Source organism: Paenibacillus sp. GCM10023250 (assembly GCF_042653205.1).
Taxonomy (GTDB): Bacteria; Bacillota; Bacilli; order Paenibacillales; family Paenibacillaceae; genus Paenibacillus_Z.
The window spans coordinates 1-57,671 of sequence record NZ_JBHSHY010000024.1 but is presented as its reverse complement, the minus strand read 5'-3'; the positions used below and the strand labels follow the sequence as shown (position 1 = coordinate 57,671).

Here is a 57,671-nt window from a genome sequence, read left to right as displayed (position 1 = left end):
GGTCGTGCTTTGTACCGTCGTCGCGTCCAACGAACCGAAAAATCTCGATTTTTTCCCGCTTACGGTCAACTATGAAGAGCGGTTGTACGCCGTAGGCAAAATTCCCGGCGGCTTCATCAAGCGCGAAGGCCGTCCAAGCGAGAAGGCGATCCTGGCGAGCCGGCTCACGGACCGTCCGATTCGTCCGCTGTTCCCGGAAGGCTTCCGCAACGAAGTCCAAATCGCGAACATCGTCATGAGCGTGGACCAAGACTGCTCGCCTGAAATCGCGGCAATGATCGGTACGTCCGCGGCGCTTTCGATCTCGGATATTCCGTTCAATGGACCGATCGGCGGCGTCATCGTCGGCAGGGTCGACGGCGAATTTATCATCAACCCGACGGTGGATCAGGAAGCGAAGAGCGACATCTACGTCGTCGTTGCGGGAACGAAGGACGCCATCATGATGGTGGAAGCGGAAGCGAATGAAGTGCCGGAGGAAGTCATGCTCGAGGCGATCATGTTCGGCCATGACGAGATCCGCCGCATCGTTGCGAAGATCGAAGAACTGCAAGGGCTGGCCGGCAAACCGAAGATCGAAGTCAAGCTGCACGCCGTTGACGGCGGCGTTAACGAAGCGGTGCGCGCATTCGCGAAAGATCGGTTGGTCGAAGCGGTTCGCGTCGTCGAGAAGCACGCGCGCCAAGAAGCGATCGACGCCGTGAACGCCGATGCCATCGCGCACTTCGAAGTGGAGTACGCGGAAACGCCGGAGCTGGTCGGTGACGTGAAGGAAGTGCTGTACGATATCGTCAAGGAAGAAGTGCGCCGCTTGATCACGCACGACAAAGTACGTCCGGACGGACGGGCCTTGAGCGAAATCCGCCCGATCGAATGCGACGTCGCGCTGCTGCCGCGCACGCACGGCTCCGGCCTGTTCACGCGGGGGCAGACGCAAGCGCTCAGCATTTGTACGCTCGGCGCACTCGGCGACGTGCAAATTCTCGACGGCATCGACTTGGAAGAAACGAAGCGCTTCATGCATCACTATAACTTCCCGCCGTTCAGCGTCGGCGAAGCTAGACCGCTCCGCGCGCCGGGCCGCCGCGAAATCGGCCACGGCGCACTCGGCGAGCGCGCCTTGTCGAAAGTCATTCCGAGCGAAACGGAATTCCCGTACACGATTCGTCTCGTATCCGAAGTGCTGGAATCGAACGGCTCGACGAGCCAAGCCAGCATTTGCGCCAGCACGCTGGCTATGATGGATGCCGGCGTGCCGATCAAGGCTCCGGTCGCCGGCATCGCGATGGGGTTGATCAAGGACGGCGATCATTTCTCCATTCTGTCGGATATTCAAGGCATGGAAGATCACCTCGGCGACATGGACTTCAAGGTTGCCGGTACGGCGGCCGGCGTGACGGCCATCCAGATGGACATCAAAATCGACGGCATCGACCGCGCGATCTTGACGCAGTCGCTGGAGCAGGCGCGCGAAGGCCGGATGTTTATCCTCGGCAAAATGAACGAAGTGATGCAGACGCCGCGTTCGAGCCTGTCGCCGTACGCGCCGAAGATCGTCATCATGAAGATCAACCCGGATAAGATCCGCGACGTCATCGGGTCCGGCGGTAAAATCATCAACAAAATCATCGACGAAACCGGCGTTAAAATCGATATCGAACAGGACGGCACGGTATTCATCGCTTCGTCCAACGCGGAGGCAAACGAACGCGCGAAGCAGATCATCGAAGGCATCGTTCGCGAAGTCGTCGTCGGCGAAATTTACACGGGCACGGTCAAGCGCATCGAGAAATTCGGCTGCTTTGTCGAGATTTTGCCGAACAAGGACGGGCTCATCCACATTTCGCAGGTCGCGCAGGAGCGTATCGCGAAGGTCGAGGACGTGCTGAAGATCGGGGATCAGGTCACGGTCAAGGTCACCGAAATCGACGCCCAGGGCCGGATCAATCTGTCCCGCAAAGCGCTGCTCACGCCGGAAGTGCCGGCACAGCAGTCCTAATCACCATTTAGGTATGGAAGGAGGCAGGGGGACCTGTCTCCTTTTTTGCATCCTTCGCGTTCTTCTTCTCATATTGCGGGCCGAGCCTTAATATGATGAAGAAGAAGGGAGGACAACGCCTTGAAGCTGAAAAAAGGAATCCTCATGCTGCTGATCATGAGCGCGCTGCTGATTACGGTTCGGCTGAATGGTCCGTTGTCGGCCTACGTGGCTGCGGTGAAGCGAGGAGACGCGGCGGTCTTCGCCTACGCGCCGTCCGAGCTGCCGCCGCCAGGCAAAGCCTCCCTGCTCGAGATGATTCAAACGGAGGCGGAGAAGAAGCGCATCGCCCCGGTGGATGCGCGCGTCGACCGCGTCTGGAAAGCGATTCCGGGTTACAACGGTCTCGAAGTTGACGTCGACAAGACGTATCGGTTGATGCTCCGCGTGTCCAAGAACGAGCCGATCCGATTCGTGTACCGGGAAGTGAAACCCAAAATCAGCCTGGACGACCTCGGCCGCGTTCCGATCTATAAAGGCAATCCGAGCAAGCCGATGGTCGCGCTGATGATCAACGTCGCCTGGGGGAACGAGTATATCCCGTCCATGCTCCGGGCGCTGAAGAAAGAGAACGTCAAAGCGACTTTCTTCTTCGATGGTTCCTGGCTGAAGAAGAACGCGGACGTCGCGAAGCGGATTCAAGCGGACGGGCACGAGATTTCGAACCATGCGTACACGCACCCCAATATGAGCCAGTTGGACCGCAACGCGGCGTACAATCAAATCGCCAAGACGGAATCGCTGCTCAAATCGACGCTTAACGTCACCAATCGCTGGTTCGCGCCGCCTTCGGGCGACTACAATCAGATGACCGTCGACGTCGCCGCCGAGCAAGGGCTGAAGACCGTGCTGTGGACGCTGGACACCGTCGATTGGAAGCATCCGCCCGCGTATTCGGTCGTGCAAAAGATCCGCGCGCGCGTGGAACCGGGCTCGCTCATTCTCATGCATCCCACGGATTCGTCGAGCCAAGCGCTCGAAGGCATGATTAGAGCGATCAAAGGCAAAGGGCTGATGCTCGGAACCGTCAGCGAGACGCTTTCCTCCGACCGGGCGTCCTTGGTTGAGGCGAGACCGTAATTTTGTTATAGTGAAGTCAATAATTTCATGCTGTTGCCCTAGGAGGCGTCTAGATTGAACAACTATAAACTTAGCAACGGCCTGCGCGTCGTTGTGGAATACATTCCGACCTGCCGCTCCGTTTCGTTCGGCGTATGGGTCAAGACCGGTTCCCGCAACGAAACGCCAGATAATAACGGCATTTCGCACTTCATCGAGCACATGTTATTCAAAGGGACGGAGCGCCGCAGCGCGAAAGACATCGCCGACCTGTTCGACGGCATCGGCGGCAATGTGAACGCGTTCACGGCGAAGGAGTACACCTGTTACTTCGCCAAAGTGCTGGACCAGCATTTGCCGATCGCGGTGGATGCCCTGGCCGATATGTTCTTCCAGTCCAAAATGGATCGGGCGGAGCTGGCTAAGGAAAAGAACGTAATCTTGGAAGAGATTGCTATGTACGAAGATACGCCGGACGATAAAGTCCACGACGAAGCTTCGCGCGCGGCCTACGGCGACCATCCGCTGGCTTATTCCATCCTCGGCCTCGAAGAGCGGCTCGGCGCGATGAACGGGGATACGCTTCGCGGTTACATGGACGGCCATTACCGCATCGATAATACGGTCATCGCCGTTGCGGGCAACGTAGAGGAAGGCCCGTTGCTGGAGCTTCTCGAACAGCATTTCGGCGCGTTCAAGACGACCGGCTCGGAGCGCGAGGTCACGATGCCGATCTTCAACGGCACTTATTTGTTTCATAAGAAGAAGACGGAGCAGAACCATATCTGCATATCGTTTCCGGGCTGCTCCATTGCGGATCCGCTGCAGTACGCGATGATTCTGCTGAACAACGCGATCGGCGGGGGCATGAGCTCCAGGCTGTTCCAGGAAATCCGAGAGAAACGGGGACTGGCGTATTCCGTGTATTCGTACCACACCTCGTATGCGGACAGCGGCTTGTTCACCGTCTATGCGGGAACGGCTCCTAAGCAGACGAAGGACGTATTGGATCTGACGCTCGAGCAAATGCACGACCTCGCGACGAAAGGGCTGACGGACGCGGAGCTGCACCGCGGCAAAGAACAGCTGAAAGGCAGCCTGATTCTGAGCCTCGAGAGCACGAGCAGCCGTATGAACCGCTTGGGCAAAAACGAGCTCATGCTCGGTCGTCATTTTACGCTGGACGAGATGCTGGAGCGCATTGATGCCGTGCAGATGGACGACATCCGCAATGTGACCAAACGCATCCTGTCGGTGCCATTCGCCGTCGCGATGGTCGGAAGCAACGATAAAGCGGCTGCGGCGATCGGGAGGGATTCGCTTGTTTCAAGTATCGATTAAACGGCTTCCCGGCAACGAAGACATCCCGCTGCCGCGCAAAATGTCCGAGCTGGCCGCGGGGTTCGACCTGCATGCGGCCGTGACGGAGCCGGAAACGCTGCAGCCCGGAGAACGCAAGCTGATCCCGACGGGCTTCGCGATGGCCATGCCGGCGGAGCTCGAAGCGCAAATCCGTCCCCGCAGCGGCCTGGCGTTCAAGCACGGCATCACGTGCTTGAATTCACCGGGCACGATTGATGCGGATTATCGCGGGGAAGTGAAGGTGCTGCTGATCAATCTCGGCCAGCAGCCCTTCGCGATCGAGCGCGGCGAGCGAATCGCCCAGATGCTGTTTCAGCTCGTGCCCGACGTTGAGATTGCGGAAACGGACGAGCTGCCCGAGACCGTGCGCGGTGCGGGCGGTTTCGGACACACGGGCGTTTGAGCGTTTTGGCGGAGACGCCTCGATTCATGCATATGGAAGCACCGGAGCGTCGGCTCCGGTGCTTTTTCATTTTGGCGGCAAATGCGCAAAACGGCCTCACCACGCTTTGGGCGGATGCATAAGATGGTCTATAACCAAGAGCGCACAACTGTCAACCGGGCAGCCTTAACGCGGGCCGACGGTTCCAGTTTGTAATGCCGACCGAACCGCCGATTCAAGCGGCGTGTATCGGTTGCCGCTGAAAGGAGTGATACCCTTATGCTGACGGGAGTTCAGGTCGTGCTTCTCGGTGGTGACGCTCGGGGATTGGAAGTCATCCGGAAGCTGACCGAGCTCGATGCAACGGTGACGGTAGCGGGGTTCGACCAGCTGCACTCGTCGCTTGACGGCGCGATCCGGGCCGAGATGAACGAATCGCTGTTCGTGAACGCGGATGCGCTGGTGCTGCCTGCGGTCGGAACCGACGACGAAGGCAAGATCGTGGCCGTATTCAGCGATCAGGAACTGGTGCTGACTGACGAATACGTCGCCAAGCTGCCGAAGCACTGCAAGATCTACACCGGCATGGCCAAACCGTATTTGCGCGACCTGTGCCAGAAGCACGGCATCGTGCTGGTCGAACTGTTCGACCGCGACGACGTGGCAATTTACAATTCCATTCCGACCGCGGAGGGCGCCGTCATGATGGCGATCCAGAACACGGACATTACGATTCACGGATCTTCGTGCATGGTGCTCGGCATCGGAAGGACGGGAATGACGCTGGCGCGGACGCTGCAAGGATTAGGTGCGAAAGTGAAGGTCGGCATACGCCGGGAAGAGCATTTCGCAAGGGCGTACGAGATGGGCTTCGAGCCCTTTTATATCAAGGATCTGCTGCATCATGTGGGGAATATTGACTTGCTTTTTAATACAATTCCGACTATGATAGTCACAGCGCAAATCATAGCAAATTTGCCCTCGCGAGCGGTCATTATCGACCTTGCTTCGAAGCCCGGCGGAACCGATTTCCGGTTCGCCGAGAAGCGCGGAATCAAGGCCATGCTCGCCCCCGGACTCCCAGGAATCGTCGCACCCAAAACCGCCGGACGCATCATTGCGGATTGTTTATGCCGATTGATTATGGAAGATTCCAGGTTACGGGGGAATGAGCAATGAAATGGCAAGGCAAAACGGTGGGCTACGCGCTCTCCGGGTCTCACTGTACGTTCGCGGAGGTTATGCCGGTCATTCAGCGGTTCGTAGACGAAGGCGCGAACGTCGTACCGATCGTCACGCAGACGCTTCTTACGACCGATACCCGGTTCGGAACGGCAAAAGAATGGCAGCGTCAGCTGACGTCCATCACCGGGAACGACATCATTTCGACCATTGTCGACGCAGAGCCCCTCGGGCCGTCCAAACTGCTCGACGTCCTCGTCATTGCGCCCTGCACGGGCAATACGACGAGCAAACTGGCGAACGCGCAAACCGACAGCCCTGTCCTCATGGCGGCCAAAGCGCAGATGCGCAACCTGCGTCCGCTCGTGCTGGCCATCTCGACCAACGACGGGCTCGGTTTGAATGCTGCCAATATCGCGAAACTACTAGTTTGCAAAAACGTGTACTTCGTACCGTTCGGACAGGATAATCCGATCCAGAAGCCGAATTCGCTCGTCGCGAAAATGGAGCTGGTGCCCGAAACATGCGAAGCGGCCTTGAACGGCAAGCAGCTTCAGCCGCTGCTCATCGAGCGCGCTTAAATCTCGCAGGTTCATCCCGTATGTAATTGGAGCAATCCTTGACATAAGTTTTTTAAAGGGGAGACGACAGCCAATGTCACAGCAGAAGTTGTTTAACGTCGCCGTAGTCGGGGCGACAGGCGCAGTAGGCGAACAAATTATCGGGTTGCTCGAGAAACGCGATTTTCCGATCGCGGAACTGAAATTGCTCTCGTCAGCTCGTTCCGCGGGCAAAAAAGTGACGTTCAAAGGCAAGGAATATACGGTCGAAGAAGCGACGCCGGAGAGCTTCAAAGGCGTTGAGATCGCTTTGTTCAGCGCGGGCGGCGACGTGTCGAAAGCACTTGCCCCCCACGCCGTGGAGCATGGCGCGGTATGCATCGACAATACGAACGCGTTCCGGATGGATCCGGACACGCCGCTTGTCGTGCCCGAAGTCAATCTCGACAAAGTGAACGAACATAAAGGTATCATCGCCAATCCGAACTGCTCCACCATTCAGATGGTAGCGGCGCTCAAGCCGCTGCAGGACAAATACGGCATTTCCCGCATCCTCGTGTCCACGTACCAAGCCGTCTCGGGCGCAGGCAGCCGGGCAATCGACGAGATGCTTCGCCAGACGCGTGACGTGCTGGACGGCAAGGAAGTGACGCCGGACATTTTGCCGGTCGGTTCCCTGCCGGTGAAGCATCAGATCGCCTTCAACGCGATTCCGCAAATCGACAAGTTCCAAGAGAACGGCTATACGCTCGAAGAAATGAAAATGGTCCGCGAAACGAAAAAAATCATGGGCGACGAGTCGATCGACGTCACGGCGACTTGTGTTCGGATTCCGGTCGTTTACGGTCATTCGGAGTCGGTTTACGTCGAATTGAAACAGGATTATGAACTGGAAGACGTCAAGAAACTGCTTGCTGACGCCCCGGGCGTCGTTCTGGTCGATGACCCCGCAGGGCAACGGTATCCGCTCGCAACCGATGCGGCAGGTCAGCCGGATGTCTTCGTCGGTCGTCTGCGTCGCGACCTGGGTCATGCACGCGGCCTCAACTTGTGGATCGTATCTGATAATCTGCTGAAGGGCGCGGCATGGAACGCCGTCCAAATCGCAGAATATATCGCCATCGAGAAACGATAATCATCCTCCTCATAAGCAGGTTGTCAGACGGACGATCCGGCGGGCTTCACAGTCGGATACGGAGGTTTGACCATGCATATCCTCGTGCAGAAGTTCGGCGGCACTTCGCTGTCGTCGAAGGAAGCGAGAGAACTGGTAATCAAGCATATTCAAAGGGAACGGCAACGACAGTACGCACTCGTCGTTGTCGTCTCTGCAATGGGGCGAAAAGGCGATCCGTACGCAACGGACACGCTGCTGTCGCTCATCGCGGAGCACGGCGATGCGCTGCCGGCCAAGGAGCGGGATTTGCTTCAAGGCTGCGGCGAGATCATTTCCGCGTCGGTGCTTTGCAGCCTGCTGCGCGCTGCAGGCATTCCGGCCGTCGCGCTTACGGGCGGCGGAGCAGGCATTATTACGGATAATCAATTCGGCAAGGCCCGGATCATGGAAATCCGCACCGACCGGATCCGGCAAGCACTTCAGACAGGCAACGTCGTCATCGTGACGGGCTTCCAGGGCGTGACGGAGTCCGGCGATTTCACGACGCTCGGCAGAGGCGGCAGCGACACGTCGGCCACGGCGCTCGGCGCCGCGCTTCAAGCGGAGCGCGTCGATATTTACACGGACGTGAACGGGATATTGACCGCGGACCCAAGGATCGTCAAGGATGCACGGGCATTGTCCGTCATCAGCTACGGGGAAGTCGGGAACATGGCGAGACAAGGAGCCAAGGTCATTCATCCCCGGGCCGTGGAGATCGCCCAGCAGGCGCGCATTCCGCTGCGGGTTCGCTCCACGTTCTCGGAGGATGAGGGCACGCTTGTCACGGATATAAGCGACGTGCTGCAAGCAGGGGCGGTTCGCGACCGGCACGTCACCGGTGTTGCGCATGTGAGCGGCGTCACGCAGATCACGGTACAGGCGCAAGACGGGCATGCGGACGTCCAGCTGCAAGTGTTCCAGGCAATGGCTAGGCATCATATCAGCGTTGACTTCATCAATGTCAATCCAGGCGGAGCGGTCTATACCGTGTTCGACCAGGATGCGGACAAAGCGGTAACCGTGCTGCGGGAGATCGGCTACGCGCCGCGGGCGGTCAGCGGCTGCGCCAAAATCTCGGTCATCGGCGGAGGCATGAACGGCGTGCCCGGCATCATGGCCCGGATCGTGGAAGCATTAACGGAGAAGGGCATTCCCATATTGCAGTCTGCGGACTCTAATACTACCATTTGGGTGCTGGTGCGGGAGAACTATATGGCAAGCGCGCTTCAGGCGCTGCACGCGAAATTCGCACTGCATGATATTAAAGAGTTGAAGTGAATTTTGCTCACGCAAAATTCAAGTCAATGCTTACGAAGTGAATTTTGCTCACGCAAAATTCAAGTCAATGCTTACGAAGTGAATTTTGCTCACGCAAAATTCAAGTCAATGCTTACGAAGTGAATTTTGCTAACGCAAAATTCAAGTCAATGCTTACGAAGTGAATTTTGCTAACGCAAAATTCAAGTCAATGCTTACGAAGTGAATTTTGCTAACGCAAAATTCTGAGGAGGAATAATCGTGGATTTCGGACGTTTGATTACTGCGATGGTTACGCCTTTCTCGGCGGACGGTTCGATCGACTGGGAGACGACAGGGCGTTTGTTGGACTATTTAATCGAAGATCAGCTTAACGACGGCATCGTCGTCTGCGGCACGACCGGCGAATCGCCGACGGTGAGCGACGAGGAGAAGCGGGCGCTGTTTGCGTTCGCCGTGAAGCATGCCGGCGGTCGCTGCAAGATTATTGCGGGCACCGGAAGCAACGATACGGCGCACTCCATTCATTTGACCCGAATCGCCGAACAATGCGGCGTCGATGCCGTGCTGCTTGTCACGCCTTATTATAACAAGCCGACGCAGGAAGGGCTGTACCAGCATTTCAAAGCCATCGCGGAGTCGACGTCCTTGCCGGTGATGCTGTATAATGTGCCGGGCCGCACGATCGTCAGTCTGTCCGCCGCGACGACGCTCCGTCTGGCACAGCTGCCGAACGTGGTCGCCACGAAGGAATGCGCGGCGCTTGACCAAGTGGCCGAAATCGCCATGGGCGCGCCGGAGGGCTTCCTGGTATACAGCGGGGACGACAGTTCTGCGCTGCCGGCGCTCGCCGTCGGCGCGCACGGCATCGTTAGCGTGGCGAGCCATATCATCGGCAAGCCGATGAAGGCGATGATTCAGGCTTATTTGGATGGAGACACGAACCGTGCGGCCAAACTGCATGGCGAGCATCTGCCGATTTTCAAAGGGTTGTTCGACCTTCCGAATCCGGTCCTCGTCAAGGCGGCTTTGTCGCTTCAAGGCCTTCCGGTCGGCGGCGTGCGGCTGCCACTGGTCGCGGCGAGCGAGAGCGAAATAGAGACGCTGCGCCACGTCTTGAAGCAAGAGAGATAGAGGCTTTGCCGACATATGACTGCTGCATTCGCCAAAAACCGATGCGCTAGCATCGGTTTTTTGTTTTAGCGGCCGGGCTGCGATATCTAGAGGGCATCGGCTGCGGACGTTAGGACGCGGTTTCGTAAGCGTTATCATAGATAGAAAGCTCGATTGTTCCACGTTCTAGCGGCTTTGAGAACAGTTACTTGTGTTTCTTATTTTCAATCATGTATAATGAATGCAAGTGACGGTGTGCGGCAAATTTTTGAAAAAGTGTAACGCCGAGGGGCGGCGTTCGACAGCACTAGTTATTGATTACATGCAGCGACGTTTCCGAGCGTGGACGGGCGGCCGTGTAATTTTGAGTTCGGAAAATAAATATTGCGATGAAACGAAGTGTCTTCTTCGCTATTTTTGGTGAAATGGCGAACGAGGTACACCTTATTTCGTACTACGATTAGGAGGATTGAATTCACTTGTCTAAGAAGAACATCCAGGATAAGCTGCTTATTTTTGCCCTTGGCGGCGTCGGTGAAATCGGTAAAAACATGTATGTCATTCAATATGCGAACGATATCGTCGTGGTTGACGCAGGTCTCAAATTCCCCGAAGAAGATATGCTCGGTATCGATATTGTCATTCCCGACATCACGTACTTGACGGAGAACCGCGACAAAGTAAGAGGCATTCTCATTACCCACGGCCACGAGGATCACATCGGCGGATTGCCGTACGTGCTCAAGCATTTGAACGTGCCGATCTACGCGACCAAGCTGACGCTCGGTCTCATCGAAGGCAAATTGAAGGAAGCGGGCCTGCTCGGCGAAACGAAACGCATCTTGATCAACGCCGACAGCGAAGTGCAGCTCGGTTCGATCAAGGCTTCCTTCTTCAAAACGAATCACAGCATTCCCGACTCGGTCGGCGTATGCCTGGATACGCCGGAGGGCTCGGTCGTACATACGGGCGACTTCAAGTTCGACCACACGCCGGTCAACAATCAATACGCGGATCTGCAGCGGATCGCCGACATCGGCCGCCGCGGGGTTCTGGCGCTCTTGTCGGACAGCACGAACGCGGAGCGTGCGGGCTTTACGCCGTCGGAGAGCATGATCGGCTCCGAGCTTGAGGATATTTTCCGCAAAGCGACGCAGCGCGTCGTCGTTGCGACCTTCGCGTCCAATGTGCACCGGATCCAGCAGGTCGTGAACGCAGCCGTCGCGACGAAGCGAAAAATCGCCGTTGTCGGCCGCAGCATGGTCAACGTCGTTACGATCGCGTCGGAGCTCGGGTACTTGAACATTCCGGAAGGCACAATCATCGAACCGGAAGAAATCAATAAAATGGCGGCGGACCGCGTTGCCGTGCTGTCCACGGGCAGCCAAGGCGAGCCGATGTCCGCGCTTACGCGCATGGCCCGCTCCACGCACCGGAAGGTCGATATTATGCCGGGCGATACGGTCATCATCGCGGCGACGCCGATTCCGGGCAACGAGCGCTACGTCGGCCGTACGGTCGACGAGCTGTTCCGCTTGGGCGCGCACGTCATCTACGGGCCGGGCTCTGTTTCCGGCGTCCACGTTTCTGGTCACGGCAGCCAGGAAGAGCTGAAGCTGATGCTCAACCTGATCCGTCCGAAGTATTTCATTCCGATTCACGGCGAATACCGGATGCTCCGCCAGCACGCGCAGCTCGGCGAAGCGGTCGGTGTCGAACGCGAAAATATCTTCATCATCGATAACGGAGATACGGTGGAATTCCAAGGCGGCACGGCGCGCAAAGGCAGCAAAGTACCGGCGGGCAACGTGCTGATCGACGGTCTCGGCGTAGGCGACGTCGGCAATATCGTCCTTCGCGACCGCAAGCTCTTGTCGCAGGACGGCATCCTGGTCGTCGTAGTTACGCTGAGCAAGCAGGACGGCGCGATTCTGTCCGGCCCGGACATCATTTCCCGCGGTTTCGTCTACGTGCGAGAGTCGGAAGGCTTGCTGGAAGAAGCGAACCGGATCGTCACCTCGACGCTGCATAAGCTGATGAACGACAAAGTCAATGAATGGGCGTCCCTGAAGACGAACGTGAAGGATGCGCTTGGCCGTTTCTTGTACGAGCAGACGCGCCGCCGTCCGATGATTTTGCCGATTATTATGGAAGTATAAGCATACGCATGAGCGATAGAACAACTAGAAACGACGGTCTTCGGCGAAGCAGCAAGCTTCGGCCGGAGGCCGTTTTTTTGTTCGGGGCGGTCCGTATAAATCCGCAAAGGGATTCCATACTATGCAGAGCCAGCCATGGCAGAGCCTAGCATGACATCGAGGAGGACAGGCAATGTGGGAGGAATCATTCAAGTCGGAACAGCCGGAGCCGCCGGCAGCCAAGCCGCCGATCGGCAACCCGGTCGTCGAAACGATCCAACAGCTGGGCCAGACGTCGACGCCGACAGCGGAATCCAATATCTTTTGCATGACGATCATCGGGCAGGTCGAGGGGCATATCGTACTGCCGCCGCAAAATAAGACGACGAAATACGAGCATCTCATTCCGCAGCTGGTCGCGGCGGAGCAAAATCCGAAAATCGAAGGCATCATGATCGTCCTGAACACGGTCGGAGGCGACGTGGAAGCTGGACTAGCCATCGCGGAAATGATCTCGTCGCTGACGAAGCCGACGGTGACGCTCGTGCTTGGTGGCGGTCATTCCATCGGCGTGCCGATCGCCGTAGCCGGCAATACGTCCTTCATCGCCGAGACGGCCACCATGACGATTCATCCGATCCGGCTGAACGGCCTCGTCATCGGCGTGCCGCAGACGTTCGAATATTTGGAGAAGATGCAGGAACGGGTCGTCCGGTTCGTGACATCGCACTCTAATGTCACGGAAGAGAAGTTCAAGGAGCTCATGTTCAAGACCGGCGAATTGACGCGCGACATCGGCACGACGGTTATCGGCACCGATGCGGTCAAGCACGGACTGATCGACCAGGTCGGCGGGATCGGGCAGGCCCTGCGCCGGTTGAATCAGCTGGTTGAAGCAAGACGCCAATCCGCCGGCGCCCCGATGCTGGGAGGGCTGACGCAATGACGATATATTCGGTCATGCCGCTCGAGCTCGTGCTCGACGGCATCCATCAGCAGCCGGGTCCCTATCTGACCGTTAAAGCCGGCGACGTCCGACTGCAAATCGAAGCCGTCGCGCCGGGCATCGGACGCATCGTCCGGCTGGCGGATGGTCCGCTGGATGCGTATTTGCGCCCCGAGCTGACCCCCGGCACGCTCGTCGCGTACGGCGCGCAGACCTCGTAAACGGGCTCCGCGCTGGATAATAGTAACACATCGCACCCTGCTCCTATGGTATAATGGCTGACAGAGGTGACGATTTTGGCTAAGAAAAAGAAAAAGAGAAAACACTCAGTCGGGACGAGCCTTAAATACGAAGTCTATGGTATCTTGCTGATCACCGTCTCCGTCATCGCGCTATCCGGAGAAGCGACCGTCGGCCGCGCATTATCGAAATTATTCGGACTTGTACTCGGCAAGTTCTATTTTGTTTTGGCGCTGGTCGGCATCTATGTCGGATTAGCCGTCATGATCAAGCGGACCTGGCCCTCGGGCTGGTCCAGCCGCAAGACGGGCGTGCTGCTGCTCGTGCTCGCCTGCACGCTCTGGAGTTCCATCGCCGTGATGGACCAGAAGACGGAGCCGACGGGCGGATTGACCGCTTCGTACATCTTATCGCAGTTAGGCAGCGATATTCGGGGCTCGCTCGTAGATGCTCCCGCGGACGCGCAAGCAACCGGCGTTACGTATTCGGCAAGCGGCGGGTATGCCGGGGCGATCCAGTATACGCTGCTCTATTGGCTGTTCGGTTATTTCGGCGCGAAGTTCATCATGATCGTCATGTTCGCGATTTCCGTCATGCTGATGACGGGCAAATCGTACGTCGATCTGCTTCGCGCCGCTCGCGTCAGAGGGGGACGGATGCTGTCCCTGCTGCGCATGAAAATCGTCTCGCGGCGCCAGCCGGCGACGGCCGGAGCTTCGGCATCCAAGGGAGCCGGCAATGCCGTGCAGCTGGACGACTTGGACGATGACGACGACGATGACGCTTACGCGGCGGCCATGAGCGCGCGGACCAAGAAGAAGCGTTCGCCGATCTTCTCGTGGTTCAACGACGTGTCCAAGCAGGAAGGCGGTCAAGAGTCCGGCGACCAGGAATGGCAGCTGGTAGACGAGCATGACGCCGCGAGTGTTCTCGGCGGCAAGTCAGCCTCCCGGAAGGCCGTCTGGCAGGACGAGGAAGAGGACGACGACTGGCGCGCGCCTGTATTGGAAGGCGGAGGGGCGATCGAAGAGGCGTCCGTGCCGGCGAATTGGGAGCCGCAGCCGGCAGAGTCTGTTCGGCCGGCTGCGGTCACGCTGCCCTATGATTCGTATGAGCCGATCGACGATGAAGAAGAAACCGCGGACGTTCGCGACGCCGACCGCTCCGACGACGACTTTCCGGAAGCTTTGCCGGCGCAGCCGCTGCGCAGTCCGGCGATCGCTTCGCCGGACGAGGAGGATGAGCTTGAAGTGCCGGGCAGCATCGTGAAGCCGCCGTCTGAGAAGCCGTATCTGCTGCCTTCGCTGGCGCTGCTGCAGAAGCCGAGCAGCGGCGGGAAGGCGGGCGAAGCCGCGGACTCGCTCGAATCGCGGCGCAAGCTGGAGGCGACGCTCGAGAGCTTCGGCGTCCGCGCGAAAGTGCTGGACGTCGTGCGCGGACCGGCGGTGACGCGGTACGAGGTCCAGCCGGCCACCGGCGTGAAAGTCAGCCGGATCGTCGGCTTGACGGACGATATTGCGCTGGCGCTCGCCGCGAAGGATATTCGGATGGAGGCGCCGATTCCCGGCAAATCCGCCATTGGGATCGAGGTGCCGAATACGGAAGTATCCGTCGTCACGATGCGCGAGGTCATGGAGACGCCTTCGTTCCAGAACGCGGCGTCCAAAATGTCCATCGCGTTCGGCCGAGATATTTCCGGGCAGCCGATCGTCGGCAACTTGGCCAAGATGCCCCATTTGCTCGTCGCGGGCGCGACGGGTTCTGGGAAATCAGTCTGCATTAACGGCATCATCACGAGCATCTTGTACAAAGCGCGGCCCGATGAAGTGAAGCTGCTGATGATCGACCCGAAGATGGTTGAGTTGAACGTCTACAACGGCATTCCGCATCTGCTCGCGCCCGTCGTGACGGATCCGCGCCGGGCATCGCTCGCGCTGAAAAAAATCGTCGTCGAAATGGAGAAGCGCTACGAGCTGTTTTCCAAATCGGGCACCCGCAACATCGAAGGCTACAACACGCTCATGGCTGACAATCCGGCCGCCGTGCTGCCGTATATCGTGGTGATCGTGGACGAGCTCGCCGACCTCATGATGGTGGCGGCGAACGACGTGGAGGACGCGATTTGCCGGCTGGCCCAGATGGCCCGGGCATCGGGCATCCATCTGATCATCGCGACGCAGCGGCCATCGGTCGACGTAATCACGGGCGTTATCAAAGCGAACATTCCTTCCCGGATCGCCTTCGGCGTCTCGTCGCAGGTCGACTCGCGGACCATCATCGACATGGCCGGCGCGGAGAAGCTGCTCGGCCGAGGCGACATGCTGTTCCTGCCCGTAGGCATGTCCAAGCCGATTCGCGTCCAAGGGGCCTTCCTGTCCGACCAGGAGGTCGAAGCCATCGTGACGTACGCGCGGGGCCAAGGCGAGGCGGAATACAAGGAAGATCTGGTGCCGGAAGTGGAAGATACGGCGGCGGAAGGCGAGGAGATGCTCGACGAGCTGTACGACCAGGCCGTGCGCATCGTGCTGGAAGCGAAGCAGGCGTCGGTCTCGCTGCTGCAGCGGCGCATGCGCATCGGCTATACGCGCGCCGCGAGACTGATCGATCAGATGGAGGCTCGCAGCGTCGTCGGTCCATACGAAGGCAGCAAGCCGCGGGAGGTTCTGCTGTCGATCGATCAGTACGACGCCGGACGAATCAGCTCATAATCCGGCATCATGCATAGTTGTTCCCTCGATTTCTCATAATAGGAATATGCTTCGGCTTGCTTTGCGAAAACATTTGCAAGAGAAAGGCAGATTCCAAGATGAGAAATCGTTTAATTACGGTGACCATCGTCATCGTCCTTCTGTTGTTCGGAGCCTTCTCGCTGAAGAACGCCTACTTCGGCAAATCGGCAGAGACGTTCAGCAGCGCTACCCTCAAAGTCGGATCGTCGGGCAAAGACGTCAAAGAGCTGCAAGGGCGGCTGAAATACCTCGGCTATTTCGACGGGAAAGTAGACGGGGTGTTCGGCTCCTCCACGAAAAACGCCGTCACCTGGTTTCAATGGAAGTTCGGGCTCAAGTCCGACGGCGTCGTCGGCGCCAAGACGAAGCTGAAGCTGTGGGAGGCGACCAAGAATTGGGCGCCCTCGGAGGCGGACACGGCCGGGAGCGGAGGCGGCAAGGCGGGAGGCGGAACGAGCGGCGGCACTCAAGGCGGCAACGCGCCGTCGGACGTCTCGAAGTCCAATAATCTCGGCTTGTCCGCGAACGATCTGAAGCTGATGGCGAACGCCGTGTACGGCGAGTCCCGCGGCGAGCCTTACGTCGGGCAGGTCGCGGTGGCGGCGGTCATCCTGAATCGGGTGAAATCGCCGAGTTTCCCGAACACCGTATCCGGCGTCATCTTTCAGCCCGGCGCATTCACGGCGGTCGCCGACGGCCAGATCTGGCTGACCCCGAACGAGAAAGCGGCCCAGGCCGTGCAGGACGCATTGAACGGCATGGATCCGACGGGCGGCTGCCTCTACTATTTTAACCCCGAGACGGCGACGTCCAAGTGGATCTGGACCCGTCCGCAGGTCAAAACCATCGGAAAACACATTTTCTGCATGTAGAGTCGGCTGAAGCAGCCCGCACGAGGACGCGGGTTGCTTCTTCCTTTTCGCATCGGGTAGAATGGAATAGATCTCTGGAAATTGGAATAGATTGGCTTTATACCACTTGAGCGGAAGGGGACGTGAGGCGTGAGCAACTCGCCATTTCAACGAGGTCAGCTGAACCGAATTCGACTGCATGTATTGCCGACGCAGCGTTTCAAAACCTTTTCAATCTCCCTTTACGCGGGTTTGCCGCTTCATGAATCGACCGTCACCTCGGCCGCGTTGATTCCTTTCGTGCTGCGCAGAGGCACCGCTTCCACGCCGGAGACGATCGCGTTCCGCGAACGGCTTGACGACCTGTACGGCGCCGGCTTTGGCTTCGACGTGTACAAGCGAGGCGACTCGCAGATCGTGCAATTCCGCATGGACGTCATCAACGATCGCTTCGTGTCGTCCGACCGGCCGCTGCTAGCGGCATCGCTTCAATTGCTCGGCGAGGTGGTCACGGATCCCGTCCTGGAGAACGGCGTCCTGCGCCCCAAGTACGTCGAGGCGGAGAAGGACACCCTGCGCAAGCGGCTCGAAGCGATCATTAACGATAAAATCCGGTATGCGGCCGAACGCTGTCTGGAAGTCATGTGCGCGGATGAGCCGTACCGGCTCCACCCGCTCGGGCGGATGGAGGACATCGACGCCATCACGCCGGCTTCCGTGACGGAAGCGTACCGGAATTGGCTGGCGACGGCGGCATTCGATTTGTACGTCGTCGGCGATACGACGCTGGACGAGGTGAAGGCGCTGGTCGCGAAAGCCTTCCGCAGCAATGCGGGCGAGCCGGCCGACTACGGCGTGTCCGCGGCAAGCAGGCCGGTGAAGGAAGTCAAGAACGTCGTCGAACGGATGGACGTGACGCAAGGCAAGCTGAACATGGGGCTGCGCATCCATACGGGGTATGGCGACGACGATTATCCGGCCGCGCTGATGTACAACGGCATATTAGGCGGCTATCCGCACTCCAAGCTGTTCCTCAACGTTCGCGAGAAAGCGAGCTTGGCCTATTACGCGGCATCGCGGCTGGACGGTCATAAAGGGATATGCACGATTCAATCCGGCATCGAAATCGGCAACTACGAGAAGGCCAAGACGATCATCCAGGAACAGCTGGAGCAGATGCGCAGCGGCTCGTACAGCGAGCTGGAAATGAGCCAGACGAAGGCGATGATCGCCAATCATTTGCGCGAATTGCAGGATTCGGCGAGCGAGATGATCGGGTTCGACTTCAACGCCGTCCTGTCGAAGCGTGAACGTTCGGCGATGCAGCTGCTGCAGGACGTGCAGGCGGTCACGCCGGAACAAATCGCGGCCGTCGCGCGCAAAGCCGAGCTCGATACGATTTATTTCCTGTCCGACAATAAGGAGGGCTGAAGCCAATGGAAACATTAGCCTACCCGGGCGTTCAAGAGACGTTATACCGCGAAGTCATGCCGAACGGGCTCGAGGTCGTCGTGCTTCCGAAGGAAGGCTTCAGCAAAACGTACGCGACCTTCTCGACGAAATACGGTTCCGTCGACAACCGGTTCGCGGTCGGCAATCAAGAGCCGGTCTCGGTTCCTGACGGCATCGCGCATTTTTTGGAGCATAAAATGTTCGAGGAGCCGACGGGCGATATTTTTGCAACCTTTGCGTCCCAAGGCGCGTCTGCTAATGCGTTCACCAGTTTCGACCGCACCGTTTATTTGTTCTCGGCGACGGAGCAGATCGAAGCGAATTTGGAGACGCTGATTGATTTCGTGCAGCATCCTTACTTCACGGACGAGAATGTCCAGAAGGAAAAGGGCATCATCGAGCAGGAAATCAACATGTACCGCGACAATGCGGATTGGCGCGTCTATTTCGGCGTGATCGACGCACTGTACCACAAACATCCGATACACATCGACATCGCCGGCACGGTGGAGTCGATCTATCAAATCGACAAAGAAACGCTCTACCGCTGTTACGAAACGTTTTACCATCCGTCCAACATGTTCTTGTTCGTCGTCGGCGGCGTGAAGCCCGAAGCGGTCATGAAACTCGTCCGCGACAATCAGGCGCGCAAACCGTTCGAGCGGCAGGGCGAGATTACCCGCTACTTCGATCCCGAGCCGGACACCGTGAAGATTCCGCTCAAGAAAACGGCGCTCCCCGTTTCCATGCCGAAGGTCATGATCGGCTTCAAGGAACGCGGCGGCGCGTCCGATCCGGAAGAGCTGCTCCGCACGGAGCTGACGACGAAGCTCATGCTTGAAGCGCTGCTCGGCTCCAGCTCGCCGATTTATCACGCGCTGTACGACGATACGCTGATCACGGATTCGTTTGGCCATGAATTCAACAGCAGCGAGGACTACGCGTTCTCCGTCGTCGGCGGGGAGTCCCGCGATCCCGACGAGCTGCTGCGGAGGCTGCGCCAAGCGATCGAAGCGGCTCAGGCCAAAGGTCTCGACGTCGATACGTTCGAACGAACGAAACGGAAAAAAATCGGCGGTTACTTGCGCATGCTGAATTCCCCCGAAGCGATTGCAAGCGAATTTACGCGTTACCGGTTCCGCGGGGCGGATCTGTTCGAGCTGCTGCCGCTCTATGAAAGCATCACGCTCGACGAAGCCAACGCGCGCCTGCGCAGCCATTTCAATTGGGACCGCATGGCGGTGTCGATCGTAGCCAAGGAAGAAGCTTGAAAACCTTAAAGGAAATGACCGTTCTCGTAACAGGGGGAAGCCGCGGTATCGGCGCCGCCATCGCGCGCCGATTCGCGGTGGAGAACATGAACGTTGTCATTCATTACAATCAGGCGCATGAGGCTGCGAACGAAACCGCTCGCAGCTGCATGCGGCTCGGGGCGGCCAACGTGCTGACCGTATCCGCGGACGTGCGTTCGCGCGAACAGCTGCTGCGCATGCGCGAGAAGCTGGAGCAGCACGGCATGGTGCCCGATATCGTCGTGAACAACGCGGGCGTCGCCCATTACGGCATGCTGGCGAACGTGACGGACGACGATTGGGACGAAGTCATGAACGTGAATTTGAAAGGCATGTTCTTGTGCACGCAGCTGTTCATGCCGGCCATGATCGCGCAGCGGTTCGGCCGGATCATTAACGTATCGTCGATCTGGGGCATTTCGGGCGCTTCGTGCGAGGTGCTGTATTCGACCAGCAAGGGCGGTATGAATGCGTTCACGAAAGCGCTGGCCAAGGAGCTTGCGCCGTCGGGCGTAACCGTGAACGCGGTAGCGCCGGGAGCGGTCGACACCGTCATGCTGGACAACCTCGATGCCGCCGAGAAGGTGGCGCTCGAGTCCGAAATCCCGGTCGGGCGTTTCGCGCAGCCGGAAGAGATCGCTTCGCTCGTGTACTTTTTGGCATTGCCGGAATCCGCTTATATCACCGGACAGATCATCAGCCCGAACGGCGGCTGGCTGACCTGACCGGATGGACTGATCTTTTGAGAAAATGCGGACAACCCGTCCGATGAAGAATAAATGCCGCTCCTTGCGCGAACAATACTGGATGTTGCTGATCAACAGCCAACACGCAAAGGAGGAAGTTTATCAATGGCAACAGTCCTTTCTAACTTCGGTACCTGGAAAGAGTTTTTATCCGACCGTGTCGAGCAAGCAAAAAGCATGGGGTTGAACGAAGATACGATCTCCAACCTCGCTTACGAGATCGGCTCCTTCCTTGACGAGAAGGTCGATCCGAAGAATGAAGAGCAGCGTACGCTCAAGCAATTGTGGGATGTCGGCGATGAATCGGAACGCAAAACGATCGCGGGCTTGATGGTCAAGCTCGTCCAACATTCGTAACATCCACGAGAAAAGCCTCCCCAGCGGAGGCTTTTCTGTAATGTTCGCTGCCTGTTGCAGGAATTTGACGAATATTGTAGAATAAACTTTTTGAAGCATAAATATTCATAGCTTGGTTCGGCTGCAGCGTGCAGCGGATTTGCCTCATCCCGTTCCTAGACGCATACGATCATGAAGCTTCGCGCAAAAGAGCTTCATTAAAAACTTCATTCCTTCAGCAGAGGTGTCTCCGATGGAATTCAAACAATGGTACATGGAATATAAAATACATAAGAACCGTCCAGGCTTGCTCGGCGATATCGCATCGCTGCTCGGCATGCTCGAAGTCAACATTCTGACCATCAACGGGGTCGAGAACCGCACGCGCGGCATGCTGCTGCAGACGAACGACGACGAGAAGATCGAAATCCTCGGCCGGATGCTGCAAAAGGTCGACAATATCACGGTACTCAAGCTTCGCGAGCCGAAGCTGGTCGATATATTGGCCGTTCGCCACGGACGCTACATCGAACGCGACTCCGACGACCGCAAGACGTTCCGCTTCACGCGCGACGAGCTAGGCATGCTGGTTGACTTTCTGGGCGAGGTGTTTAAAAGGGAAGGAAATCAAGTCATCGGCCTGCGCGGTATGCCGCGCGTCGGCAAGACGGAATCCATCATCGCGGGCAGCGTCTGCTCGAACAAGCGTTGGACGTTCGTGTCCTCGACGCTCCTGCGCCAGACGGTCCGAAGCCAGCTGTCCGAGGAAGAAATGACGCCGAACAACATTTTTATTATCGACGGCATCGTCAGCACCATTCGTTCCAATGAAAAGCATCATGCGCTCCTTCAGGAAATCATGGCGATGCCTTCGACGAAAGTCATCGAGCATCCCGATATTTTCGTGAAAGAGTCGGCATTCGAATACAGCGATTTTGATTATATTATCGAGCTTCGCAACACGCCGGACGAAGAAATTTCGTATGAATCGTTCATGGGCTTTCATGATTTTTAATACCTGATCGATAAAAATGTTAAGGAGGTGTGGTCATGTCGGATTTGGGCGCATTGCTCAAGAAAGCGAGGGAACAGCGAAACCTGTCCTTGGACGATATTCAGGACTTGACGAAAATCCGCAAGCGTTATCTTGAAGCCATCGAGGAAGGCAATTACAGCGTGCTTCCCGGTTCCTTCTATGTACGCGCATTCGTGAAAAACTATGCCGAATCCGTCGGACTCGACGCGGAAGAAGTACTGCGGCTCTACAATAAGGAAATTCCTTCGAGCGTGCCGGAACAGCCCGTCATCGAGCCCGTTCAGCGGCCGCGCCGGACCGCCCAGACGCATACGTCCGACCGCTTGAGCCGATGGGGCTTCCGCGCGCTCATGTGGTCGTTCCTGCTGCTGATCATCGTGCTCGTCTATATCTTCGCCATCAAGCAGCCTAACAAGGATCACGTGGATTCGGCGGATCAGACGAAGATGACCGACGAGACTGCACCGCCGCCTACGAATCCGGAAGGTACGGCAAACAGCGGGAACAGCGCGACGACGGGCGGCGGATCGACGAACGGGAGCGGAACAGGGACGGATTCGACGACGCTTCCGCCGGATCAACCGTCACAGGGAGGAACGACGCCTCCGCCGACGGCACCAACCACGACGATTACGCTTGACCGGACGTCGGGTACCACGGATTACTTCAATGTGACTCCGGGCGGGACGCACAAGATCGAGTTCAAGTCGACCGGGCATGCGTGGGTCGGGATATACGAGATGAACAAGCCGGGCAAGAGGGGTAAATCTTTATTTGATAAAATGATGGAAAATGGTGACACGGCGTCTTACGATGCCGACGGCCCGATTTATATCTCACTGGGCAGAGCCGATTATATCGACGTTACGATTGATGGCGTGTTAATTAACGATGGCAACAAATCCGGGGGCTCTCGCAAGCTTCTGCTCACCCCCGTGGAAGACGGCTCCGCCGGTACGGGTACGGACGGCACGACCGGAACGGGCAATGCGGCGAACGCGGGGAATACGCCATGAGTTTTCCGGCAATAAAGGCATCCGGACTGTAAGCGTTACGGTCCCGGGTGCTTTTTTTGCGGGGCGGGATGCGCTATAATACATGACAAGAATAGGAAAGACAAAGGAGCTGCAGCGCAATGGCAGAACATTCATTCGATATCGTGTCGAAAGTCGATATGCAGGAGCTGAGCAATGCGATCACGCAAGCGGAGCGGGAGATCGACACCCGGTTCGATTTCAAAGGAACGAAGACGAGCTTCACGCTGGAGAAGAGCGATTTGGTCGTCGTCTCGGACGACGAGTACAAGCTGAAGAGCGTCATCGACATTTTGCAATCCAAAATGATCAAGCGCGGCGTGCCGATCAAAAACATGGAATTCGGCAAAATCGAGGGCGCTTCCATGGGAACGGTCCGGCAGAAAATCAAGTTGAAGCAGGGGATCGAGCAGGATAGCTCGAAAAAAATCAACACGCTGATCCGCGATTCCAAAATCAAAGTGAAAAGCCAGATACAAGGCGATTCCATCCGCGTAACCGGCAAAAACCTCGACGATCTTCAAGCGGTGATCGCGCTGCTGCGGGGAGCGGATTTGCAGATCGACCTGCAGTTTACGAACTATAAATAAGGGCGGCTTCCGCCGTTTCCGTACATAGGACAGGTCCCGTTTTGCCGCCGAAATCGCGGTCTTTCGGGGCTTTTTCCTATTTTGACACTGCATAGGCCATGTATTATACTGGGTAAGATAGCTTTTCGGAGGGGTTTGGGGGACACATCGATGACTGAAAGAGTGAAAGTGGTAACGTTGGGATGCGAGAAGAACCTCGTCGATTCCGAGATCATGTCGGGGCTGATCGATGCCAGAGGCTACCATTTGGTGGATCAGGCAGACGATGCGACCGTCATTATTGTCAATACGTGCGGATTTATCGACGCCGCTAAAGAGGAATCCGTGAACACCATTCTGGATATGGCAGAGTTGAAGCAGACCGGAAGGCTGAAAGCGCTCATCGTGTCGGGTTGCCTGACGCAGCGCTACAAGCAGCAGCTCATGGATGAGATGCCGGAGATCGACGGCATCGTCGGAACGGGCGATTTCCACCATATCACCGATATCGTCGACGAAGCGCTGCGGGGCAAACGGCCGGTCAAAGTAGGCAATCCGGCGTTCGACTACGATCAGAAACTGCCGCGGCTCGTTACGACGCCGCGCTATACGGCGTTCGTCAAGATCGCGGAGGGCTGCGACAACGCATGCACCTTCTGCTCGATTCCGATCATGCGCGGCAAGTTCCGCAGCCGTTCGATCGAATCGATCGTGGACGAGGTGCGTCAGCTCGCGAGCCAAGGCGTCAAGGAAGTCAGCCTGATCGCGCAGGATTCCACGAACTACGGCACCGATTTGTACGACAAGTTCATGCTGCCGGAGCTTCTTAACCGCGTCAGCGAAGTGGACGGCATCGCTTGGGTCCGCCTGCACTACGCTTATCCGGGATTTTTCTCGGACGAGCTGATCGATACGATCGCGTCCAATCCGAAAGTATGCAACTATATCGACATGCCGCTGCAGCACAGCGAGGACTCCATCCTGAAGCGCATGCGCCGTCCTGGCCGCCAGCGCGACACGCGCGAACTTGTCTCCCGCATCCGCGCGCGGATTCCTGACGTGGCGCTCCGCACATCGATCATCGTCGGATTCCCGGGCGAGACCGAGGAGGATTTCGACCGGCTGTGCGATTTCGTCCGCGAGATGAAGTTCGACCGGCTCGGGGTGTTCACGTATTCGCCGGAGGAAGATACGCCGGCCGTTCGTCTGCCGAACGCCGTGCCGGACGACGTCAAGGAATGGCGTTCCAACACGCTGATGGAGATCCAGCGCCAAGTATCGAAGGATTTGAGCGGCAAGTACATCGGCCGGGAAATCGACGTGCTTGTCGAACGGTACGACGGACGCAGCGACGTATACGTCGGCCGTTCGCCTTACGACGCTCCGGAAATCGACGGCGAGGTGTTTATTTCGAACTGCAAGGCCGCGATCGGCGAAATTCAAAGGGTGCGGATCACGCACGCTTACGAATTCGACATGTCCGGGGAGGGGCTATAAGTGAATTTAGCCAACCGCATTACGCTCGCACGCATCTTCTTGGTCCCGATCATTATGGTGCTGCTGCTCATCAACGTCGATTTGAAGCCGCTCACGTTCGACGGTTCCGATTTTTCCATCACGTGGAATCAAATCATGGCCACGCTCGTATTCATAGTAGCGGCGAGCACGGACGGTCTGGACGGCTACATCGCGCGCAAGAACAAAATCGTCACCAACCTCGGCAAGCTGCTGGATCCGCTGGCGGATAAGCTGCTCGTCGCGGCGGTGCTGATTTCCCTCGTGGAAATGGAGAAACTGCATGCCTGGATCGCCATCGTCATTATCAGCCGCGAGTTCGCGGTGACGGGACTGCGGCAGATCGCGCTGCTCGAGGGCACGGTCGTGGCGGCGAGCAAATGGGGCAAATGGAAGACGGCCGTACAGATTACGATGATCATCGTACTGCTGCTCAACAACTTCCCGTTCGCCTTTCTCGATTTTCCGTTCGATCAGATTTCGATCTACGCGGCGGCGATTATTACGGTATACTCGGGCATCGATTATTTCGTCAAGAACAAAAATCTCATACCGCTTACCGCGTAGTTCGACACTCGGGCATCACTCCTTCGCCATTCTTGGAAAGAGTGATGCTTTTCTTCTCCGCGTTCCGGTTCGCCCATCCTATACATTATGAAGTGGAGATGTTCACATGCGTGCAGAAATCATCGCGGTCGGGACGGAGCTCTTGCTCGGCCAAACCGTCAACACGAACGCGACGTACTTGTCGCAAGGCCTCGCGGAAATGGGAATCGACGTTTATTTTCAGACTGTCGTGGGCGATAACGCCGCTCGCATCCGGCAGGCGATCGAATTGGCGCGCACCCGGGCGGATCTGATTCTTTTTACCGGGGGCTTAGGCCCGACGATGGACGATTTGACGAAGGACGCACTTGCCGAGTATTTGGGCCGTGCCATCGAAGAGCATAAGCCGAGCATGGATAAGATCGAAGCCATGTTCGCGTCGCGCGGCATACATATGGTCGACAGCAACCGCAGGCAAGCAAACCTGATCGAAGGCAGCGATCCGCTGGACAACGAAGCGGGGCTGGCAGTCGGCAACGCGTTAACGGCGGACGGCACCCATTACGTGCTGCTCCCGGGCCCGCCGCGCGAAATGAAGCCCATGTTCGACGGCCCGGCGAAAACATGGCTGCGCACCGTCATGAACGAGGAACGCCGGCTGTATTCGCGGCTGTTGAAGTTCGCGGGCATCGGCGAGTCGAGCCTCGAGAACGCGCTCATCGACTTGATCGAGCACCAGACGGATCCGTCGATCGCGCCGTACGCCAAGGAAGGCGAAGTGGCGATCCGGCTGTCGACGAAAGCGCTAAGCGAGCTCGAGGCGAACGGCAGGCTGGACGAGACGGAGAAGACGATCCGCGAGCGCGTCGGGCAGCATCTCTACGCCAGTGAAGACATCACGCTGGAAGAGGTGGTCGTTCGCCTGCTGCGGTCATCCAGACGCACGCTGGCGAGCGCGGAGAGCCTCACGGGCGGACTGCTGGCCCAGCTGATTACCCGGATTCCCGGAAGCAGCGGCGAGTTTACGGGCGGCGTCGTGACGTACACGAATTTAATGAAGCATCGCTTGTTGAGCATTCCGCTGTCGCAGCTGGAAGGACCGGGAGCGCCGGGGGCCGTCAGCGAGTCGACGGCGGCGCTGATGGCCGAACGGGTGCGCGAGCTGGCCGAGAGCGATTTCGGCGTCTCGCTCACCGGCGTCGCGGGGCCGTCGGAGTCCGAAGGCAAGCCGGTCGGCCTCGTCTACTTCGGTCTCGCCGAACGAGGGAAGCCGACGAAGGTGTTCACGGCGACGTTGAACGGCAACCGCGAGATGATCCGGATCCGCGCCGCCAAATCGCTGCTGTACCGGTTATGGCAGGCTTTGTCCGACGGAGTGGCAACCTAGCAGATCGTGTAAAATTAAAGCTTGCCAACCCAATAGGGATCGACTATAATCGACTCTAGACGGAAGAACCGTGGCGAAGATTACTTTGCTGCGGTTTTTTTTTTGCTCTCTATTGGCCAATGGAGAAATAGGAATATATGTTCGCAAAAAGTCTTGTCAAAGCAGTTAAAACAAGGTATCATGTGAGTATAAATCATGAAGGATGTGAGTTCGTTGGCGGATCGTAAAGCTGCGCTTGAAATGGCTCTGCGTCAAATAGAGAAGCAATTTGGTAAAGGCTCCATAATGAAACTTGGAGAATCGACTCACATGCAAGTCGAGACCGTGTCCAGCGGCTCGCTCGCGTTAGATATTGCCCTTGGCATCGGCGGCTTTCCTAGAGGCCGGGTTATCGAAGTGTACGGACCGGAATCCTCCGGTAAAACGACCGTCGCGCTTCATGCGATCGCGGAAGTTCAACGCGCGGGCGGACAAGCCGCATTCATCGATGCGGAACATGCGTTGGATCCTTCCTATGCCAATAAACTGGGCGTCAACATCGACGAATTGCTGCTCTCTCAGCCGGATACCGGCGAACAGGCGCTCGAAATCGCCGAAGCACTCGTACGCAGCGGCGCGGTCGATATCGTCGTCGTTGACTCCGTCGCGGCGCTCGTGCCGAAAGCGGAAATTGAGGGCGACATGGGGGATTCCCACGTCGGTCTGCAAGCGCGCCTGATGTCGCAGGCACTCCGGAAGCTCTCCGGCGCGATCAGCAAATCGAAGACGATCGCGATCTTCATCAACCAGCTTCGCGAGAAAGTCGGCGTCATGTTCGGTAACCCCGAGACGACGCCAGGCGGCCGCGCGCTGAAATTCTATTCATCGGTTCGCCTCGACGTTCGCCGCATCGAATCGATCAAGCAAGGCAACGACGTGGTCGGCAACCGTACGCGTATCAAGGTCGTGAAGAATAAAGTCGCGCCTCCGTTCAAGCAAGCGGAGATCGATATCATGTACGGCGAAGGCATCTCGAAGGAAGGCAGCATCGTCGATATCGGCGTCGAACACGATATCATCCAGAAGAGCGGCGCCTGGTTCTCCTTCAACGGCGAGCGCCTCGGCCAAGGCCGCGAAAATGCGAAGCAGTTCCTGAAGGAGCGCAAGGACATCGCGGGCGTCATCGAGAAGCAAATCCGCGACGCGAGCAACGTAGCGGCCGCGACGGCGAGCGCCGCCGCGTTCAGCGAAGACGAGGAAGACGAAGAGCTGGAACTCGAGCTCGAATAAACGAACGCAAACCTATACGATCGAGAGGCACCTTTTACGAGGTGCTTCTTTGTTTAGGAGAAAGGTGTGGATCCTATTCTTACGATCACTAGCGTGGAACAAGATAAGAAGAAAAAGCAGCGATACCATCTATTCGTCAATGATGGCCGAGATCCGTTCACGAGCGTGCACGAAGACCTACTCATTAAATTTCGGCTGTTCAAAGGCCGGGAGATCGATGCCGACGAATTGAAACAAATCCTGAACGAGGACAGCGAGCATCGGGCATACGTCCTAGCGCTTGCATACTTAGGAGCGAGACAAAGGACGGAGAAGGAAATCGTCCGCTATCTGGCCAAGAAGGAGCTGGAGGAGGGGGCAGTCCGCAAAGCGATCGAACGGCTGAAGCGGGAAGGGCTGGTGAACGATTCGGTCTATGCCGAGCTGTATGCCGCCCAGCGGATGCGGTCGCAGTCGAAGGGCAGGCGGCTCCTGCAGCAGGAACTGCTGCAGCGCGGCATCAAACGCGATACCGCGAAGGAAGCGGCGTCCAAGCTGAACGAAGAATCGGAGACGGAGGTCGCCGTAAACGCCGCGATCAAGAAATGGCCGCACCTGAAAGGCGAAGAGCGGGAACGGAAGCATAAACTGGCCGCGTTTCTGCTGCGCCGCGGATTCCCGTCGGCCGCCGTCAGAGAGGCGGTTAAGACGGCGGCGCAGAGCGAGCTCGAAGACGAAGATGGGCATATGCTTGACAATTGATTTTCACAACAGATAAAATGAGTTTGTATTCTTTCATCCAGAATCGATTTTCCTTCCAAAAATTGATTCGAAACCATTATTTTCGCCAAATTAAGTGTGAAAGCTAAAAACCGGCTGGAAAAAACCAAATACTGTCCCAAGCGTTTGCTTTGGTGAACAACGAGGAGGTGAGATAATGCCAGTATGGGCAACTATCCTGATCGCTCTCGTTGTTGGTGCAATTTTCTTTGGTGTCGGTTATTTTATTCGAAAATCGATCGCCGAGGCCAAAATTTCCAGTGCCGAGCAAGCCGCAAGCCAAATCGTAGATAATGCGAGGAAAGACGCGGAGGCGCTGAAGAAAGAAACGGTTCTCGAGGCGAAAGATGAAGTCCACAAGCTCCGTACCGAAGCTGAGAGAGACATTCGCGATCGTCGCAATGAGGTACAGCGTCTTGAAAGACGACTGATTCAGAAAGAGGAGTCGTTGGATAAAAAAATAGAAGCGCTGGAACGCAAAGAAGAACAAGTAGCCAACAAAGAGAAGCGGATCGAAGAAACGCAAGAGCAGATCGATTCACTCTACAAGCAGCAACTACAAGAGCTGGAGCGCATTTCGAACCTGACGATGGAGGAAGCCAAGCAAGTTATTCTGACCAACGTCGAGCAAGAGGTTCGCCATGAAACGGCGCAAATGATTAAAGAGATTGAGCAGCAGGCGAAGGAAGAAGCAGATAAGAAAGCTCGCGATATTATCTCGCTGGCCATCCAACGCTGTGCGGCCGATCACGTAGCCGAAACGACGGTGTCCGTCGTGGCGCTGCCGAACGAAGAAATGAAGGGTCGCATCATCGGCCGCGAAGGCCGCAACATCCGCGCACTGGAAACGTTGACCGGTATCGATCTTATCATCGACGATACACCGGAAGCGGTCATATTGTCCGGTTTCGATCCGATCCGTCGCGAAATCGCCCGAACATCCCTCGAGAAGCTCGTCGCGGATGGACGCATCCATCCTGCGCGCATCGAGGAAATGGTCGAGAAATCTCGCAAGGAAGTGGACGAACGCATCCGCGAATACGGAGAGCAGGCGACGTATGAAGTCGGCGTACACGGTTTGCACCCGGATTTGATCAAGATTTTGGGTCGTTTGAAATACCGTACGAGCTATGGACAGAACGTGCTGAAGCACTCCATGGAAGTCGCCTATTTGACCGGCCTGATGGCCGCGGAGCTGGGCGAGGACATCACGCTTGCGAGAAGAGCCGGATTGCTGCATGATATCGGCAAAGCGCTGGATCATGAAGTGGAAGGTTCTCACGTCGAAATCGGCGTCGAGCTGGCGAAGAAATACAAAGAACATCCGATCGTCATCAACAGCATTGCCTCCCACCACGGCGATTGCGAAGCAACATCGGTCATCGCCATGCTGGTCGGTGCTGCGGATGCGCTATCGGCCGCTAGACCGGGTGCAAGAAGAGAGACGCTCGAGACGTACATCAAGCGGCTGGAGAAGCTGGAAAACATTTCGGAATCGTTCGATGGCGTCGAGAAATCGTACGCGATCCAAGCCGGACGCGAGGTTCGCGTCATGGTGCAGCCGGAGAAAATCGACGATACCGAAGCTTTCCGCCTAGCGCGCGACATTACGAAGAAGATCGAGAACGAGCTCGATTATCCGGGGCATATTAAAGTCACGGTCATCCGCGAGACGCGGGCCGTCGAATACGCCAAATAACCGCATAGCAAATGAAACCGGAAAAGTGGCTGCCTGTCAGCCACTTTTCCGGTTTATGACAGAAAGGTAAGGAACGACATGAACGTATTGTTTATCGGCGATATCGTAGGCAATGTCGGGCGTGCAGCCGTCAAGAAGGTGCTGCCCGCGCTCAAATCGAAATACGCCCCGCACATCATCATCGCGAACGGCGAGAACGCCGCTGCCGGTCGGGGCATCACCGCGGCGATCGTCAAGGAACTGCTGGACGCCGGCGTACACGGCATTACGATGGGCAACCATACGTGGGACAACAAAGATATTTTCGAATGGATCGACGAACAGCCGCGGATCGTGCGGCCGGCGAACTTCGCGCCGGAGGCGCCTGGGCAAGGAGCGACGCTCATTAAAGCGAACGGAAAAGAGCTGGCGATCATCAATCTGCAGGGACGGACGTTTCTGCCGCCGATCGATTGCCCGTTCCGCAAGGCGGACGAGCTGATCGAGCAGTTCGCGCAGAAGACGAGAAACATCCTCGTCGATTTCCATGCGGAGGCAACGTCGGAGAAGATCGCGATGGGCTGGCACCTGGACGGCAAAGCTTCGATCGTGGTCGGCACACATACGCATGTGCAGACGAACGACGACCGGGTGCTGCCAAACGGAACGGCGTACATCACGGACGTCGGCATGGTCGGATCCATGGAAGGCGTGCTCGGCATGGAACGCGGTCCCGTGCTGCATAAGTTCCTGACCCAGCTCCCCGTGCGGTTCGTCGTCGATGAGGGCAACTGGCATTTGCACGCGGTCGCGGTCGAGATCGACGATGCGACGGGCAAAGCGAAGAAGATTCAGAAGATTCGGCTGACGGAAACGGATTGGCTGCTCCTGTAGCAGCCATTTTCTTTTTTTTCGTCGTATGCGCGCAGCTCACCGAGTTCAGACGCTGCGCCTGTTTATCCGCGTGCGTTTCGGGTTAATGGTAACGAGGCAGGATACAGGCTGTACTAGTCCAAGCTGGAACAGTTTTCACTATGAAAATTCTTGCAATTCAGAAGATTTAGCAAACAACGCCTCAAGAAAGAAGGAATTTTTTCGCCTCTCTCGAATACTATCTGAATAGCGGTATTCATCCATCATTCCCGAGGAGGTCACTTTCCATGGATGTCTTAAAAGTTTCAGCAAAGTCTAATCCAAATTCTGTTGCAGGAGCGCTTGCCGGCGTTTTGCGTGAACGCGGGGCGGCTGAATTGCAAGCTATCGGGGCTGGTGCGTTGAATCAAGCTGTAAAGGCGGTTGCGATCGCGAGAGGCTTCGTGGCCCCGAGCGGCGTGGACCTGATCTGTATTCCGGCATTCACGGATATTGTCATCGACGGCGAAGACCGCACGGCGATCAAGCTGATTGTAGAACCCAGATAAATCCGGGATCCGGGCACATCATGTAAAAGAATTGACCTGTTTACGTCGTAGGCAGGTTTTTTTGCATTGGTTATATACATCCGCAGCGCTAGAAAGCTAAATTATAAACGGAAGGAAGATGATGATGCAGTCCGTTCGTAAAGCCGATTTTCATTGCGACGTCATTTGGAAGCTCCTGGAGGATTCGTCGCTTTCGTTCGAGCAGGATGATCAAGGCAAGCTGGACGTCACGCTGCCCCGTTTGAAACTAGCGGGCTCGACCTTTCAAACGTTCGCACTCTATATCCCGGATCGGATGGACAAAACGATGGTGCCCATCCTGCAAAGCGTGGATCTCTTCTATCGCAAGGTGCTCGCTTTGCCGGAGATGGCGTTTATCCGCACGGCAGGGGACGTTGCGGCTCTCCGGCGGAACCCGGGGACGATCGGAGCCATGCTGTCCCTCGAAGGCGCGGACGGGCTGCAGGGGGATCTGGCGATGCTGCGCGTCTTGTTCGCGCTCGGCGTGCGCGCGGCCGGCCTCACTTGGAACAACGCCAACTGGGGGGCGGACGGCGTGATGGAAACGCGCGGAGGCGGATTGACGAAAAAAGGCCGAGCCTTCGTAGAAGAATGTAATAGATTGGGTATACTATTGGATGTATCGCATTTGAGCGACCGCGCCTTCTGGGATATGCTGCAGCATTCGGGAAAGCCGGTCATCGCCTCCCATTCCAACTGCCGCAGCCTATGCCCGCATCCGCGCAACTTGACGGACGAACAGATCAAGGCGCTTCTCGCCGGCGGCGGACTGATCGGCGTGACGTTCGTGCCACAGTTCGTGTCTTCGTCGCGCGCATCTGCCGGAATTGCTGACGTGCTGCGTCACGTAGAACGGATTTGCGAGTTTGGCGGCGAGCGTCAGCTGATGTTCGGCTCGGATTTCGACGGGATCGACCAGTACGTTCACGGGCTGACTCATCCGGGAGAGCTTTACCGGCTGCAGGATGCGTTGTCGGCGAACTACTCGGATGCGCAGGTGAGCGGATTCTTCGAAACTAACGCGATGACGTTTCTGGCGACGCATCTGCCGCAATGATCGATTCCATTTATTTCAATCTCGCAGCGGTATGGGTATAATCGAAAAGAACTATCCGAAAAAAAGCGGGAACAGCTTGCATTTTAGTACTTAGAGACATAAAATTTATTTGATTATACGATAGAATCCATTTACCAATCTTTAATGTTGTCGAAAATATTGCAGGTTCATTCAAAGAGGAGATGGGCATTTTGATCAGTCAATTGTCTTGGAAAATCGGGGGGCAGCAAGGGGAGGGCGTAGAGAGTACCGACCGTATTTTTTCGACAGCGCTTAACCGGCTTGGCTACTATTTGTACGGCTATCGCCACTTCTCGTCGCGGATCAAAGGCGGCCATACCAATAATAAAATCCGGATCAGCACGACGCCGAAGCTTGCCATTTCGGACGATCTCGATATTTTGGTTGCGTTCGACCAAGAAAGCATCGATTTGAACGCGCATGAGCTCCGTACCGGAGGCGTGGTCGTAGCCGACGCCAAGTTCAACCCGGTTCTTCCGGACGGGATCAACGCTCGTCTGTTTCCGGTTCCGATCACGTCGATCGCCGAAGAGCTCGGCACGTCGCTGATGAAAAACATGGTTGCGTCCGGCGCATCCTGGGCGCTGCTCGGCCTGCCGATCGACGTGTTTAATAAAGCCGTCGAAGAAGAGTTCGGCCGCAAAGGCCAGGCCATCGTCGAGAAAAACATCGAGGCGGTCAAACGCGGCGCGGATTTCGTGCTCGAGCTCGCGGGCGGACCGCTGGAAGAATTCCAGCTCGAGCCTGCCGACGGCAAGCAGAAGCTGTTCATGATCGGTAACGAAGCGATCGGTCTCGGCGCGTTGGCCGGCGGCTGCCGCTTGATGTCCGCGTATCCGATTACGCCGGCATCCGAGATCATGGAATATTTGATCAAGAAGCTGCCGAAATTCGGCGGCACCGTCGTGCAGACGGAAGACGAAATCGCCGCGGTAACAATGGCGATCGGCGCCAACTATGCGGGCGTGCGCACGATGACCGCGTCCGCCGGTCCCGGCCTGTCGCTCATGATGGAGGCGATCGGCCTCGCGGGCATGACGGAAACCCCGCTCGTCATCGTGGATACGCAGCGCGGCGGTCCGTCCACGGGCTTGCCGACGAAGCAGGAGCAGTCCGACTTGAACGCGATGGTGTATGGCACGCACGGCGAAATTCCGAAAATCGTCATCGCGCCAGCCTCGCTCGAAGACTGCTTCTACGATACGATCGAATCGTTCAACCTGTCGGAAGAGTATCAGGTACCGGTCATCCTCATGACGGATCTCCAGCTGTCGCTCGGCAAGCAGTCTTGCGAACCCCTGGATTTGAATAAAGTGCCGATCAGCCGCGGCAAGCTCGTGCGCGATCTGCCGGAGCTGCAGCCGAACGAGCTCTTCAAGCGCTACGAACTGACGGAAGACGGGGTGTCTCCGCGCGTCATCCCGGGCGACAAATTCGGCCTGCACCATGTAACAGGCGTCGAGCACGACGAAACGGGACGTCCGTCGGAAAGCGCGGCAAACCGCAAGAACATGATGGATAAACGCCTGAACAAGCTGAACGGCATGCGTATTCGCGACGCTGTTCGCGCGGACGCTCCGCACGCGGAAGCCGATCTCCTGATCATCGGGATGGGCTCGACGGGCGGCACGATCGACGAGGCGCGGGCGCGCATGGAAGCGGACGGTCTGAAGACGAACCACCTGACGATCCGCCAAATCCATCCGTTCCCCGCGGAGCTGGTCGCGCCGTACTTGAGCTCCGCTTCGAAAGTCGTCGTGCTGGAAAACAACGCGACGGGCCAGCTGGCCGATCAAGTGAAGCTGCATGCCGGTCACGCCGATAAAATCAAAAGCGTCCTGAAATACGACGGCAACCCGTTCCTGCCTTCCGAAGTGCACAAAGCATGCAAGGAGTTGGTCTAACATGGCGACATTCAAAGAGTTTCGCAATAACGTAAAACCGAACTGGTGCCCAGGCTGCGGCGATTTCTCCGTCCAGGCGGCTATCCAGCGCGCGGCGGCCAACGTCGGCTTGGAGCCGGAAAACCTCGCGGTCATCTCCGGCATCGGATGCTCCGGCCGGATCTCGGGTTATATTAACGCGTACGGCCTGCACGGCATACACGGCCGCGCGTTGCCGATCGCCCAAGGCGTCAAGCTGGCGAACCGCGAGCTGACGGTCATCGCCTCCGGCGGCGACGGCGACGGCTTCGCGATCGGCATGGGCCATACGGTCCATGCGATCCGCCGCAACATCGACCTGACGTACATCGTCATGGACAACCAAATCTACGGTTTGACGAAAGGCCAAACATCGCCGCGTTCCGCCGAAGGATTCAAGACGAAATCGACGCCGGAAGGCTCGATCGAGTCCACGCTGTCGCCGCTCGAAATCGCCATGTCGGCCGGCGCGACGTTCATCGCCCAATCCTTCTCCAGCGACCTGAAGCAGCTGACGGCTTTGATCGAGGCGGGCCTCAACCATAAAGGCTTCTCGCTGATCAACGTGTTCAGCCCGTGCGTGACGTTCAACAAAGTGAACACGTACGACTGGTTCAAGGAGAATATCGTCAATCTGGATCAATTCCCGGATTACGATCCGTCCAACCGCATCGCGGCCATGAACAAAATCATGGAAACGAACGGCATGCTGACCGGCCTGATCTATCAAAACAAAGAACGTCAATCGTACGAGTCCATGATCGGCGGCTTCCAGCAGGAAGGATTGGCGAACCAGGACATCGCGCTTTCCCAGGAGCAATTCGGCAAGCTCGTCGCGGAATTCAAGTAAGCCATGATCGCGCAAGCGGCGTGATCCGTCAGGCATGCCGCTCCGTCCGGACGGCGTGCCTTCTTGAATGTGAAGGACCTCGTACAAACCACTGCTGCGCCATGGCAGGATAACGAACATAACCAGCGGCGGAAGGGAAGCATATGCAACCCGCCGCCAAGGCGATGCAGCGCCGTCACGACTAATCGAAGAAAAGCAGGTGCAACCATGAAAAAAGTTCCCGTCGGCGTCTCCGCTCGCCACATTCATCTCTCCCCCCCGCATCTCGAGCAATTGTTCGGGGCCGGCGCCGAGTTGTCGGTCTTAAAGCCGCTCTCGCAGCCGGGCCAATTCGCGGCGAACGAAACGGTCGAAGTCGTCGGACCGAAGGGCAGCTTCGCTAAAGTCCGCATCCTCGGTCCGGTGCGCAAGCGCACGCAGCTCGAAATCTCGCGCACCGACGCGTTCGCGCTGGGCGTCAATCCGCCGGTCCGCGAATCGGGCGACACCGCGGGCTCCGCGGGCATCACGATCAAAGGGCCGGCTGGCGAAGTGACGATCGAAGAAGGCGTCATCGTCGCCGCGCGGCACATTCACTTTCACACGAGCGACGCGGAGCGATGGGGCATCTCGGACAAGCAGAAGCTGTCGGTCCGCTTTGGCGGAGAGCGCGGCGTCATCTTCGAGAACGTCGTTGCGCGCGTATCGCCCGATTTCGCGCTGGACATGCATATCGATACCGACGAAGCGAACGCCGCGGGCGCCAAGACCGGCGACGAAGCGGATATCATCGGGTAAACGGGGGCGCCGCCATGCGGCGCCGCTTTTTTTTTGTGCCGCCGGATCGTCGAAGCGGCGCTGCTGCTTCTTTCTAATCGCGGTGGATTTTGATATAATGCTGGAATGGATGCGTATAAAGAGGGGACGTGACAGCGTGGGCACCACCGAGAAGGACTTCTCGAAGTACTTCGATTTTTCGGGCGCGAAGGTACTGAAGGAAGAAGACGGGAAGACGACCTATCGGATCAACGGTAGAGACATCACGATCAACTCGGCGCCGAGCTACAAGGACGAGAAGCGCCGGGGCAAGGAAGAGATCCGGGTTCATTACGAATCCTCCATTCCGTCGGAGCTGCTGGAGCTCGGCAAAGGGAAAAAATATCAGATTACGACGTACGGCTGCCAAATGAACGAGCACGACACCGAGGTTATGAAAGGGATCTTCGAGCAAATGGGGTATCTCCCGACCGAGGACCGTAACGAGGCGGACGTCATTCTGCTGAACACCTGCGCTGTGCGCGAGAACGCGGAAGACAAAGTGTTCGGCGAGCTCGGTCACCTGAAGCACCTGAAGCTCCAGAAGCCGGACCTCCTGCTCGGCGTCTGCGGGTGCATGTCGCAGGAGGAATCGGTCGTCGGACGGATCATGCAGCGGCATGCGTTCGTTGATTTGATCTTCGGCACGCACAATATCCACCGGCTGCCGTATCTGCTGCAGGATGCTTATTTCAGCAAAGAGATGGTCGTGGAGGTGTGGTCCAAGGAAGGCGACATCATCGAGAATCTGCCGAAGAAGCGCGAGGGCATGCGCGGCTGGGTGAACATCATGTACGGCTGCGACAAGTTCTGCACATACTGCATCGTGCCGTACACGCGCGGCAAGGAGCGCAGCCGGCGTCCGGAAGACGTCATCGCGGAAGTGCGGGAGCTGGCGCGGCAGGGATTCCGGGAGATCACGCTGCTGGGGCAGAACGTCAACGCGTACGGCAAAGATTTCGAAGATCTCGACTACCGCTTCGGCGACCTGATGGCGGACATGGCCAAGATCGATATTCCGCGTATCCGCTTCACCACCAGTCATCCGCGCGATTTCGACGACCATCTCATCGACGTGCTGGCCACGCGCGGCAATCTCGTGGAGCACATCCACCTGCCGATGCAGTCCGGGAGCACGGAGGTGCTCAAGCGGATGAGCCGCAAATATACGCGGGAGCAATTCCTGGCGCTCGCGAACAAAATCAAGCAGGCCATCCCGGACGTCGTGCTGACGACCGACATCATCGTCGGGTTCCCAGGGGAGACGGACGAACAGTTCGAGGAAACGTTGACGCTCGCGAAGGAAGTCGGCTTCGCCTCGGCATATACGTTCATCTATTCGCCGCGCGAAGGCACGCCAGCCGCGGGCATGGAAGACAATATTCCGGCGCACGTCAAGAAGGCTCGTCTGGCGCGGCTGAACGAGCTCATCGGCGAGCTGAGCCTGCAGAGCAATCTGCTGCTGGAAGGCCAGACCGTCGAGATTCTAATCGAAGGCCAAAGCAAGAACAATCCGGAGATGCTGTCCGGCCGCACGCGCACGAACAAGCTCGTGCACGTCAAAGGTCCCTCTTCGTGGATCGGGCAGTTCATCCAAGCGCGCGTGACGGACGTGCAGACGTGGTACATCAAGGCCGAGGCGGTTACGGAAGCATTCGAGCAGGAAGCCGTATCTTAACAAGATAGAGGAGCTGGACACGATGGGAAACGAACAAACGGCGAAACACGATCACGAGCATGATCACGGCGCAAGCTGCGCCGTGCCGAAATTCAATACGGAAGACATCATCGTCCGCGCGGACATCATGGCCAAGACGAAGGAGCTGGCGGACATGTTGTTCTCCTCCGAGGAAGTGCAGCAGTTCCAGCGCGCAGAGAAGCAGATTCAAGGCAATATGCGCATTCAAGGCCTGATCGCCCAAATCAAGAAAAAGCAAAAAGAAGCTGTCGCGTTCGAGACGACGTTCAAAAACGCCGACATGGTCGCGAAGATCGAGAAGGAAATCGACGCGCTGCAGGACGAGCTGGACGGCATTCCGATTATCACGGAGTTCCAGCAAAGCCAAGCGGACATTAATTACCTGCTGCAGACGGTCGTATCTGTCATCCGGGATACGGTCGCAGAAAAAATCTCACTGGAAGATGCTCAGACGGAAGAACCGGAAGAGTGCATGTAAACGGAAAACACCTGCCGATTCGACGCTTGCGCGATCGGCAGGTGTTTTTTAGATGGAGGCCGATCCGGTAGAGCGCTTCCAATACAGCGTTAGCGCGAGCGCCGCCGCGGCGAACGCGCCGCCGAGCCAGAAGCCGTAATCCCGCCCGAAGCGGTCGTTGACGAAGCCGGCCAGGAACGGACCGGCGAACATGCCGACCGAATAGACGGCTTGGTAGAAGCCCATCGCCGTCGCCCGCTTGGCGGAGGCGAACGGCCGAATCGCAAGGCCGAGCAGAATCGGCAGATGCATTCCTTGGGCGAAGCCGTTCAGCACTTGCGTCAGCGCGAGCGTCCCGAGGTTCGGCGAGAAGGCGATCGCGACGGTGAAGAGGCCGCTGAACAGGTAGGCGGCGCCGATGACGTTCCAGGTGCCAAAGCGCGGCACGAGCCAGCGCGCGGTCACGAGCGATGCGAGTCCGTGCGGCACCATGAACGCGATGACGATCAGCGTCAGCTGGCCGTTCGTCGCGCCGAGCGACGTCGCCTTCAGCGGCGTGAAGCCGAACATCGTGATGAACAGCACCGAATGCGCAAGAATCGAAAGGGTCGAGACTTGCCGCAGGGACGTAGTTCGCACGACCTCTCGCAGGTGTTGGAGCGAGATCGGCGCGCGGGGGACCCCTTCGCGCGGCTCCCTGACGGCGACAGCCAACACGAGACCGGCCGCGCCGAGCGCGATGCCGGCGCCGAACGCCGCGTTCCAGCCGTACGCGTCCGACAGCCAGCCGCTTAGGATCATGCCGATCAGCTGTCCGGCGACGGTGAGGAAGCTGATGTTGCTCATCGCCTTCGTCGCGTCCGAGGCGGCGAAGTAGGCGGCGTACAGCACGGTGAACGCGACCCACGCCGAGGCGCAGACGCCCGACATCATGCGGCCCGCGAGCGGCCAGAGCCACGAGCCGGGCACCATGAACAGGAGGCAGCTGAGCGCGCCGGTAATCATGCCGAGCATGAGGAAGGGCTTGCGCTTGTGCAGCTTATCCGACTGCAGGCCGAGCGGGAACCGCACGAGCATTTGCACGAACCCGTAGCTGCCGAGCACGATGCCGATGAGGTCGTCGGCATAGCCGCCGCTCTTCAGGAACGGTGACAGAATCGGGACGTAGACGTACAGCGTCGACCAGTAGAGCAGCGTCACGATGACGAAGACGGCGTGGTCGGCGCGGGTCGCGGCGATCAAAGGACGAGTACCGGCTTGTTCTTCAGCGGACAACGGAACTTTCACTTCCTTCGGAATGGAATTCGAATGACAGCGTACTTAATGTATATCAGGTCTCCAGGAAGAGCAATCCTTTTTACACGGGAAATTCCGCGGAAAGAAACTTATCGGCGGGTGATGTCGTATTAGGTAGCGGGTCTCGCGGACGTACGATGCCGGAAACCGGAAAGGAGCTGGAATGCGATGAAGAAGCCATGGATCCGCGAGCTGCGGGATTGGTGCGTGACGTTAGGCATCGCGATTACGGCGGCGCTGCTTATTCAGAATTACGCGTTCGCGCAAACCGAAGTCAAAAACATATCGATGCAAAAAACGCTCGTGGACGGGCAGCGGCTGATCGAGGACAAACTCAGCTATCATTTCGAATCGCCGCATCGGGGCGATATCGTCATCATCGACGGTCCCGAGAGCGATAAGCGGCTCATCAAGCGCGTGATCGGCCTTCCCGGGGACGTGATCGATTTTACCGGGGACGGACGCGTGATCGTGAACGGCCAGCCGCTCGAGGAACCGTACGTCAACGGCTTAAGCTACGCGAACGGGATGAAGGTGCCGTATACCGTGCCCGCCAAGCATCTCTTCGTCATGGGCGACAATCGGGAAAACAGCCAGGACAGCCGGATGCTGGGGCCGATCGCGCTCTCGAGCATCGAAGGCAGGGCCGTGTTCCGCCTGTGGCCGCTGAGCAAGTTCGGGGGGTTGGGATAGCGAATGCCGTTCACGTTCTCGCATCCCTTGTTCGCCATGCCGCTGCGCCGCCTCGCGCCGAAGCTGAGCGTGACCGGTCTGATCCTCGGGAGCATGATTCCCGATATGGAGTATTTCATGGCGCTGCAATCCTATCAGACAATCGGCCATACGATCCGCGGCTTCGTTGTGCAGGGGCTGCCGCTCAGCATCGCGGCCGCGACGGCGTTCCATGCGGTCATCAAGCCGGCGCTGCCGAGCTTTCTCCCGTCGGCAGGCCGTCTGGACCGGTTTGCCGCAAGCATGAGCTCGGATGCGTGGAAGCTCAATTCCGCCCGCGCGTGGCTGGTTTTCCTCGCATCCTTGTACATCGGCTACCTGACGCATCTCTTCATGGACGCCTGGACGCACGGCAGCGGCCTGTTCGTGAGCTGGTTTCCGGCGCTGCGCGGCGAGATCGGCGGCTATGAGATCTATCAGCTGCTGCAATACCTGTTCTCGCTTATCGGGGCAGCCGTCCCGGGACTGATTCTGCTGCGGAGGTACATCCGCTGGCGGCGCGGCTTCGACGAGACCGGGCGGCGGCCGGCATCGGCCGCGCCCGGCACGAAGGCGCTGCTGTGGACGATAGCCGCCGCGTTCGGCCTGCTGCTGTTCGCGGCGAAGATCGCCGTCACAGGCGAGCATAACCGGCTCGTCAGCGCGCTGATCGTGGCGCCGCTGTCCGCGGCGATATTCGGCTTGTTCGTCGCGTCGCTGTTTTACCGGGCGGCGAAGAACCGCCGGCTTGCGGGCGCGTTTGCCGCCGTCGGCCTGCTGCTGCTGGCCATCGCCGCCTTCCGGATCACCGAGTACGTTTGGACACCGTTTCGGCTGAACCGCCCGTACGCCAACTTCCGCGGGGATTTCCAGACGTTGTGGAACGGCTACTTAATCTTCTGGTCCGCGCTGGTGCTGCTCGGCTGCCGGATAACGGCCGTGAAGCGAAGGCGGCCATTCAAAGGGCGGTCGAGTTCCGCGTAACGAGCGTGCATAATGCCGTACGAAACGGGTCATTCTACCATTCGCAAGACGGAGCAACGCGGGAAGCAGCCATGAACCGCGGCGGAAATTGAAACGTTTTGGCAAGACGGGACGTATCTGTCGTATACCGATTGGGAGGGATTTCGATGATTTTTTCGACAACGCCGACAATTGAAGGCAACCCGATTCAACAATACCTGGGCGTCGTAACCGGGGAAGCGATCATGGGCGCGAACATCGTGCGCGACTTGTTCGCCTCGATCACCGACATCGTGGGCGGCCGTTCCGGCGCGTACGAGACGAAGCTGAAGGAAGCGCGCGACGTGGCGTTCAACGAAATGTCGAGCAATGCGTCCCGGCTGGGCGCGAACGCGATCGTCGGCATCGACATTGATTACGAGGTTATCCGCGATGGCATGCTGATGGTTGCGATCAGCGGCACGGCGGTCCGTATCTAACCGGTCCCTGCAACGCAAGACGGCATCCGCGGCGAACGCGGATGCTTTTTTGCGTTGGTGCGGACGGCGGCTGGACATCGGCGGGAAACAGAAGGTAAAATGCATATAAGATCGGCAACCTGAAGCTTGAAGGAGCGTTACAGAGGATGAAGGAAATTACGGCAAGCGAATTGGAAACCCGGCTTCGGTCGGGCGAGAAGCTGAGCCTCATCGATGTCCGGGAACCGGACGAATGGGCGGACGGCCACATCAAGGAAGCGGTCAGCATGCCGCTGTCCGTATTCGTGGAACGGCTGGGCGAGTTGAACGGCTTCGAGGAACCGCTGTACCTGATGTGCAGAAGCGGCAACCGCAGCAGCCGGGCGTGCGACTATTTAGAGGCCCAGGGCTACGAGGTCGTAAACGTGCTCGGCGGCATGCTCAGCTGGCCGGGCGAGGTCGTCACGGGCGAATAACGGCAGCCGCTGCAAAACGGCACTTTCGCATTTCGATGCGAAGGTGCTTTTTTTTATGATCATGCGTCATCCTCCGCCGCCATATAGTGAAGAGTAGGACAGCTTGGGTTGTCTCGCGGCTGCCATGCAGCCGACGTTCAATCGAGAAGGCGAAGGAGGGCGGCCATGCAGCCTCCGCACGAGGACGAAGTACTGGATTTGCGCATTCACGGCATGAGCTGCGCGGCGTGCGCGACCCGGATCGAACGCGCGGTCGGCCGGATGCCGGGCATATCCGGCGTATCGGTGCACTATGCGGCTAAGTCCGCTTACATTACGTATGCCCCGGGCACGGCGACCCCCGCGGGCATTATGGAGCGAATCGGGCAGATCGGATTTCAGGCGTTTCCGCATGGACGGGAGGAAGGTGGATCGGAGATCGACGCGCTCAAGCTGCGCGTGTTCGCCGGCTGTGCGCTCACGCTGCCGCTGCTGTGGACGATGGTCCACCATTATCCCGCGCTAAGCGCCATCCCGGTGCCGGCGTTCATCGAAGAGCCGATTCTGCAGCTGCTGCTGGCATCGGTCGTTCAGTTTTTTATCGGCATGCCGTTCTACTTCGGCGCTTATTACGCGCTGCGGGAGCGGACGGCAAACATGGACGTGCTGGTGGCGATCGGCACGACGGCCGCGTACGTGTACAGCTACATCGCGATGATGACGGGCGGTGCGCTGTACTTCGAGACGTCGGCTGTCGTCATAACCGCCGTGCTCGGCGGGAAGCTGCTGGAGGCGGCCGCGGCGGAACGGGCGATGAAGGACGGGGACGGCTACGCGATCCTGCAGGCGAAGGAAGCCGTCGTCCTCCGCGGCGGCAAGCCCGAACGGATTCCGCTCGACCGGATTCGCGCCGGGGACCGGCTGCTCGTCGAGCCGAACGAACGCGTGCCGGCGGACGGGGTCGTCGCTGAAGGGGAGACGACGCTGGACGAGTCGTTCCTGACGGGCGAGAGCGGGCTGGTCAAGCGGGAAGCGGGCGACCGCGTATATGCCGGAACGACCGTCCGGGGGCAGATGCTGCGGATGCAGGTGCTGGCGGCGGGACGGGAAACGATGCTGAGCCGCATTGCGGCGATCACGCGGCAGGCGCAGGCGACGAAGTCGTCGATCGGGCGGAGAGTCGACCGGCTGGCGGCCGTGTTCGTCCCCGTCATGATGATCTTGTCGCTCGGGACGCTGGCGTTGTGGCTGCTGCTGCTCGATCCGGGCAACTGGAAGGCCGCCTCGATCCACGCGCTCGCCGTCCTGCTCGCGGCTTGTCCGTGCGCGCTCGGCCTCGCCGCGCCGATCTCGCTCGTGCTGGCGACGGGCAAGCTCGCGCGCAGAGGGATCGTGCTGAAGGAAGCGGGCGCGCTGGAACGGCTGGCGCAGCTGAACGCGATCGTGCTCGACAAGACGGGCACGTTGACGGAAGGGAAGCCGACGATAACGGGCATCAGCGCGCTGAACGGCGCCCCGTCTTCGCTGCTTCGCCTGGCGGCGGCCGCGGAGGAGCGGTCGCGGCATCCGTTCGCGGACGCGCTCCGGGAGTCGGCCCGGCGCGCGGGCTTGGTCGTGCCGGCGTCATCCGCGTACGCGGCTTACCCCGGCAAGGGGATCGAGGCGACCGTGGAGGGGCGTTCGGTCGCCGTCGGCAACGCCGGCTTCGCCGCCGGCCGGTCATGGACGATTCACCGGTCGCTGCACAGCTTCGCCGTCGAGCGGGAGGCGGGCGGCGAGACGGTCGTCTACGCGTTCGTGGACGGCGCGTGCGCCGGCGCGTTCGCGCTTGCCGACGCCGTGAAGCGCACGTCCCGGGATGCGGTGGACGATCTGCAGCGGCAGGGCATCCGCGTCCTGCTCGCGACGGGGGATCATCCCGCGGCGGCGGGCAAAGCGGCGGGGATGACGGGCATTCGCGACGTTCGGGCTTCGCTGCTCCCGGAGCAGAAGGCGGAGCTGATCCGCGAGCTGCAGGGCGACGGCTTCGTCGTAGCGATGGCCGGCGACGGCTGGAACGACGCGCCCGCCCTGGCGGCGGCGGACGTCGGCATCGCCATGGGCAGCGGCACGGAAGCGGCGCTCGACGCGGGGGACATGACGCTGCTGCGTTCCCGCCTGACGGGCATCTCCGAAGCGCTGCTGATCAGCCGGCTGACCGTGCGCAACATCCGGCAAAATCTCGGATTCGCGTTTCTATATAACGCCGTCGTCATTCCGTTCGCAGCCGTCGGCGGCATCGAACCTTGGATGGCGGGCACGGCGATGGCGCTCAGCTCTGTATCGGTCGTGGGCAACGCGCTGCGTCTGAACGGCCAGATGAGCCGCGGGCTGACTCGGCGTCATCCGGCGTAAGCGCGTTCGCCCGGCCGCCGCGGCGGCCGCCGTGGCTGTTCGCGCTCGCGACGGCGAGCACGGCCGCGGCCGCGTACAGCGCGGCAAGTCCGCGGGCGGCGCGTCGTTCTTTCCGGTTGGGCATGGGAAGACCTCCCAATGGACGGTAATGAACTCATGATGCGATGAAATCATAGTTATGCGCCACGACTCGTTCAAAAGAACCCCGTTCGGCGGCGATTCGGGTAGACAATGCTTCGCGGAGAGTGGTATAGTAGCTCAGAACAATTGCATAGGCGAGCTGCATGGTGCCGGACGATCGCGAGTCAAGCGAGGTTCGGCTTAATAGGGAAGACCGGTGAGAAGCCGGCACGGACCCGCCACTGTAAGGAGCGCCTCGGCCGAACCCCGGCCGCGGCAAGGCTTGACCGACACGTCACTGGATGCGCACCCGCATCCGGGAAGACCGGTCGTGCCCAAGCTCCGAGTCAGGAGACCTGCCTGCAGCGAAGTAACGCACCCTACGCGGACTTGGGGAGGTGTTAGAAATCGGCGCTGGCGCCGAAATGATGTTGTTTGGCCAACTTGGCGAAACAGGCCAGCTGCTGCCGTTCATGGGAACAGGAGCGTTTCTGACACATTAGTCGGAGACGCTTTTTTTGTTGCGCATGGGCGGCACCGCGGGGAAACGAATAACGGTACGCAGAATGATCCGAACGGGAGAGAGAGCAATGAACAGAGTAAAGAACCAAACGATCCGCAAGGCGGCGCTGTTGCTGCTAACGGCAGCGATGCTGCTGCTGGCGGCGGCATGCGGCGCGAACAATGCCGATAACGGGAACGGCAGCGGCAGCACGTCGAATCAAGCGGCCGCGAACGATGCGGCGAATAGCGCGAACGGGGGCGCCAACGCGTCCGGGGAACCGGCCGCGAACCAGAACGCGGCAGGAGGCGAGGCCTATGCGCCGACCGTCTATCCGCTCACGGTCAAGGACGCGACGGGCACCGAGCTGACGTTCGACGCGGCGCCGCAGCGGATCGTGACGCTCGTGCCGAGCGAGACGGAGATCGTCTACGCGCTTGGGGCAGGGGATGCCGTCGCCGCCGTCGACAACTACTCCAACTATCCGAAGGAAGCGGCGGATAAGCCGAAGATCGGCGACATGAACGCCGATATCGAGAAGATCGTCTCGCTGAAGCCCGATCTCATCTTGGCTTCGTACAGCTTGAGCCAGGCCGTCGTCGACAAGCTCCGTTCGCTGAAGCTGCCGGTGTACGCGTCGGATCCGAAGACGTATGACGCGGTCATCGACAAAATCAAGCAGATCGGCGCCGTGCTGGACAAACCGAAGGAAGCGGCGGCGGTGGCCGGCCATATGGAGCAGGTGCGCCGGCAGGTGACGGAGGTGGTCAAGGACGCGCCGAAGCCGAACGTGTACCTCGAGTTTGCCCCGGGATGGACGGTCGGCAAGGGCGAGTTTCTGGACGAGCTCATCGCGCTGGCAGGCGGCACGAACGTCGCCACGGGATCCGGCTGGTACGAGATCGACCCGGAGGCCGTCGTCAAGGCGAATCCGGACGACATCGTCTACGCGTCGATGACCGTGAAGGAAGGCGAGAAAAATCCGATTCTGGCGGCGATCGAGTCCCGTCCGGGCTGGGAGGCGGTGAATGCCGTGAAAAACAACAAGATCTTCGAAGTCGACCAGGACCCGCTGACGCGCGTCGGTCCGCGCCTCGCGGACGGCCTGCTGGACGTGGCGAAGAAGCTGCATCCGGACCTGTTCCACTAACATGCGGACGAAACTAGGCCTATACGGGGGAGCAGCGATGCTCCTCCTGCTTGCTTCGGTGGTCGTCAGCCTGTCGATCGGCTCCTCCGGCCTTCCGCTGAAGGACGTCTGGGGCATCCTCGTGCATCAGCTGCCCGGCATGCCGGATGCCGGCGGCAAGTGGGACGCGGCGGACATCGCCATCGTCACGCAGCTGCGGCTGTCGCGCGTCGTGCTCGGCATGCTTGTCGGCGCGTGCCTGGCGCTGGCCGGGGCGGGCTTTCAAGGGGTGCTGCGCAATCCGCTCGCCGATCCGTTCACGCTCGGCGTCGCGTCGGGCTGCTCGGTCGGCGCCGCCTGCATGATCGTGTTCGGCCTGCAGACGGTGCTGGGGCTCTGGACCGTGCCGCTCGTAGCGTTCGTCACGGGCATAGCGACGCTGCTCGCCGTGTTCGGCCTGGCCCGCGCGCGGGGGGCAATGAACGTCGAGACGCTGATATTGTCCGGCGTCGTCATTCAAGCGTTCCTGGGCGCGGTCGTCTCCTTCCTGGTCACGCTGTCGCAAAACGTCGTGAACGAGGCCATGTTCTGGCTCCTCGGCAGCTTGAGCGCGCGGAGCTGGGCGCACGCGAAGCTGATCGCGCCGTTCTTGCTCGTCGGGCTGCCGGTCATGATCCGGTACGCGCAGCACCTGAACCTCTTCGCGTTCGGCGAGAGGCACGCGGCGCATCTGGGCGTCAACGTCGAGCGCACGAAGCTGATCGTCCTGGTCGTCTCCACGCTGCTGACCGCGGTCGCGGTGTCGGTCGCCGGCGTCGTCGGATTCGTCGGCCTCGTCGTGCCGCATCTGATCCGCCTGCTCGTCGGGCCGGACTACCGGATCATAGTACCGCTGTCTGCGCTCGGCGGCGCCTTCTATCTCGTATGGGCGGATACGCTCGCCAGGACGGCGCTGAGCCCGAAGGAAATCTCGCTCGGCATCGTGACGGCGATCATCGGAGCGCCGTTCTTCGCCTACCTGCTCTATCGGCGCAAAGTGGTGCAAGGGGGCGGCTCGGCATGATCGAAGCTAGAGGACTCTCCATGGTACTGGGCGGCAGGCAGGTGCTGAACGGCATTGATGTTGATTTCAAGCAAGGGGCGATGTACGGCATCATCGGGCCGAACGGCGTCGGCAAATCGACGCTGCTGCGGCTGCTCGCCGGCACGGAACGGCCGACCGCGGGCGAGGTGCTGCTGGAGGGCCAGGCGGTCTCGGTCTACAAGCGCAAGGACCTCGCGAAGCGCATCGCCGTGCTGCAGCAGGGCGGACTGCCCGCGGTCGGCTTCACGGTGCGGGAAACGGTCGCGATGGGGCGGTTTCCGTATCAGAATTGGCTCGGCGAAGAAGGAGCGGACGGCGAGCGCGCCGTGGAGCGCGTGCTGCGGGAGCTCGGGCTCGCCGACCTGCGGGACCGGCGAATCGACGTCCTGAGCGGAGGCGAACGGCAACGCGTCGCCCTAGCGAAAGCGATGGCGCAGGAGCCGGAGCTGCTGCTGCTCGACGAGCCGACGACGTACTTGGATATCGGCTATCAGGTGCAGCTGCTCGATGCGGTCAAGCGGTGGCAGGCCGAGCGGCGCCTCACCGTCGTGGCCGTGCTGCACGACCTGAACCTGGCCTCGCATTATTGCGACGCGCTGCTCGTGCTGCGCGAAGGGAAAATCGAGGCGTTCGGCCCGCCGTCGGAGGTCGTCCGGCCGGAGCTGATCGCGCGGGTGTTCGGCGCGCGGACAGTCGTGTTGCCGCATCCGGAGACCGGCGTGCCGCAGCTGCTGCTGCTGCCGGAAGCCGTGCCGGCCGAGCGCCAACCGGAAAGGAAGCGAGAAAATGGTGGAGCGATATGAAGAAGATCCGGCCGCGCGTACCGTGTCGGGACAGGAACAAGCGTTGATGACCTTAATCAATGAAATTGACGAACTGGACGGCGCCGCGATGGATGCGGCGGAACGCCATTTGAACAGCTTGACGAAGCCGCCCGGCAGTCTCGGCCAGCTGGAGCGGATCGCCGTGCAGGCGGCCGGCATCACGGGCGAGCTCGCGGCGGACGTCTCGAAGCGCGCCGTCGTCGTGATGGCGGGCGACCATGGCGTCTGCGAGGAAGGCGTCAGCGCGTTCCCGGCGGAGGTGACGCCGCAGATGGTGATGAACTTTCTTGCCGGCGGCGCGGCCGTTAACGTCTTCGCCCGCGGCGCCGGCGCCGATGTGTATTGCGTCGACATGGGCGTCAACGCCGATCTGGCGCACGAGGCGCTTCTCGTTCGCAAGACGCGCAAGGGGACGGCGAATCTGGCGCGCGAAGCGGCGATGACCCGCGAGGATGCGGTCGCGGCGCTGCGAAGCGGGTACGAGCTGGCGGCGGATCTGGCGCGGGACGGCTACCGCATGCTGGCGACCGGCGACATGGGCATCGGCAATACGACGGCAAGCGCCGCGCTCTGCGCCGCGCTCGGCGGGCTGACGCCGGACGAAGCGGTCGGCCTTGGCACGGGCATCGCCGAAGATCGCCGCCGGCATAAGGTCGACGTCGTCACGAGGGCCGTCGCGCTTCATGCGCCGGACGCCGCCGATCCCATCGGCACGCTCGCGCAGATCGGCGGTCTGGAGATCGCCGGCTTGGCCGGCTTGATCCTGGGTGCCGCGGCGAATCGGTGCCTGATCGTCATCGACGGCTTCATCTCGTCCACGGCTTCGCTTGTTGCGGCGGCCATAGCGCCCCAAGCGGTGCCGTTCATGCTCGGCTCGCATCTCTCGCAGGAGCAGGGGCATGCCCGGCTCCTCGAACGGATCGGCCTGAAGCCGATGATCCATCTCGACATGCGGCTCGGCGAAGGCACCGGCGCCGTGCTGGCGTTTCACTTCGTGGACGCGGCGCTGCGCGTCATGCGGGAGATGGCGACGTTCGAGAGCGCCGGCGTATCGAATAGGTAACGTCGCCGCGAGCGGGAGAAGAACGGCGAAGGAACGGGACGAGGGGGAGAAAGTATGGCGATCTTCATTACCGGCGGAGCGCGCAGCGGCAAGAGCGGCTTCGCCGAGGCTTACGCGCGCAAGCTGTCGAAGCAAGGCCTCTATATTGCCACGGCCCAGAGCTTCGATGGCGAAATGAAGGAACGGACCAGGCAGCACCGGCAGCAGCGCGAGCGCTCCGGCTACGCCTGGCGGACGATCGAGGAGCCGCTGGCGCTCGCCGAACTGTTGGGCGGCCTCGAGCAGGAGCAGGCCGGCGGCATAGAGCGGCCGGCTGTTCTCGTGGACTGCCTGACGTTATGGCTGACGAATTGGCTGCTGCGGTTGGACCCGGGGACCGACGGGGAGCAGGAGACGAAACCGAACGAGGACCGGCTTCAAGCGGAGCTCGATAAGCTGCTCGCCGCGGTTGCCGCCTATACCGGTGCGCTGCTGCTCGTGACGAACGAGGTCGGCAGCGGGATCGTGCCCGCCTACCCGCTCGGACGGCGGTTTCGGGACGAAGCGGGCCGGTTGAACCGGAAGCTGGCCGGCATATGCGCCGAAGCCTATCTCGTCGTGGCGGGCATCCCGCTCGATCTCAAGAAGCACGCGTTTCGGCTGGAGGAGGATTGAACCGGCATGCTCTTCTATTCGATCCAGGAGACGCTGCTGCTCGCGGCCGCGGCGATCGCGATCGATTGGGCGGTGGGCGACCCCAAGTGGCTGACGCATCCGGTGATTCTGATCGGCCGCCTCATCGCGCGATTGGAACGCAAGCTGAGACCCGAGGGTCTCGCATTAAGCGAAGCGTCGCTGCGGAAGCGCGGCATGGCGCTGACGGCGGTCACGGTGCTGACGGCCGCGGCTGCGGCATCGGCGGTTTGCTTCGCGACCGCCCGGATTCATCCTTGGCTCGGTTACGCCGCGTCCGCTTGGCTGATCTCCACGACGATGGCGGTCAAAGGGCTTAAGGACGCGGCGATGCTTGTCTTCCGTCCGCTAGCCGCCGGCAGGCTGGACGAAGCGCGTATCTACGCGGGCTACATCGTGAGCCGAGACACATCGGCGATGGAGGCGAAGGACGCCGCCCGCGCGGCGGTGGAAACGGTGGCCGAGAACACGGTGGACGCGTTCCTGTCCCCGCTGTTCTTCGCGCTCCTCGGGGCGGCGCCGCTGGCCATGCTGTACCGGGCGGCCAATACGCTCGACTCCATGGTCGGCTACAACAATGAACGGTTCGCGCACTTCGGCTGGGCCTCCGCCCGGTTCGACGACGCGCTCAATTATATCCCCGCCCGTCTCTGCGGCGGGCTGATGGCCGTAGCGGCTTGGGCGACGCCGGGCTTGTCGGCGGCCGGAGCGATTCGGGCCGTACGGCGGTTCGCGCGGCTGCACCCGAGCCCGAACAGCGGCATCCCGGAATCCGCGGCCGCGGGCGCGCTCGGCATCGAGCTCGGCGGCCGGAACGTCTACTTCGGCAAGGTGAGCGAGCGCGCCCGGATGGGATGGCCGCTGCGGCCGATTGAACCGGCCGACATCGTGCGGACGGTACGGCTGCTGTATACCGTCAGTCTATTTTGTTTTGCGGGGGTGCTTGCGGCATGGCTGCTGCTACGGCTTTCGGCATCTTGAAACGGGAATTGCAAGCGGCGGGCGCGGCGTTCCAGCTGCTGACGCGCATTCCGGTACCGGTCGCGATTCCCTTCACCCCGGAGATGCTGGCGCGAAGCGTCGTCTATTATCCCGTCGTCGGGGCGGTTATCGGCGGCGCCGTCGCGGCCGCAGGCGCAGGGTTGGACGGACGCGTGCCCGCGATGCCGGCCGCCGTGCTGCTCGCCGCCTTCTGGCTGCTGCTGACCGGCGGGCTGCATCTGGACGGGCTGATGGATACGGCCGACGGCGTGCTCAGTCATCGTTCCCGCGAGCGGATGCTCGAGATTATGAAGGACAGCCGCGTCGGCGCGATGGGCGTACTGGCCGCGATCGTGCTGCTGCTCTTCAAGTTCTCGCTGCTCGACGTATGGCTGGAGCAGGGGCGCGATTGGCCGGGCGAAGCGGCGCTGCTGGCTTTGGCTTGCGGGTGGAGCCGGCTGTGGGTCGTGATCGCGATGGCCTGCTGGCCGTTCGCGCGGGCGGACGAAGGGATGGCCGTGCTGTTCCGGGGCGTCAAGAAGCGGCATGCGGCCGCGGCCGCGGCGGTGCAGGCCGTCCTGACGGGCATCGCCGCGCTGGCGCTGCCCGCGCCGGAAGGCGGCTGGCCGGCGGCAATCGCCGTATCGGCCGTGCTCGCGGCGGCTTTGGGGATCTTGCTGGCGCGACGGCTCTGCCGCAAGCTCGGCGGGCTGACCGGCGATACCTACGGCGCGATGACGGAAATTATCGAAGCGTTGCTGCTGTTTGCGCTCGTGCTGCAGCTGCATTAGGAAGGAGGCGCGGTCAAATGTTGGAACGATACGGCCATGGCGGCGATTGGGTCACCGCCCGGGAACTATACGGCGCCGTCGACGGACCGAACGCGTTCGTCGATTTCAGCGCCAACATGAATCCGTTCGGGCCGCCGGCTTGCGTAGGCGGCATCCTGCGGAGTTACGCCGACGCGGGGGAAATCGCGCGCTATCCCGATCCCGCCGTTCGCGGGCTGCGCGGCAAGCTGGCCGATCGGCACGGCGTGAGCGCGGACGGCCTGCTCGCCGGCAACGGCGCGGCCGAGCTGATCGAGCTGTTGTTCCGGGCGCTGAGGCCGAAGACGACGGTGCTCGCGGAGCCCTGCTTCGGGGAATACCGCGAGGCCGCGGAGAAGAACGGCAGCACGGTCCGGGCTATACGGCTGCGGGCTGAAGACGGCTTCCGGCTGACCGACGAAGCGGTCGAACGTATGCTGCGGCAGCTTCGGGAGACAGGGCTGGCGCCAAGCGAAACGTTATGGATACTCGGATCGCCGAATAATCCGACAGGTGAATGCGTCGCGCGGAGCGTCACGGAGAAGCTGCTGGCGAGCGGCGCGGCGGTAGCGCTGGACGAGGCATTCATGGATTTCGCCGCGAACGAACCGGAGCTCAGTCTGCTGCGCGAAGCCGTGTCCCGCGTCCGACTGGTCGTGATTCGGTCGATGACGAAGTTCTATGCGGTACCCGGCATCCGGCTCGGCTACATGGCGGCGCAGCCCGCGCTCATCCGCCGCTTGGCGGCGCTGCAGGTGCCGTGGAGCGTCAATTCGCTGGCGCAGCGTATCGGCGAAGCGGTGCTGGACGAGGCCGAGTACGCCGCGCGGACGGTCGCCTGGGCGAGGGATGAGCGCGCCTGGCTCGCAGCCCGGCTGACGGAGCTCGGGCTGACGGCGTACGGCGGCGCCGTGGTCAATTACGTGCTCGCCGCAATGCCGAGCCGGATCGGCTGGACGTCGGACCGGCTGCAGGAGGCGCTGGGGCGCCAGGGCATTCTGATCCGCGACGCGTCCCGGTTCGGCGGCCTCGACCGGCGTTTTTTTCGCATCGCGGTGCGGCTGCGGGAAGACAACGAGACGCTGCTTGCAGCGTTACGGGCGCTGCTCGCCCGGCCGATGCCGGAGAAGGAGGCGACGGAAGCATGAGCCGAGCATCGCGCGGCGCGCAGCCGCATGGCAGAACGCTGATGGTTCAAGGGACGGCTTCCGATGTCGGGAAGAGCCTGCTCGTCGCGGCGTTATGCCGGATCCTGCGCGAGGACGGGTATGCCGTCGCTCCTTTCAAATCACAAAACATGTCGCTTAATTCCTACGTCACCTGGGACGGCAAGGAAATCGGCCGCGCGCAGGGGATGCAGGCCGATGCCTGCGGCATTCTGGCGACGACCAACATGAACCCGATTCTGCTCAAGCCGAAGAAGGATATGGTGTCGCAGGTCGTCGTACACGGCAAGCCGCTCGGCGATTACGAGGCGCGGACCTACCGGGAGGAGGTGCTCGCCGAAGCGGAACCGATCGTGCGGGAGGCGCTCGACCGCCTGCGCGCGGATTACGACATCGTCGTGCTCGAAGGCGCGGGCAGTCCGGCGGAGATCAACCTGAAGGACCGCGACATCGTCAACATGCGGGCGGCGGGTTGGGCGGACGCGCCGGTCGTGCTGGCGGCGGACATCGACCGCGGCGGTGTCTTCGCGGCGATCGTCGGCACGCTGGAGCTGCTGGAGCCGGAGGAGCGCGGCCGCGTGTGCGGCTTCGTCATCAATAAGTTTAGAGGCGACGTGTCGCTGCTGCAGCCGGGCCTCGATTGGCTGGAAGCGCGGACCGGCAAGCCGGTGCTCGGCGTAGTGCCGTATCTGGCCGACGTCGGGCTGGAGGACGAGGATTCGCTGTCGCTCGATCTGGCCATGCGGGCGGAGGCCGGCGCGGCGGCATCCCCGGGCAGCGGGGCGGATACGCTGGACATCGCCGTCATTCGTCTGCCGCATCTGTCGAACTTCACCGATCTCGACCCGCTTCGCGCCGAGCCGGACGCGGCGGTTCGCTTCGTGACGCGGCCGGAGCAATGGGGCGAGCCGGACGCGGTCATCGTGCCGGGCAGCAAAAACACGGTCGACGACCTGCTCTGGCTGCGCGCGTCGGGCATGGCGGAACGGCTGGACGCGCATCGCCGGCGGGGCGGGCATGTCGTCGGGTTATGCGGCGGCTACGAAATGTTCGGCGAGACGCTGCGCGACCCGGACCTTACGGAGTCGGACCTGCCCGAGACGGCGGGCCTCGGCTGGTTCCCGTTCGACGTGCGGTTCACGGCCGATAAACGGACGGTTCGCGCGAAGGGAATGGCCGCGCTGCCCGGCTTCCCGTCGGCGTATCCCGTCGCCGGTTATGAGATTCATACCGGCATCGTCGAATGGCGAACTGATCTTGCGGCGGCAGACCGCGAGGGGCGGCCGGAACCGGCGGCGGAGGCGGTCCGGCCGTTCCGGCTTCGCGAGAGCCGGCTTGGCGACGAGCTGCTGGCGGACGGCCGCGAAGCGGAGGAAGGCTGCGCGAGCGCGGACGGGCGAACATGGGGAACGTTTTTGCATGGCGTCCTGCATAACGACGACTTTCGGCGTGCCTGGCTGAACGACATTCGCGCATCTAAGGGCTGGGCGCCGGCGGACGGCGGCGTGCGGTTTAACGAGCGGCGCGAGTCGGCTTTCGCCCGGTTGGCGTCGCATGTCCGGCGCCATGTCGACATCGCCCGGCTGAAAGCGATCGCCGGGCTGACCGCGGCCGGACCGGGATCGGAGGAGGGCGGAACATGACGCAGCCGTTTCGGACCGGAAGCTCATCGTTCGCGTCGACGATCTGTCCCGGCATTACGATTCGGATGATAGCGGAACGGCTCGTCATCAAGACCGAAGCGCCGTTCTTCGTCCTGAGCAGTGCCGTGCACGGCGGCGGCTTCGGCAGCGCCGACCGGTTCGTCAACCGGAAGGTGCCGCGCGATTACGATTGTTCGGACCCCGTGCTGGATTACGGGCGAATGCTGGCGCAGTGGGGGTACTCGCCGCACGCGACGATCGGGTTCCTGACCGCGGCAAAGCTGACGCATGCGTCCGTCGCGGAGACGGCGGGCGAGGCGTTCGGGCTGCTGTGCTGCGCGACGGCCGGCACCGGCAACGCCGCCCGGGCGGGACTCGCGCGCGAGACGTACCCGGCTTATGCGCCGGGCACGATCAATCTGTTCGTGCTCGTCGACGGCAGCATGTCCGCGGCCGCGATGGTCAATGCCGTCATTACGGCGACCGAAGCGAAGTCGGCGGCGCTGCACGATCGCGGAATTATGGACCCGCTGCACGGGCTCCCGGCGACGGGGACGACGACCGACGCCATCGTCGTCGGCGCCAGCCAGACCGACCGGCACGGGCGGACGCACCGGTACGCGGGCGCGGCGACGGCGCTCGGCGACGCGATCGCGCGCCTCGTGTACGCCACGGTCGAGGAGGCCGTCCGGACGCAGGGCGAGGCTTGATGACGATACGCTGAGGGCGGCCGTTTGCGAGGGGACAAGCTTAAAGAAGAGGATGGAATACCGGAGACGGCTGCGCGAGTTCGCAGCCGACGTTAGCGCGCAAGCCGGATGGTTTGCGCGTTTTCGCGTTTTCGCGTTTTCGCGTTTTCGCGTCGAGCGCGGCATGCATTGGCCGGCTGGGGTCGTCTGCTGTTTTTTGACGGGCTTGGCGCATCGTCTCTATAATGGAGCGTAGGAACTGACAGGACAGGGGAATCTCGGACATGAACGATCCATGGAACAATCATCGCAATTCGCCGGAGGCGCTGCCGATCGACGCGCTGCTGCCCGAGCTTCGCGCGGCGCTCGCCGAGCGGACGTCGGCCGTTCTCGTGGCGGCGCCAGGAGCGGGGAAGACGACGCGCGTGCCGCTCGCGCTGCTGGACGCGCCGTGGCTGGCCGGGCGGCGCATCCTCATGCTGGAGCCGCGGCGGCTTGCCGCCCGTTCGGCCGCGCGCTTCATGGCGGCTTCGCTCGGCGAGGCGGTCGGCGGGACGGTCGGCTACCGCGTGCGCATGGACACTAAGGTCGGTCCGGCCACGCGGATCGAGGTCATCACGGAAGGCGTGCTGACGCGGATGCTGCAGCACGATCCGTCGCTCGAGGGCGTCGGAATCGTCATCTTCGACGAATTCCACGAACGCCATCTGCACGGCGATCTGGGGCTGGCGCTTTGCCTGCAGGCACAGGCCGTGTTCCGCGACGAGCTGCGGCTGCTCGTCATGTCGGCGACGCTCGAGGCGGAGCCGGTCGCGGAGCTGCTCGGCGGCGCGCCGCTGCTCGTCAGCGAAGGCCGCGCGTATCCGGTCGAGACCTATTACGAGCCGAAGCCGGTCACGGGACGGCTCGAGGAGGCGGCCGCGCGCCGCGCGATCGAGGCGATGCGCGCTCATGACGGCGACGCGCTCGTCTTCCTGCCGGGCGCGGGCGAGATTCGCCGCGCGGAGCAGCTGCTGCGCGCGGCGCAGGCGGGCGGCGCCGGAGGGCCGTCGCTGCCGGCGGGCGTGGCCGTGCTGCCGCTTTACGGCGCGCTGCCACCGGAAGCGCAGGACCGCGCCGTCTCGGCCGCGGCGGGCGGCGAGCGCAAGATCGTGCTCGCCACGTCCATCGCCGAGTCCAGCTTGACCGTCCGCGGCGTGCGGATCGTCATCGACGGCGGCCAGAGCCGCGTGCCGCGCTTCTCGCCGCGCACCGGCATGGCGCGGCTCGAGACAGTGCCGGTCTCGGTCGCCTCCGCCGACCAGCGGCGCGGCCGCGCCGGACGCGAAGCGCCGGGCGTCTGCTACCGGCTGTGGACGGAGAGCGAGCATCGGCAGCTGAAGCCTCAAAGCGACCCGGAGCTGCTCGGCGCTGACTTGGCGCCGCTTGCGCTGGAGCTCGCCGTCTGGGGCATCGCCGATCCCGGCGAGCTGGCGTGGCTGACGCCGCCGCCGGCCGCCGCTTACGCGCAGGCGGCCGAGCTGCTGCGGGAGCTCGGCGCGCTGGACGCCGCCGGCAAACCGACGCCGCACGGCCAGGCGATGGCCGAGCTCGGCATGCATCCGCGGCTCGCGCACATGGTCCTCGCGGCGAAGCCGCTCGGGCTCGGCGCGCCCGCCTGCGAGCTGGCGGCGCTGCTCGGCGACCGCGACGTGCTGCGCGGCTCGCGCAGCGTGGACATGCGGCTGCGCCTCGACGCGCTGCGCGGCCGCGCAGCCGGCGAAGCCGCGGACCCCGCCGCGCTGCAGCGGCTGAACGCGGAGGCGCGCGAATGGATGCGCGCGGCCGGGATCGC

Annotated in this window: 52 protein-coding genes and 1 riboswitch (1 of these 53 running past the window's edge); of the genes, 51 read left to right on the top strand and 1 reads right to left on the bottom strand. The window is 60.4% G+C overall.

Annotated elements, in window-relative coordinates; genetic code table 11:
• The 35 genes from pnp to ACFPB1_RS18065 all read left to right on the top strand — a co-directional run.
• On the top strand, positions 1–1,999 hold the 3' portion of the coding sequence (gene pnp / locus ACFPB1_RS18235; RefSeq protein ID WP_379227535.1) for a polyribonucleotide nucleotidyltransferase. It extends 107 nt beyond the left edge of the window; the window shows 1,999 of its 2,106 coding nt (coding positions 108–2,106); its start codon lies beyond the left edge, outside the window; the stop codon is at positions 1,997–1,999.
• 144 nt (positions 2,000–2,143) lie between these two features.
• A complete protein-coding gene (locus ACFPB1_RS18230; protein WP_379227566.1) occupies positions 2,144–3,118 on the top strand; it encodes a polysaccharide deacetylase family protein in 975 nt (324 codons plus the stop codon).
• 54 nt (positions 3,119–3,172) lie between these two features.
• The gene (locus ACFPB1_RS18225; protein ID WP_379227534.1) at positions 3,173–4,438 is read left to right on the top strand and encodes a M16 family metallopeptidase; all 1,266 of its coding nucleotides are present in this window, start codon (positions 3,173–3,175) and stop codon (positions 4,436–4,438) included.
• Positions 4,419–4,862, top strand: coding sequence for a dUTP diphosphatase (gene dut / locus ACFPB1_RS18220; protein WP_379227533.1), 444 nt, complete (start codon positions 4,419–4,421; stop codon positions 4,860–4,862). The genes ACFPB1_RS18225 and dut overlap by 20 nt, the downstream gene beginning before the upstream one ends.
• Before the next feature lie 258 nt (positions 4,863–5,120).
• Complete coding sequence (gene dpsA / locus ACFPB1_RS18215) at positions 5,121–6,020, top strand: dipicolinate synthase subunit DpsA (RefSeq protein ID WP_379227532.1); 900 nt, start codon at positions 5,121–5,123, stop codon at positions 6,018–6,020.
• On the top strand, positions 6,017–6,604 hold the full coding sequence (locus tag ACFPB1_RS18210; protein WP_379227531.1) for a dipicolinate synthase subunit B: 588 nt from the start codon (positions 6,017–6,019) through the stop codon (positions 6,602–6,604). The genes dpsA and ACFPB1_RS18210 overlap by 4 nt, the downstream gene beginning before the upstream one ends.
• Before the next feature lie 73 nt (positions 6,605–6,677).
• A complete protein-coding gene (locus ACFPB1_RS18205; RefSeq protein ID WP_379227530.1) occupies positions 6,678–7,718 on the top strand; it encodes an aspartate-semialdehyde dehydrogenase in 1,041 nt (346 codons plus the stop codon).
• A gap of 72 nt (positions 7,719–7,790) precedes the next feature.
• Positions 7,791–9,020 carry an aspartate kinase gene (gene dapG / locus ACFPB1_RS18200; protein ID WP_379227529.1) on the top strand — a complete coding sequence of 410 codons (1,230 nt, stop codon included), beginning with the start codon at positions 7,791–7,793 and terminating at the stop codon, positions 9,018–9,020.
• Between the two features lie 240 nt (positions 9,021–9,260).
• Positions 9,261–10,133: a 4-hydroxy-tetrahydrodipicolinate synthase gene (gene dapA, locus ACFPB1_RS18195; RefSeq protein WP_379227528.1), complete on the top strand. Its 873-nt coding sequence runs from the start codon at positions 9,261–9,263 to the stop codon at positions 10,131–10,133.
• 458 nt (positions 10,134–10,591) lie between these two features.
• Positions 10,592–12,271: a ribonuclease J gene (locus tag ACFPB1_RS18190; RefSeq protein WP_379227527.1), complete on the top strand. Its 1,680-nt coding sequence runs from the start codon at positions 10,592–10,594 to the stop codon at positions 12,269–12,271.
• Between the two features lie 172 nt (positions 12,272–12,443).
• Positions 12,444–13,196: a ClpP family protease gene (locus tag ACFPB1_RS18185; RefSeq protein WP_379227526.1), complete on the top strand. Its 753-nt coding sequence runs from the start codon at positions 12,444–12,446 to the stop codon at positions 13,194–13,196.
• A complete protein-coding gene (locus ACFPB1_RS18180) occupies positions 13,193–13,417 on the top strand; it encodes a YlzJ-like family protein (protein WP_379227525.1) in 225 nt (74 codons plus the stop codon). Before ACFPB1_RS18185 ends, ACFPB1_RS18180 begins: the two co-directional genes overlap by 4 nt.
• Before the next feature lie 75 nt (positions 13,418–13,492).
• Entirely contained in the window at positions 13,493–16,144 is a 2,652-nt protein-coding gene (locus ACFPB1_RS18175; protein WP_379227524.1) for an FtsK/SpoIIIE family DNA translocase, read from the top strand.
• Between the two features lie 98 nt (positions 16,145–16,242).
• On the top strand, positions 16,243–17,037 hold the full coding sequence (gene sleB / locus ACFPB1_RS18170; protein WP_379227523.1) for a spore cortex-lytic enzyme: 795 nt from the start codon (positions 16,243–16,245) through the stop codon (positions 17,035–17,037).
• Between the two features lie 129 nt (positions 17,038–17,166).
• Entirely contained in the window at positions 17,167–18,447 is a 1,281-nt protein-coding gene (gene yfmF, locus ACFPB1_RS18165) for an EF-P 5-aminopentanol modification-associated protein YfmF (RefSeq protein WP_379227522.1), read from the top strand.
• Positions 18,448–18,452: 5 nt separating this feature from the next.
• Positions 18,453–19,739, top strand: coding sequence for an EF-P 5-aminopentanol modification-associated protein YfmH (gene yfmH, locus ACFPB1_RS18160; protein ID WP_379227521.1), 1,287 nt, complete (start codon positions 18,453–18,455; stop codon positions 19,737–19,739).
• 14 nt (positions 19,740–19,753) lie between these two features.
• The gene (gene ymfI, locus ACFPB1_RS18155; protein WP_379227565.1) at positions 19,754–20,485 is read left to right on the top strand and encodes an elongation factor P 5-aminopentanone reductase; all 732 of its coding nucleotides are present in this window, start codon (positions 19,754–19,756) and stop codon (positions 20,483–20,485) included.
• A gap of 126 nt (positions 20,486–20,611) precedes the next feature.
• Positions 20,612–20,863 (top strand): DUF3243 domain-containing protein, encoded by a 252-nt coding sequence (locus ACFPB1_RS18150; RefSeq protein WP_090637513.1) that lies wholly within the window; start codon positions 20,612–20,614, stop codon positions 20,861–20,863.
• A 232-nt stretch (positions 20,864–21,095) separates the two neighbouring features.
• A complete protein-coding gene (locus ACFPB1_RS18145; RefSeq protein WP_379227520.1) occupies positions 21,096–21,857 on the top strand; it encodes a DUF3388 domain-containing protein in 762 nt (253 codons plus the stop codon).
• A gap of 35 nt (positions 21,858–21,892) precedes the next feature.
• Positions 21,893–22,894, top strand: a complete 1,002-nt coding sequence (locus tag ACFPB1_RS18140) for a helix-turn-helix domain-containing protein (RefSeq protein ID WP_379227519.1) — start codon at positions 21,893–21,895, stop codon at positions 22,892–22,894.
• 119 nt (positions 22,895–23,013) lie between these two features.
• Entirely contained in the window at positions 23,014–23,502 is a 489-nt protein-coding gene (locus ACFPB1_RS18135; protein WP_379227518.1) for a YajQ family cyclic di-GMP-binding protein, read from the top strand.
• A gap of 150 nt (positions 23,503–23,652) precedes the next feature.
• Positions 23,653–24,978: a 30S ribosomal protein S12 methylthiotransferase RimO gene (gene rimO, locus ACFPB1_RS18130; RefSeq protein WP_379227517.1), complete on the top strand. Its 1,326-nt coding sequence runs from the start codon at positions 23,653–23,655 to the stop codon at positions 24,976–24,978.
• Positions 24,979–25,563, top strand: a complete 585-nt coding sequence (pgsA, locus tag ACFPB1_RS18125; protein ID WP_379227516.1) for a CDP-diacylglycerol--glycerol-3-phosphate 3-phosphatidyltransferase — start codon at positions 24,979–24,981, stop codon at positions 25,561–25,563.
• A gap of 106 nt (positions 25,564–25,669) precedes the next feature.
• Positions 25,670–26,929: a competence/damage-inducible protein A gene (locus ACFPB1_RS18120; RefSeq protein WP_379227515.1), complete on the top strand. Its 1,260-nt coding sequence runs from the start codon at positions 25,670–25,672 to the stop codon at positions 26,927–26,929.
• A 213-nt stretch (positions 26,930–27,142) separates the two neighbouring features.
• Entirely contained in the window at positions 27,143–28,198 is a 1,056-nt protein-coding gene (recA, locus tag ACFPB1_RS18115; RefSeq protein ID WP_379227514.1) for a recombinase RecA, read from the top strand.
• Positions 28,199–28,264: 66 nt separating this feature from the next.
• The gene (locus ACFPB1_RS18110; RefSeq protein WP_379227513.1) at positions 28,265–28,939 is read left to right on the top strand and encodes a RecX family transcriptional regulator; all 675 of its coding nucleotides are present in this window, start codon (positions 28,265–28,267) and stop codon (positions 28,937–28,939) included.
• Between the two features lie 175 nt (positions 28,940–29,114).
• Positions 29,115–30,656 (top strand): ribonuclease Y, encoded by a 1,542-nt coding sequence (rny, locus tag ACFPB1_RS18105; RefSeq protein ID WP_090637497.1) that lies wholly within the window; start codon positions 29,115–29,117, stop codon positions 30,654–30,656.
• Positions 30,657–30,734: 78 nt separating this feature from the next.
• Positions 30,735–31,529 carry a TIGR00282 family metallophosphoesterase gene (locus tag ACFPB1_RS18100; RefSeq protein ID WP_379227512.1) on the top strand — a complete coding sequence of 265 codons (795 nt, stop codon included), beginning with the start codon at positions 30,735–30,737 and terminating at the stop codon, positions 31,527–31,529.
• 266 nt (positions 31,530–31,795) lie between these two features.
• On the top strand, positions 31,796–32,056 hold the full coding sequence (locus tag ACFPB1_RS18095; RefSeq protein WP_028597363.1) for a stage V sporulation protein S: 261 nt from the start codon (positions 31,796–31,798) through the stop codon (positions 32,054–32,056).
• Positions 32,057–32,180: 124 nt separating this feature from the next.
• Positions 32,181–33,134, top strand: coding sequence for a dipeptidase (locus ACFPB1_RS18090; protein ID WP_379227511.1), 954 nt, complete (start codon positions 32,181–32,183; stop codon positions 33,132–33,134).
• Positions 33,135–33,325: 191 nt separating this feature from the next.
• Positions 33,326–35,059: a 2-oxoacid:acceptor oxidoreductase subunit alpha gene (locus tag ACFPB1_RS18085; RefSeq protein ID WP_379227510.1), complete on the top strand. Its 1,734-nt coding sequence runs from the start codon at positions 33,326–33,328 to the stop codon at positions 35,057–35,059.
• 1 nt (position 35,060) lies between these two features.
• A complete protein-coding gene (locus ACFPB1_RS18080; RefSeq protein ID WP_379227509.1) occupies positions 35,061–35,927 on the top strand; it encodes a 2-oxoacid:ferredoxin oxidoreductase subunit beta in 867 nt (288 codons plus the stop codon).
• Between the two features lie 207 nt (positions 35,928–36,134).
• Positions 36,135–36,704 (top strand): phosphate propanoyltransferase, encoded by a 570-nt coding sequence (pduL, locus tag ACFPB1_RS18075; protein WP_379227508.1) that lies wholly within the window; start codon positions 36,135–36,137, stop codon positions 36,702–36,704.
• Between the two features lie 109 nt (positions 36,705–36,813).
• Positions 36,814–38,400 carry a tRNA (N6-isopentenyl adenosine(37)-C2)-methylthiotransferase MiaB gene (miaB, locus tag ACFPB1_RS18070; RefSeq protein ID WP_379227564.1) on the top strand — a complete coding sequence of 529 codons (1,587 nt, stop codon included), beginning with the start codon at positions 36,814–36,816 and terminating at the stop codon, positions 38,398–38,400.
• Between the two features lie 22 nt (positions 38,401–38,422).
• Positions 38,423–38,899: a RicAFT regulatory complex protein RicA family protein gene (locus tag ACFPB1_RS18065; RefSeq protein ID WP_379227507.1), complete on the top strand. Its 477-nt coding sequence runs from the start codon at positions 38,423–38,425 to the stop codon at positions 38,897–38,899.
• A gap of 48 nt (positions 38,900–38,947) precedes the next feature.
• Here ACFPB1_RS18065 and ACFPB1_RS18060 read toward each other — a convergent pair whose 3' ends face one another.
• Positions 38,948–40,153: an MFS transporter gene (locus ACFPB1_RS18060; protein WP_379227506.1), complete on the bottom strand. Its 1,206-nt coding sequence runs from the start codon at positions 40,151–40,153 to the stop codon at positions 38,948–38,950.
• Positions 40,154–40,342: 189 nt separating this feature from the next.
• Between ACFPB1_RS18060 and lepB the strand changes: the two genes are divergently transcribed.
• From lepB to hrpB, 16 genes are all read left to right on the top strand, one after another.
• On the top strand, positions 40,343–40,867 hold the full coding sequence (lepB, locus tag ACFPB1_RS18055) for a signal peptidase I (RefSeq protein ID WP_379227505.1): 525 nt from the start codon (positions 40,343–40,345) through the stop codon (positions 40,865–40,867).
• A 3-nt stretch (positions 40,868–40,870) separates the two neighbouring features.
• Complete coding sequence (locus ACFPB1_RS18050) at positions 40,871–41,869, top strand: DUF4184 family protein (protein ID WP_379227504.1); 999 nt, start codon at positions 40,871–40,873, stop codon at positions 41,867–41,869.
• 146 nt (positions 41,870–42,015) lie between these two features.
• A complete protein-coding gene (locus tag ACFPB1_RS18045) occupies positions 42,016–42,327 on the top strand; it encodes a heavy metal-binding domain-containing protein (protein ID WP_379227503.1) in 312 nt (103 codons plus the stop codon).
• 146 nt (positions 42,328–42,473) lie between these two features.
• Positions 42,474–42,782 (top strand): rhodanese-like domain-containing protein, encoded by a 309-nt coding sequence (locus ACFPB1_RS18040; protein WP_379227502.1) that lies wholly within the window; start codon positions 42,474–42,476, stop codon positions 42,780–42,782.
• 165 nt (positions 42,783–42,947) lie between these two features.
• Entirely contained in the window at positions 42,948–45,155 is a 2,208-nt protein-coding gene (locus ACFPB1_RS18035) for a heavy metal translocating P-type ATPase (protein ID WP_379227501.1), read from the top strand.
• A 267-nt stretch (positions 45,156–45,422) separates the two neighbouring features.
• Positions 45,423–45,654, top strand: a riboswitch (cobalamin riboswitch).
• A gap of 211 nt (positions 45,655–45,865) precedes the next feature.
• A complete protein-coding gene (locus ACFPB1_RS18030) occupies positions 45,866–46,927 on the top strand; it encodes an ABC transporter substrate-binding protein (RefSeq protein WP_379227500.1) in 1,062 nt (353 codons plus the stop codon).
• Position 46,928: 1 nt separating this feature from the next.
• Positions 46,929–47,969 (top strand): FecCD family ABC transporter permease, encoded by a 1,041-nt coding sequence (locus ACFPB1_RS18025; protein ID WP_379227499.1) that lies wholly within the window; start codon positions 46,929–46,931, stop codon positions 47,967–47,969.
• Positions 47,966–48,793 (top strand): ABC transporter ATP-binding protein, encoded by an 828-nt coding sequence (locus tag ACFPB1_RS18020; protein WP_379227498.1) that lies wholly within the window; start codon positions 47,966–47,968, stop codon positions 48,791–48,793. The genes ACFPB1_RS18025 and ACFPB1_RS18020 overlap by 4 nt, the downstream gene beginning before the upstream one ends.
• Positions 48,794–48,839: 46 nt before the next feature.
• Complete coding sequence (gene cobT, locus ACFPB1_RS18015) at positions 48,840–49,877, top strand: nicotinate-nucleotide--dimethylbenzimidazole phosphoribosyltransferase (protein ID WP_379227497.1); 1,038 nt, start codon at positions 48,840–48,842, stop codon at positions 49,875–49,877.
• 54 nt (positions 49,878–49,931) lie between these two features.
• Positions 49,932–50,531: a bifunctional adenosylcobinamide kinase/adenosylcobinamide-phosphate guanylyltransferase gene (gene cobU, locus ACFPB1_RS18010; RefSeq protein ID WP_379227496.1), complete on the top strand. Its 600-nt coding sequence runs from the start codon at positions 49,932–49,934 to the stop codon at positions 50,529–50,531.
• Positions 50,532–50,537: 6 nt separating this feature from the next.
• The gene (gene cbiB, locus ACFPB1_RS18005; RefSeq protein WP_379227495.1) at positions 50,538–51,530 is read left to right on the top strand and encodes an adenosylcobinamide-phosphate synthase CbiB; all 993 of its coding nucleotides are present in this window, start codon (positions 50,538–50,540) and stop codon (positions 51,528–51,530) included.
• Complete coding sequence (cobS, locus tag ACFPB1_RS18000; protein WP_379227494.1) at positions 51,500–52,321, top strand: adenosylcobinamide-GDP ribazoletransferase; 822 nt, start codon at positions 51,500–51,502, stop codon at positions 52,319–52,321. The genes cbiB and cobS overlap by 31 nt, the downstream gene beginning before the upstream one ends.
• A gap of 17 nt (positions 52,322–52,338) precedes the next feature.
• Positions 52,339–53,487 (top strand): pyridoxal phosphate-dependent aminotransferase, encoded by a 1,149-nt coding sequence (locus tag ACFPB1_RS17995; protein ID WP_379227493.1) that lies wholly within the window; start codon positions 52,339–52,341, stop codon positions 53,485–53,487.
• Positions 53,484–55,148 carry a cobyric acid synthase gene (locus ACFPB1_RS17990; protein WP_379227492.1) on the top strand — a complete coding sequence of 555 codons (1,665 nt, stop codon included), beginning with the start codon at positions 53,484–53,486 and terminating at the stop codon, positions 55,146–55,148. The genes ACFPB1_RS17995 and ACFPB1_RS17990 overlap by 4 nt, the downstream gene beginning before the upstream one ends.
• Complete coding sequence (locus ACFPB1_RS17985) at positions 55,145–55,858, top strand: adenosylcobinamide amidohydrolase (protein ID WP_379227491.1); 714 nt, start codon at positions 55,145–55,147, stop codon at positions 55,856–55,858. Before ACFPB1_RS17990 ends, ACFPB1_RS17985 begins: the two co-directional genes overlap by 4 nt.
• A gap of 263 nt (positions 55,859–56,121) precedes the next feature.
• A partial coding sequence (gene hrpB / locus ACFPB1_RS17980; RefSeq protein WP_379227490.1) for an ATP-dependent helicase HrpB occupies positions 56,122–57,671 on the top strand: 1,550 nt, incomplete at its 3' end.

Coding starts and splice junctions, on each gene's coding strand:
- ACFPB1_RS18230 (WP_379227566.1), top strand. CDS start 2,144: ATGCTGCTGATCATGAGCGCGCTGCTGATTACGGTTCGGCTGAATGGT.
- dpsA (WP_379227532.1), top strand. CDS start 5,121: ATGCTGACGGGAGTTCAGGTCGTGCTTCTCGGTGGTGACGCTCGGGGA.
- ACFPB1_RS18210 (WP_379227531.1), top strand. CDS start 6,017: ATGAAATGGCAAGGCAAAACGGTGGGCTACGCGCTCTCCGGGTCTCAC.
- ACFPB1_RS18205 (WP_379227530.1), top strand. CDS start 6,678: ATGTCACAGCAGAAGTTGTTTAACGTCGCCGTAGTCGGGGCGACAGGC.
- dapG (WP_379227529.1), top strand. CDS start 7,791: ATGCATATCCTCGTGCAGAAGTTCGGCGGCACTTCGCTGTCGTCGAAG.
- ACFPB1_RS18185 (WP_379227526.1), top strand. CDS start 12,444: ATGTGGGAGGAATCATTCAAGTCGGAACAGCCGGAGCCGCCGGCAGCC.
- ACFPB1_RS18180 (WP_379227525.1), top strand. CDS start 13,193: ATGACGATATATTCGGTCATGCCGCTCGAGCTCGTGCTCGACGGCATC.
- sleB (WP_379227523.1), top strand. CDS start 16,243: ATGAGAAATCGTTTAATTACGGTGACCATCGTCATCGTCCTTCTGTTG.
- yfmH (WP_379227521.1), top strand. CDS start 18,453: ATGGAAACATTAGCCTACCCGGGCGTTCAAGAGACGTTATACCGCGAA.
- ymfI (WP_379227565.1), top strand. CDS start 19,754: ATGACCGTTCTCGTAACAGGGGGAAGCCGCGGTATCGGCGCCGCCATC.
- ACFPB1_RS18150 (WP_090637513.1), top strand. CDS start 20,612: ATGGCAACAGTCCTTTCTAACTTCGGTACCTGGAAAGAGTTTTTATCC.
- ACFPB1_RS18145 (WP_379227520.1), top strand. CDS start 21,096: ATGGAATTCAAACAATGGTACATGGAATATAAAATACATAAGAACCGT.
- ACFPB1_RS18140 (WP_379227519.1), top strand. CDS start 21,893: ATGTCGGATTTGGGCGCATTGCTCAAGAAAGCGAGGGAACAGCGAAAC.
- ACFPB1_RS18135 (WP_379227518.1), top strand. CDS start 23,014: ATGGCAGAACATTCATTCGATATCGTGTCGAAAGTCGATATGCAGGAG.
- rimO (WP_379227517.1), top strand. CDS start 23,653: ATGACTGAAAGAGTGAAAGTGGTAACGTTGGGATGCGAGAAGAACCTC.
- ACFPB1_RS18120 (WP_379227515.1), top strand. CDS start 25,670: ATGCGTGCAGAAATCATCGCGGTCGGGACGGAGCTCTTGCTCGGCCAA.
- rny (WP_090637497.1), top strand. CDS start 29,115: ATGCCAGTATGGGCAACTATCCTGATCGCTCTCGTTGTTGGTGCAATT.
- ACFPB1_RS18100 (WP_379227512.1), top strand. CDS start 30,735: ATGAACGTATTGTTTATCGGCGATATCGTAGGCAATGTCGGGCGTGCA.
- ACFPB1_RS18095 (WP_028597363.1), top strand. CDS start 31,796: ATGGATGTCTTAAAAGTTTCAGCAAAGTCTAATCCAAATTCTGTTGCA.
- ACFPB1_RS18090 (WP_379227511.1), top strand. CDS start 32,181: ATGCAGTCCGTTCGTAAAGCCGATTTTCATTGCGACGTCATTTGGAAG.
- ACFPB1_RS18080 (WP_379227509.1), top strand. CDS start 35,061: ATGGCGACATTCAAAGAGTTTCGCAATAACGTAAAACCGAACTGGTGC.
- pduL (WP_379227508.1), top strand. CDS start 36,135: ATGAAAAAAGTTCCCGTCGGCGTCTCCGCTCGCCACATTCATCTCTCC.
- miaB (WP_379227564.1), top strand. CDS start 36,814: ATGCGTATAAAGAGGGGACGTGACAGCGTGGGCACCACCGAGAAGGAC.
- ACFPB1_RS18065 (WP_379227507.1), top strand. CDS start 38,423: ATGGGAAACGAACAAACGGCGAAACACGATCACGAGCATGATCACGGC.
- lepB (WP_379227505.1), top strand. CDS start 40,343: ATGAAGAAGCCATGGATCCGCGAGCTGCGGGATTGGTGCGTGACGTTA.
- ACFPB1_RS18050 (WP_379227504.1), top strand. CDS start 40,871: ATGCCGTTCACGTTCTCGCATCCCTTGTTCGCCATGCCGCTGCGCCGC.
- ACFPB1_RS18045 (WP_379227503.1), top strand. CDS start 42,016: ATGATTTTTTCGACAACGCCGACAATTGAAGGCAACCCGATTCAACAA.
- ACFPB1_RS18040 (WP_379227502.1), top strand. CDS start 42,474: ATGAAGGAAATTACGGCAAGCGAATTGGAAACCCGGCTTCGGTCGGGC.
- ACFPB1_RS18035 (WP_379227501.1), top strand. CDS start 42,948: ATGCAGCCTCCGCACGAGGACGAAGTACTGGATTTGCGCATTCACGGC.
- ACFPB1_RS18030 (WP_379227500.1), top strand. CDS start 45,866: ATGAACAGAGTAAAGAACCAAACGATCCGCAAGGCGGCGCTGTTGCTG.
- ACFPB1_RS18025 (WP_379227499.1), top strand. CDS start 46,929: ATGCGGACGAAACTAGGCCTATACGGGGGAGCAGCGATGCTCCTCCTG.
- ACFPB1_RS18020 (WP_379227498.1), top strand. CDS start 47,966: ATGATCGAAGCTAGAGGACTCTCCATGGTACTGGGCGGCAGGCAGGTG.
- cobT (WP_379227497.1), top strand. CDS start 48,840: ATGACCTTAATCAATGAAATTGACGAACTGGACGGCGCCGCGATGGAT.
- cobU (WP_379227496.1), top strand. CDS start 49,932: ATGGCGATCTTCATTACCGGCGGAGCGCGCAGCGGCAAGAGCGGCTTC.
- cbiB (WP_379227495.1), top strand. CDS start 50,538: ATGCTCTTCTATTCGATCCAGGAGACGCTGCTGCTCGCGGCCGCGGCG.
- cobS (WP_379227494.1), top strand. CDS start 51,500: ATGGCTGCTGCTACGGCTTTCGGCATCTTGAAACGGGAATTGCAAGCG.
- ACFPB1_RS17995 (WP_379227493.1), top strand. CDS start 52,339: ATGTTGGAACGATACGGCCATGGCGGCGATTGGGTCACCGCCCGGGAA.
- ACFPB1_RS17990 (WP_379227492.1), top strand. CDS start 53,484: ATGAGCCGAGCATCGCGCGGCGCGCAGCCGCATGGCAGAACGCTGATG.
- ACFPB1_RS17985 (WP_379227491.1), top strand. CDS start 55,145: ATGACGCAGCCGTTTCGGACCGGAAGCTCATCGTTCGCGTCGACGATC.